Annotated in this window: 40 protein-coding genes and 1 pseudogene; 19 read left to right on the top strand and 22 right to left on the bottom strand. The window is 36.3% G+C overall.

Annotated elements, in window-relative coordinates:
* Positions 1–32 precede the first annotated feature (32 nt).
* The 3 genes from B3P23_RS01675 to B3P23_RS01665 all read right to left on the bottom strand — a co-directional run bounded on the left by B3P23_RS01675 (position 33) and on the right by B3P23_RS01665 (position 3,739).
* Positions 33–839 carry a 3-keto-disaccharide hydrolase gene (locus tag B3P23_RS01675; RefSeq protein ID WP_094771362.1) on the bottom strand — a complete coding sequence of 269 codons (807 nt, stop codon included), beginning with the start codon at positions 837–839 and terminating at the stop codon, positions 33–35.
* 57 nt (positions 840–896) lie between these two features.
* Positions 897–3,347 carry a TonB-dependent receptor domain-containing protein gene (locus tag B3P23_RS01670; protein ID WP_293924003.1) on the bottom strand — a complete coding sequence of 817 codons (2,451 nt, stop codon included), beginning with the start codon at positions 3,345–3,347 and terminating at the stop codon, positions 897–899.
* Positions 3,348–3,457: 110 nt separating this feature from the next.
* The gene (locus tag B3P23_RS01665; protein ID WP_293924000.1) at positions 3,458–3,739 is read right to left on the bottom strand and encodes an ATP-dependent Clp protease adaptor ClpS; all 282 of its coding nucleotides are present in this window, start codon (positions 3,737–3,739) and stop codon (positions 3,458–3,460) included.
* Between the two features lie 72 nt (positions 3,740–3,811).
* Between B3P23_RS01665 and B3P23_RS01660 the strand changes: the two genes are divergently transcribed.
* The 4 genes from B3P23_RS01660 (at position 3,812) to B3P23_RS01645 (ending at position 7,606) form a co-directional block, all read left to right on the top strand.
* Complete coding sequence (locus tag B3P23_RS01660; RefSeq protein WP_293923997.1) at positions 3,812–4,858, top strand: 3-oxoacyl-ACP synthase III family protein; 1,047 nt, start codon at positions 3,812–3,814, stop codon at positions 4,856–4,858.
* Between the two features lie 238 nt (positions 4,859–5,096).
* Entirely contained in the window at positions 5,097–6,050 is a 954-nt protein-coding gene (locus B3P23_RS01655) for a DUF2157 domain-containing protein (protein WP_293923995.1), read from the top strand.
* Entirely contained in the window at positions 6,040–7,131 is a 1,092-nt protein-coding gene (locus B3P23_RS01650) for a DUF4401 domain-containing protein (protein WP_293923993.1), read from the top strand. Before B3P23_RS01655 ends, B3P23_RS01650 begins: the two co-directional genes overlap by 11 nt.
* Positions 7,118–7,606: a GDYXXLXY domain-containing protein gene (locus B3P23_RS01645; RefSeq protein ID WP_293923990.1), complete on the top strand. Its 489-nt coding sequence runs from the start codon at positions 7,118–7,120 to the stop codon at positions 7,604–7,606. The genes B3P23_RS01650 and B3P23_RS01645 overlap by 14 nt, the downstream gene beginning before the upstream one ends.
* 55 nt (positions 7,607–7,661) lie before the next feature.
* Here B3P23_RS01645 and atpG read toward each other — a convergent pair whose 3' ends face one another.
* The 9 genes from atpG to B3P23_RS01600 all read right to left on the bottom strand — a co-directional run bounded on the left by atpG (position 7,662) and on the right by B3P23_RS01600 (position 15,728).
* Positions 7,662–8,555, bottom strand: coding sequence for an ATP synthase F1 subunit gamma (gene atpG / locus B3P23_RS01640; protein WP_045753273.1), 894 nt, complete (start codon positions 8,553–8,555; stop codon positions 7,662–7,664).
* 79 nt (positions 8,556–8,634) lie between these two features.
* Positions 8,635–10,209 carry a F0F1 ATP synthase subunit alpha gene (gene atpA, locus B3P23_RS01635; RefSeq protein WP_021188669.1) on the bottom strand — a complete coding sequence of 525 codons (1,575 nt, stop codon included), beginning with the start codon at positions 10,207–10,209 and terminating at the stop codon, positions 8,635–8,637.
* A 49-nt stretch (positions 10,210–10,258) separates the two neighbouring features.
* A complete protein-coding gene (locus B3P23_RS01630; RefSeq protein WP_045753272.1) occupies positions 10,259–10,804 on the bottom strand; it encodes a F0F1 ATP synthase subunit delta in 546 nt (181 codons plus the stop codon).
* Positions 10,805–10,835: 31 nt separating this feature from the next.
* Complete coding sequence (locus B3P23_RS01625) at positions 10,836–11,336, bottom strand: F0F1 ATP synthase subunit B (protein ID WP_045753271.1); 501 nt, start codon at positions 11,334–11,336, stop codon at positions 10,836–10,838.
* 92 nt (positions 11,337–11,428) lie between these two features.
* Positions 11,429–11,617, bottom strand: a complete 189-nt coding sequence (gene atpE, locus B3P23_RS01620; protein ID WP_021188666.1) for an ATP synthase F0 subunit C — start codon at positions 11,615–11,617, stop codon at positions 11,429–11,431.
* Between the two features lie 36 nt (positions 11,618–11,653).
* Entirely contained in the window at positions 11,654–12,742 is a 1,089-nt protein-coding gene (gene atpB, locus B3P23_RS01615) for a F0F1 ATP synthase subunit A (RefSeq protein ID WP_248755702.1), read from the bottom strand.
* Positions 12,743–12,820: 78 nt separating this feature from the next.
* Entirely contained in the window at positions 12,821–13,225 is a 405-nt protein-coding gene (locus tag B3P23_RS01610; protein ID WP_045753269.1) for a hypothetical protein, read from the bottom strand.
* Positions 13,218–13,439 carry an AtpZ/AtpI family protein gene (locus tag B3P23_RS01605; protein ID WP_021188663.1) on the bottom strand — a complete coding sequence of 74 codons (222 nt, stop codon included), beginning with the start codon at positions 13,437–13,439 and terminating at the stop codon, positions 13,218–13,220. Before B3P23_RS01605 ends, B3P23_RS01610 begins: the two co-directional genes overlap by 8 nt.
* A gap of 48 nt (positions 13,440–13,487) precedes the next feature.
* A complete protein-coding gene (locus tag B3P23_RS01600) occupies positions 13,488–15,728 on the bottom strand; it encodes a helix-turn-helix domain-containing protein (protein ID WP_045753268.1) in 2,241 nt (746 codons plus the stop codon).
* 860 nt (positions 15,729–16,588) lie between these two features.
* Between B3P23_RS01600 and B3P23_RS01595 the strand changes: the two genes are divergently transcribed.
* From B3P23_RS01595 to B3P23_RS01580, 4 genes are all read left to right on the top strand, one after another.
* Entirely contained in the window at positions 16,589–17,086 is a 498-nt protein-coding gene (locus B3P23_RS01595) for a phosphoheptose isomerase (protein WP_045753267.1), read from the top strand.
* Positions 17,087–17,346: 260 nt separating this feature from the next.
* Complete coding sequence (locus tag B3P23_RS01590; RefSeq protein WP_293923981.1) at positions 17,347–18,090, top strand: hypothetical protein; 744 nt, start codon at positions 17,347–17,349, stop codon at positions 18,088–18,090.
* Between the two features lie 11 nt (positions 18,091–18,101).
* A complete protein-coding gene (locus tag B3P23_RS01585) occupies positions 18,102–19,211 on the top strand; it encodes a hypothetical protein (protein WP_248755700.1) in 1,110 nt (369 codons plus the stop codon).
* Between the two features lie 28 nt (positions 19,212–19,239).
* The gene (locus B3P23_RS01580; RefSeq protein WP_293923978.1) at positions 19,240–20,232 is read left to right on the top strand and encodes a hypothetical protein; all 993 of its coding nucleotides are present in this window, start codon (positions 19,240–19,242) and stop codon (positions 20,230–20,232) included.
* Positions 20,233–20,311: 79 nt separating this feature from the next.
* Here the strand turns inward: B3P23_RS01580 and B3P23_RS01575 are convergent, their stop codons facing one another.
* Together B3P23_RS01575 and B3P23_RS01570 are read right to left on the bottom strand one after the other, a co-directional pair.
* On the bottom strand, positions 20,312–21,421 hold the full coding sequence (locus B3P23_RS01575) for a zinc finger domain-containing protein (protein WP_248755699.1): 1,110 nt from the start codon (positions 21,419–21,421) through the stop codon (positions 20,312–20,314).
* A gap of 9 nt (positions 21,422–21,430) precedes the next feature.
* On the bottom strand, positions 21,431–22,561 hold the full coding sequence (locus tag B3P23_RS01570; RefSeq protein WP_293923974.1) for an SPFH domain-containing protein: 1,131 nt from the start codon (positions 22,559–22,561) through the stop codon (positions 21,431–21,433).
* Between the two features lie 203 nt (positions 22,562–22,764).
* Here B3P23_RS01570 and B3P23_RS01565 point away from each other — a divergent pair, with 203 nt between their 5' ends.
* Both B3P23_RS01565 and B3P23_RS01560 read left to right on the top strand, forming a co-directional pair.
* The gene (locus tag B3P23_RS01565; RefSeq protein ID WP_293923972.1) at positions 22,765–24,645 is read left to right on the top strand and encodes a DNA topoisomerase IV subunit B; all 1,881 of its coding nucleotides are present in this window, start codon (positions 22,765–22,767) and stop codon (positions 24,643–24,645) included.
* A 226-nt stretch (positions 24,646–24,871) separates the two neighbouring features.
* Positions 24,872–26,653 (top strand): hypothetical protein, encoded by a 1,782-nt coding sequence (locus tag B3P23_RS01560; RefSeq protein ID WP_293923969.1) that lies wholly within the window; start codon positions 24,872–24,874, stop codon positions 26,651–26,653.
* An 89-nt stretch (positions 26,654–26,742) separates the two neighbouring features.
* Here the strand turns inward: B3P23_RS01560 and B3P23_RS01555 are convergent, their stop codons facing one another.
* Genes B3P23_RS01555 through B3P23_RS01545 form a run of 3 tightly spaced genes read right to left on the bottom strand, consistent with a single transcriptional unit; the run spans position 26,743 to position 29,205 of the window.
* Positions 26,743–27,648: a class I SAM-dependent methyltransferase gene (locus B3P23_RS01555; RefSeq protein WP_045753259.1), complete on the bottom strand. Its 906-nt coding sequence runs from the start codon at positions 27,646–27,648 to the stop codon at positions 26,743–26,745.
* A 54-nt stretch (positions 27,649–27,702) separates the two neighbouring features.
* The gene (locus tag B3P23_RS01550; protein ID WP_045753258.1) at positions 27,703–28,455 is read right to left on the bottom strand and encodes an ABC transporter ATP-binding protein; all 753 of its coding nucleotides are present in this window, start codon (positions 28,453–28,455) and stop codon (positions 27,703–27,705) included.
* Between the two features lie 15 nt (positions 28,456–28,470).
* Positions 28,471–29,205, bottom strand: a complete 735-nt coding sequence (locus B3P23_RS01545) for an MlaE family ABC transporter permease (protein WP_045753257.1) — start codon at positions 29,203–29,205, stop codon at positions 28,471–28,473.
* A 293-nt stretch (positions 29,206–29,498) separates the two neighbouring features.
* On the opposite strand from B3P23_RS01545, the gene B3P23_RS01540 reads away from it, so the two are divergent.
* On the top strand, positions 29,499–30,437 hold the full coding sequence (locus B3P23_RS01540; RefSeq protein WP_045753256.1) for a LiaI-LiaF-like domain-containing protein: 939 nt from the start codon (positions 29,499–29,501) through the stop codon (positions 30,435–30,437).
* 46 nt (positions 30,438–30,483) lie between these two features.
* A complete protein-coding gene (gene ispG, locus B3P23_RS01535; protein WP_293923966.1) occupies positions 30,484–32,496 on the top strand; it encodes a (E)-4-hydroxy-3-methylbut-2-enyl-diphosphate synthase in 2,013 nt (670 codons plus the stop codon).
* 56 nt (positions 32,497–32,552) lie between these two features.
* On the opposite strand, the gene B3P23_RS01530 is transcribed toward ispG, so the two are convergent.
* On the bottom strand, positions 32,553–33,014 hold the full coding sequence (locus tag B3P23_RS01530) for a T9SS type A sorting domain-containing protein (protein WP_293923964.1): 462 nt from the start codon (positions 33,012–33,014) through the stop codon (positions 32,553–32,555).
* 256 nt (positions 33,015–33,270) lie between these two features.
* Between B3P23_RS01530 and B3P23_RS01525 the strand changes: the two genes are divergently transcribed.
* Both B3P23_RS01525 and rlmF read left to right on the top strand, forming a co-directional pair.
* Positions 33,271–35,217, top strand: coding sequence for a KUP/HAK/KT family potassium transporter (locus B3P23_RS01525; protein WP_094771425.1), 1,947 nt, complete (start codon positions 33,271–33,273; stop codon positions 35,215–35,217).
* Positions 35,218–35,456: 239 nt separating this feature from the next.
* Positions 35,457–36,368, top strand: coding sequence for a 23S rRNA (adenine(1618)-N(6))-methyltransferase RlmF (gene rlmF, locus B3P23_RS01520; RefSeq protein WP_045753254.1), 912 nt, complete (start codon positions 35,457–35,459; stop codon positions 36,366–36,368).
* A 48-nt stretch (positions 36,369–36,416) separates the two neighbouring features.
* Here rlmF and B3P23_RS01515 read toward each other — a convergent pair whose 3' ends face one another.
* Positions 36,417–38,120, bottom strand: a complete 1,704-nt coding sequence (locus B3P23_RS01515; RefSeq protein WP_045753253.1) for an amino acid permease — start codon at positions 38,118–38,120, stop codon at positions 36,417–36,419.
* A gap of 78 nt (positions 38,121–38,198) precedes the next feature.
* Positions 38,199–38,882, bottom strand: coding sequence for an ACP phosphodiesterase (locus tag B3P23_RS01510; protein WP_293923960.1), 684 nt, complete (start codon positions 38,880–38,882; stop codon positions 38,199–38,201).
* 111 nt (positions 38,883–38,993) lie between these two features.
* On the opposite strand from B3P23_RS01510, the gene tyrS reads away from it, so the two are divergent.
* The gene (tyrS, locus tag B3P23_RS01505) at positions 38,994–40,277 is read left to right on the top strand and encodes a tyrosine--tRNA ligase (protein WP_045753251.1); all 1,284 of its coding nucleotides are present in this window, start codon (positions 38,994–38,996) and stop codon (positions 40,275–40,277) included.
* 115 nt (positions 40,278–40,392) lie between these two features.
* Positions 40,393–41,397, top strand: coding sequence for an energy transducer TonB (locus B3P23_RS01500; protein ID WP_293923958.1), 1,005 nt, complete (start codon positions 40,393–40,395; stop codon positions 41,395–41,397).
* A gap of 66 nt (positions 41,398–41,463) precedes the next feature.
* Here B3P23_RS01500 and B3P23_RS01495 read toward each other — a convergent pair whose 3' ends face one another.
* Complete coding sequence (locus B3P23_RS01495) at positions 41,464–42,162, bottom strand: DUF4397 domain-containing protein (RefSeq protein ID WP_045753250.1); 699 nt, start codon at positions 42,160–42,162, stop codon at positions 41,464–41,466.
* A gap of 155 nt (positions 42,163–42,317) precedes the next feature.
* Between B3P23_RS01495 and B3P23_RS01490 the strand changes: the two genes are divergently transcribed.
* Both B3P23_RS01490 and B3P23_RS01485 read left to right on the top strand, forming a co-directional pair.
* A complete protein-coding gene (locus B3P23_RS01490) occupies positions 42,318–45,005 on the top strand; it encodes an FtsK/SpoIIIE family DNA translocase (RefSeq protein WP_293924124.1) in 2,688 nt (895 codons plus the stop codon).
* Positions 45,006–45,009: 4 nt separating this feature from the next.
* Complete coding sequence (locus tag B3P23_RS01485) at positions 45,010–45,663, top strand: LolA family protein (RefSeq protein WP_045753248.1); 654 nt, start codon at positions 45,010–45,012, stop codon at positions 45,661–45,663.
* Positions 45,664–45,706: 43 nt separating this feature from the next.
* Here B3P23_RS01485 and B3P23_RS01480 read toward each other — a convergent pair whose 3' ends face one another.
* The gene (locus B3P23_RS01480) at positions 45,707–46,402 is read right to left on the bottom strand and encodes a lytic transglycosylase domain-containing protein (protein ID WP_293923955.1); all 696 of its coding nucleotides are present in this window, start codon (positions 46,400–46,402) and stop codon (positions 45,707–45,709) included.
* Between the two features lie 358 nt (positions 46,403–46,760).
* Here B3P23_RS01480 and B3P23_RS01475 point away from each other — a divergent pair.
* Positions 46,761–47,069 (top strand): annotated as a pseudogene (locus tag B3P23_RS01475) (pseudouridylate synthase); the annotation flags it as partial.

Here is a 47,069-nt window from a genome sequence, read left to right as displayed (position 1 = left end):
AAGCTCGCTCTTTGTTTATATCTAAAATGAGATTATAGTTTTTTTACGGTAATATTTTTAAACCAAACATCATCACCATGATCTTGGAATCCAATCACACCTGATTTGGTTTTACCACCAACATTTTTCAAGAGCTCATACGCCAAAGGCCATTTTGCTTCACTAAATTTACTTTTCTGCAATAAATCAATCCAAGATTGATCCCAAAGTGTGTAGGTGACCACTTTGACACCATTCTGCCAATGTTCAACTTTGCCATTGTTCACAACGATTTTCACTTTGTTCCACTCACCAAATGGCTTGCCATTTTGTGGCTTCGCCGGAATCATGTCATACAAAGATGTTGATTTACGATTACCATCCACACCCATCTTCGCATCAGGATGATTTTCATTATCCAACACTTGACATTCAGGGCTTGAAATATAGATCGGTTGACCTTCAATTTCTTTCGCTAAAAAGAAAATACCCGAATTAGCCCCCTTCGCAACTTTCCATTCCAACTCCAATTCGAAATTTTTAAAATCGTGTGCGAAAATTAAATCTCCACCTTCATCATTTCCAACATTTGCCTTACTATCAAATTTTATGGCACCCTCATCAACAGTCCATTTTTTAGGAACTACGGTTTTATTATAACCTCTCCATCCGGTCATGGAAGTACCGTCGAAAATGATATATGCACCTTGCTTATTTTTTTTAAAATTTTTCAAATCTACCTTTGGTAGATCCAAAACCTTATATGCAGGGACTTCTTTCTTCTGTTGTGCGACAGCAGTACCCACACTTGCAGTACCCGCGAGCATAGTAGCTGCTAAAACGATTGTTCTTAATTTCATATCTAGTATTTATATGGATTAAATTTAAAAAAAAATCATCGGAATCAAGAATATATCTTAATATTCTTCTCCGGATATTTCATTTGTATTGGTCTCCTTTTTCTTAGACTTTGTTAAATCCTGGCCTCCGAATCGATACGAAACTGACAAAGTAACCATCCTTTTCATCCAGCGTCTTTCAAAATTAGAAATCAACTTCGGTGTCTCCGTATACCCTTCCATTTTTCTAGAATTAAATACATCACGTACATTCAGCATAACAGAAGCTTTCTTATTAAAGACGTCTTTTTTCAAAGCTACATCTATACCTTTCATCGCATTCATCTTACCTTGAGCCATTACTCGAGAAGAATTATATTCGCCTCTAACCTGTGCAGAAAATGTTGGTGTCATCCTATAGTTCATGGTTAAATTAGAATTATAAGAAAATCCCTTCCTACTGGGCAACTGGTACAAGTCATTCGCTTTAAAATTGGTATTGATCAAGTTCAGGTTGAATGTAAAATCAAAATCTTTTGTTGCATTTACTTTAGCAATAAATTCAAGACCAGATAAATTACGGCTTGTTAAATTTTCCCATTTACTGTAAGTCACACTATTTGAATCCACAAAGAATACGTAAGGTTGAATCACTTCATTGGTATGGTTAAAATATGCTGAACTGACCAAGTTTACTTTACCAAAAGTTTTTGCATAGCTTAACTCAAAAGCATGTACATCTTCAGGTTTCAGATTTGGATTACCCTGGCGTTGGTTCATATTATCGGTCACATCAGGAAATGGATTGATCTGCCACCCTCTGGCGCGCTGCACTCTTCTAGAATAACTCAACTGCAACTTATTATCACCATTATCATCCAGATCGTACGTCAAGAAAACAGTCGGGTACAAGCGAAAGAAATCCTGATTAGCATTTGTTTCTTTATCAAGTACGTCAGGATCCTTTGAAAAGTAAGTTGATTTTAATTCAAACTGCTCGCCACGTAATCCCAATTGATAACCAATCCTTTTGCTTAATTTATTCTGATAATTCACATATAAAGCATGAACGGTACTTGTAAAGTCAAAATCATTACTGATCTTATAATCGGGCAGATAATCCCCATTACTTACAACCAACGTATCTGAAAACTGCGTATCAAAAGATTTTCTGATCTGCGTCCGGTATCCAGCTTCAAACTTACTGGTCTCAGAAAAAGGTAAAACATAATCAGCTTGTAAGTTGATCACCTTTCCGTTTTCAGAAGTCACATTTTTACGACCGCTACCCAGAGTGGGACCACTAAACTCTTGTACGAAATCATTTGTTCCATCCTCTTTATCATTTCCATAGCTAGCATTAGCCGTCAATTCTTCACCAGATCGTTTAAATTGATGTCTAAAATCAAAATTCAAGTCGTACGCAAAGTCATCTTCAAATTGACGTGAAGTACGATTACTAGTACCTATAAGTGTAGGGTGATTGAAATATTGATAATTCAGATCTTCAGAACGGTCATTATTACGGATGCTCATATTACCAGAAAGCCCCACGGTAGTATGATCCGTTATGTTATAATCCACTCCAGCTTTAACATTATGTCCCTTCCCTTTACGAGAAGACTCAGATTCATTATAGATGCGACTATTATTATCTAATAAAGTGTTATCCACCTTACCGCTACCCACCATATTACGGCGGTTGAAATTATAGCTTCCAAAATAATTAAACTTCTTGTCCCGATAATTAAGGGTCAGACCAGCCATGTAGTTATCATAAGAACCTGCCGAAGCATTAACAGCACCATTCAGACCCGTCCGTATATTTTTTTTCAAGACAATGTTCACAATGCCCGTCTGTCCTTCGGCATCATATTTAGAAGAAGGATTCGTAATAATCTCCACTTTATCAATGGAATTCGCCGGTAAGCTCTGTAATAAAGCCGTCACATCATTACCTGCCATTGCAGACTCCTTACCATCGATCAATATCTTCACATTAGAACCTCTAAGACTAACCGTACCATCTTGATCGACCTGCAATGTAGGTACATTGGCCAATAAATCAGTTGCAGTACCACCTGCACTGACCAAGCTCTCTCCTACATTAAATACCTTACGATCAATCCCAATTTGCATCGCCGGAACTCTTCCCTCTACCACAACCTCACTTAGCAATTCACCAGAAGACTTGAGCATCAATTTGCCAAGATTTAAATTTGAAGCATTCGAAACAACAATATTAGGTTTTATGAGGTCAGCGTAGCCAACATACGTAACACGCAAGGTAAAAGTACCATCTGGGACATCTTGGAAAGTAATGAGACCCTTATCGTCAGATTGAGTGCCTTTTAAATAAGCTTGGGCTGTACCCGTAAGCAAAGTGGCACTAGCATAATGGACAGTAGCACCAGTTTTTTCATCCACCAGTATGGCAGATATTTTACCAGATTGAGCAAAAGCCCATATAGGAAAGAATAAAATAGTGATTAAAAAAGCAAAGGAATAGGTGTGATTTTTAGAGAGCATAATATAATTGTAAGCAGTAATCTTACAAAAATGTATTTTTTTGTTGAACAAAAACGACTCGTAACCACTTTATTACTTAATGCAATCAGGTAGCAAACACACCATAGAAATTATTCTACAGAAACAGTCAAGCCCTCTGCCTTCAAAATTTTCCGGTACACTTCCATTTCAGTCATCGACCCTTCTAGGACAGCACACTTACCCTCATTATGAACTATGAATGCAATCCTTTCGGATTCTGGTTCTGAATATTGAAGATGATGCATCATACAAAAAATAACATGATCAAACGTATTGATATCATCATTCCAAAGAATTAGTCGGTTGGAATCTTTAACGGAAGCTAAAATTTCGGACAAGGAATAGGTTTCTTGTGCAGTTTCTGTACTCATGCTACAAAAGTACTTTAATTTTCAAAAATTACGTAATTTTACTTAATTTGAACTTAACATAAATATAAGCACATGTTTCAATCCAAAATTGCAGGTATAGGATACTATGTACCAAAAAATGTTTATACCAATCAAGATTTAACTCGTTTTATGGATACTAGCGATGAGTGGATTCAAGAAAGAACAGGTATAAAAGAAAGAAGATATGCCGATCGCATTGGCGAAACGACTACAACTATGGCGGTCGAAGCTTCAAAAATAGCCATTGAGCGTGCCAATACCACTGCCGAAGAAATTGATTTCATCATCTTTGCAACATTATCGCCAGACTACTATTTCCCGGGTTGTGGGGTCTTGCTTCAAAGAGAAATGGGAATGAAAGAAGTCGGAGCTTTGGATATTCGAAACCAATGCTCAGGATTTATATATGCATTATCTGTAGCCGATCAGTTTATCAAAACAGGTATGTACAAAAATATTTTAGTAGTTGGTTCAGAAAAACATTCATTTGCCTTGGACTATTCGACACGAGGTCGCAATGTGTCGGTTATATTTGGAGATGGAGCAGGAGCAGTTGTACTTCAACCGACAGAAGATGCCAGTAAGGGAATATTAAGTACACATTTACACGCTGATGGTGCAGATGCTGAAAAATTAGCCATGTATTATCCAGGTGCTTCAGGAGGAATTTGGCTCGATGAAAAACCAACATGGCCTGAACAAGAACTCGGAGGAATGCTCATGACAGCAGAGATGTTGGAAGATGGAACTGCCTTTCCAGTAATGGATGGTCAAGCCGTCTTTAAGAAAGCGGTAGTAAAATTTCCAGAAGTAATCGGAGAAGCATTGACTAAAAATAACTTAACTACACAAGATATTGACCTATTAGTTCCCCATCAAGCAAATTTGAGGATTTCACAGTTTATTCAAAAAACCCTTAAGCTCAATGACGATCAGGTATTTAATAATATTCAAAAATATGGAAATACCACAGCTGCATCTGTCCCAATTGCCTTGTGTGAAGCATGGGAAGCTGGCAAAATAAAAGACGGGGATCTCATTTGTCTAGCAGCCTTTGGTGCTGGATTTACATGGGGATCAGCTTTAATACGCTGGTAAATTCCTTTTGAAACCTAGATATAGAAGAGCTCGTTTATTTTAACATATACGAGCTCTTTTCATTTTAGCAGATTAAGAGCAATAGTGGGTTTTCCACATGAGTTATCAACATAATGTTAATAACTCATGTGGAAAACCAAAATAACGCATAGCAAAACAAGAATTCTCCTTTCCAATGCTGTCCATGCATCAAAAAAACACAGCCGATAATTACCACTATTTATTATTAAATTTATAAATGGAAAAAATAGATCGGGAAGATATCATGATTACCAGTAAGCACAGTAATCGGTCAAAAAAACAAATCGAATCACTATTAGAAAAATATATCTATGCCAAACCAAAAGATTGGAAAAAGTTTCTAGATCTATTTTTATTGACTTTGGGATTGGGATTTGTCGTATCTGGAATTGTATTTTTCTTTGCTTTCAATTGGGCTGAACTCAATAAATTTATCAAAATAGGCATAATACTCTTACTATTGGCTGCCAGTATCATCTGCGCCATTCAGTTGCGGATCAAAGAAATTTATAAAAAGATGCTAATAACTGCGGCTGCAATGTTAGTAGGAGTCCTATTTGCAGTTTTTGGTCAAATATATCAAACAGGAGCCAATGCCTACGACTTTTTTCTGGCATGGACGCTATTCATTACACTTTGGGTTATTATCACTCATTTTTATCCCCTTTGGTTACTATTTATAGTGCTGACCAATATTACAATCGTTTTATTCAACGAACAGGTGTCTAACAATTTTGACTCAATAAGTTTAACCACCCTATTATTTTTCATCGATGGTCTGGCACTCATAGCATTACTAACATTAAATAAATACGACAAAGCAGACATTCCCCTGTGGTTTAGAAATACGTTAGCACTAGCAGTTACTACGATTGCAACTGTGGGCATCTGTTTCGTGATCTTCGACTCCAAACTCCAACAAGGCACACTTTTGATCTGTGGCACAATTGCTTTTTACTTATACAGTATACGATATGCATTATCAAACAAAAGCACATTTTTTATTGGCTCTATAGCTTTCAGCTTATTGATCATGATCAATTGTATCATCCTGGAAATTTATAATGATGACATCGCATTCCTTATCATCAGTATCTTATTTATTATGGGTGTAACAGCAGTTATTAAATTTTTATTAAATCTTCAATTAAAATGGACCAATGGAAAATAAACAGGCAATAAGAGATAAAATAGAAAGACTAAGTAAAGACAGTGAGCCCGCTTTTCAAATCAATACAGATAACGTATTAGCTGAGTATGCACATTTAGATAAAAACAGATCAAACATAACCATAAAAATACTATCTATACTCGGAGTGATCAGCAGTGTTTTATGTTTTTTAGCCGCTTTATTTTCACTACACCTACTCGATGACAAATTAAATGTAATGATCTGCGGATCCATATTACTCATTCTTTCATTATGGTGCGTTAAAAAATACAACAGCATCATCATAGATACTGCGAGTATCACCTGCTACGTTGTGGGTGGATGGATGTTGATCTATGGTTTAGATCATGATGATATCAATAATATGCTCATCGCATGCCTCATGATTAATCTATGCACGTTAGCTATAGTACAGCGTTATCTCATGTCTCTCTTAAACATACTTCTTATCATCTATTCATGCATAGCACTGACCAGTCATAATTCGGACAATCTAATCTTTATCGCACTAATCAACATGGTACTCATAGCCGCGTTAATCTATATCTTGACACAAGAAGCACCAATCCTTTCCAAACGAAACCTCATCAGTAGACTCTATCAACCTATACGAGTTGCGCTCGCACTTTCGACAATAGCAACAACAGCGTTTATTGTACTATCACATTTTGAGACTGAAGCATCACCTTTCAATACCTCAGCCATCGCATTGTACGCATTATCGATCATATATTCATTTGCAACCTTATTTATCGTGCACAAAATCATAGCAAAATTTGATACTGTAAAGTCTAATACCCAAATATTAATTTATATATTCGTCACCTTCATACTCGCTTCAACAATTATTAATCCCGGGATATCAGGAGCCATAGTGCTCATACTATTTTGTTTCTATTATCAATATAAATTTGGTCTTTATTTAGGAATAATTGCATTATTATTTTTTCTATCGCATTTCTACTACAACCTAAACTTTTCGCTATTGACCAAATCCATATTTTTAATGCTATCTGGACTCGTGTTTCTAGTCATTTACTATATCATAAATTCAAAGAAAGTCAAGAATGAAAACATATAAAAACTGGATCATCGCGGCAAATTTAATTGCCATCATAGCTTACTTTAGTTTCACCATAATTCAAAAAGAAAACATCCTTAAGAATGGAAAACTGATCCTGTTAGAATTATCTCCCATAGATCCAAGATCACTTATGCAAGGTGATTATATGCAATTGAGATATAGCATAGCAGATAGCCTTGACACACAAGAAGCTCCATTGCGAGGCTATCTTGTGGTCAGATTAAATGAAAAGAACATAGCACAAGGAGTACGCGTCCAACAGCATACGACGCCATTGAATAACGTTGAATTTTTGATTAATTATACAAAATCCAACAGGAACAATCTAAACATTGGTGCAGAGTCTTTCTTTTTTCAGGAAGGTCATGCTCAAAGATATGAGCAAGCAAAATTTGGAGGAATTAAAGTCGATAATAAAGGAAATAGCCTTTTAATAGGACTCTATAATAACCAACAAAAAATCATAAAATAAAAAAAGGCGATGCATGTATGTGCATCGCCTTTTTCTATATTGATATTACTCTTAATTATCCATTTGATAATGCCGCTGCACCAGAAACAATCTCTGTTAACTCTGTAGTAATAGCAGCCTGACGCGCTTGGTTGTATGAAAGCTTCAATGCTTTTAACAAATCTCCAGCATTATCAGTTGCTTTATCCATAGCTGTCATACGAGCACCATGCTCAGAAGCATGTGAATCCAAAATAGCTTTGTACAATTGAATTTTAATAGCTTTAGGAATTAATTCCTCAATGATCTTCTCTTTCGAAGGTTCGATAATATAATCAACCTCAGCAGTTTTTTCCTTAGTCGAAACAGTATCTTCCGTAGGAAGTAATGGTAAAATTTGCTCAGAAGTCAAAATTTGTACCGCAGCATTTCTGAATTGGTTATACACCACCTCTACACGGTCAAAGTTACCTTCTTTGAATTGTTCCATTACAAATTCAGTGATTTTTGAAGTATTTTCAAAATTCAAAGCACCGAATAAATCACTATGATTGGCAATAATATTATAAGCAGGCTTTTTAGCATAGAAATCGTATCCCTTTTTACCAATGGTGATCATACTTACATCACCTTTACGTAATTGATCAGCATACTTTTCGGCAACTAACTTATTAGCAGTTTTGATTGCATTCGCATTAAAAGCACCAGCCAGACCTCTATTAGAAGAAACAACAATAATCAACACTTTATTTGGTTCACGATCTACCGTATAAGGAGAGTTACTTCCTTCTACACTTGCAGATACATCTGCCAAAATTTCACGAAGTTTATTCGCATACGGACGCAATTGAACGATTGCATTAGTAGCACGTTTTAATTTCGCTGCAGATACCATTTTCATCGCCTTAGTAATCTGCTGTGTCGATGTTACCGATGCGATACGGATTCTTACTTCTTTTAAATTTGCCATATTTAATTTGAGATTTGAGTATTGAGTACTGTGTATTGAGTATAACTCGCTATACTCAATACTCTATACTCATATCTAATTAATATTTTGATGCTAAGTCTTTAGCTACTGTTTCTAATACTGAAGTTAATTCATCTGAGAATTTACCTGCTTTAAAAGCATTTAAAACCTCTGGATGACGTTGCTCTAACAACGTTAAATATTCTTCTTCAAACTCTCTCACTTTATTTACTGGAACAGAACGGAATAAACCTTTAGTACCTGCATAAATAATGGCTACTTGTTTTTCAACAGAAACCGGAGAGTATTGCGCTTGTTTTAAAATCTCAACGTTACGGATACCTTTATCTAAAACTCCTTTAGTTGCTGCATCTAGATCAGAACCAAATTTTGCGAAAGCTTCTAACTCACGGTATTGTGCTTGATCCAATTTTAATGTACCAGCAACCTTTTTCATTGGCTTGATCTGAGCGTTACCACCTACACGAGATACAGAAATACCGACGTTGATCGCTGGACGGATACCTGCGTTAAACAAGTTCGACTCCAAGAAAATCTGACCATCAGTAATCGAGATTACGTTTGTAGGGATATACGCAGAAACGTCACCCGCTTGAGTCTCAATAATAGGAAGAGCAGTCAATGAACCACCACCTTTTACCAAGTGTTTGATAGACTCAGGAAGATCATTCATATTTCTAGCAATCTCATCAGAAGCATTGATTTTCGCAGCTCTTTCTAATAGACGGCTATGTAAGTAGAAAACATCACCTGGATATGCTTCACGTCCCGGAGGTCTTTTCAATAATAATGAAACCTCACGGTAAGCTACCGCTTGTTTTGATAAATCATCATATACGATCAAAGCCGGACGACCTGTATCACGGAAGAATTCACCGATAGCAGCACCCGCCATTGGCGCGTAGAACTGTAATGGAGCTGGATCAGCAGCTGAAGCAGCAACAACAACGGTATAAGCCATTGCACCACGCTCTTCTAAAGTACGAACGATATTCGCAACTGTAGAGTTCTTTTGACCGATAGCAACATAGATACAGAATACCGGTTGACCAGCATCATAAAATTCTTTTTGATTTAAGATTGTATCGATACATACAGCAGTTTTACCTGTCTGACGGTCACCGATTACCAACTCACGTTGTCCACGACCTACCGGAATCATCGCATCAATAGCTTTGATACCTGTTTGTAATGGCTCAGTTACTGGTTGACGGAACAATACACCTGGAGCTTTACGCTCGATTGGCATTTCGTATGTCTCACCTGTAATAGGTCCTTTACCATCAATTGGCTGACCTAATGTATTTACAACACGACCGCACATACCTTCACCTACTTTAATAGATGCGATACGATTAGTACGTTTGATAGTATCACCTTCTTTGACGATGTCTGAAGGACCTAAAAGAACAACACCAACGTTATCTTCTTCTAAGTTTAATACGATACCTTGTAATCCGTTATCAAATTCAACCAATTCACCGGACTGAACTTTAGTTAAGCCGTAAATACGAGCAATACCGTCACCAATACTAAGTACGGTACCAACTTCCTCTAGTTCGGCTTCTGATTTAAAGCCCGACAATTGTTCTCTTAAAACTGCCGAAACCTCATCTGGTCTTACCTCTATCATTGTTATTATTATAAGGGGTTCTTGATTTTGTTAAATGTTAAAATCAACACTATACGCGTTGACCTTCAAAATATCTTTCTAATCTATTTAATTTACCTGCAATACTTGCATCATATTGTTTATCACCAATAGTAATCACAAAGCCACCGATCAACGATTGATCAACTTTATTTGTAATCAATACCTGTGCATTAATTTGATTGGCAATTGTTGCTTTTAATTCTGATAAATTAGTATCAGAAAGTGGTGCTGCAGATATTACTGTAGCGTTTACAATTCCTTTTACTTCATTGTACTCACGAACAAACTCATGAGCAGCAGCTTCGATCACTTCAGCACGACCCTTTTGGATCATGATATTGAAGAATGATAAAATAGCAGGATTGATTTTATCTTTAAATAATGCCTCTAAGATATTTACTTTCTTGTCCAATTTAATAATTGGATTAGACAATACTGCACGTAGCTCAGGATTAGCTTTCAAAACTTCGATGAATTGATCCATATCCGTTTTGATAGCGTCCAAACTACCTTGTTCTTTTGCCAAATCAATTAATGATTTCGCATATCTTGATGCTACTTTAAATACTGACATACTTCTTTAATGATAAAATTTGAATGACCGATTAGTTTACTTTCACGTCTTTAAGCAAATCTGCGATCAACGCTTCTTGCTTATTTTGGTCTTCAAATTCTTTGCTTAATACTTTACGAGCAATATCCAATGCTAAAGTAGAAACTTGATTTTTTACTTCTGCCATTGCTTTATTCTTTTGCTCATTGATTTCGATTGACGCTTGAGCAATCATTTTAGCACCTTCTGTTTGCGCTACATTTTTTGCTTCAGCAACAATCTTATCTTTCATTTCTTTAGCTTCTTTCAAGATAAGATCACGTTCTACACGTGCTTCCTTCAATAAGGATTCATTTTCATTTGTCAAACGTGCCATCTCCAACTTAGCTTTTTCAGCAGATTCCAAAGCATCAGAAATACCTTGTTCACGTTCTGCCAAAGCAGCCATGATCGGTTTCCAAGCAAATTTACCTAATAAAAAGATAATGATTAATAAGATGATGACTTGCCAGAAAAACAAACCAAATGAAAACTGTTCTATTAATTTTTCCATTGATGTATGATAATATTTTTTGTATTTCGTCTAATTGAAAGTATTATTTATGACCAACCGTCATAAATAATACTTTTAAATTCATTGGGTGATTATTTACCTAATAATAACGCACCGAAAGCTAAACCTTCTAATAAGGCTCCGATAATGATCATCGCAGTTTGGATTTTACTAGCTGCTTCTGGTTGGCGAGCGATTGCTTCCATTGCTGAACCACCGATTTTACCTAGACCTAATCCTGCTCCGATAACGATTAAACCTGCTCCAATTAAATTGTACATAATAAATGATTTAAATATAATTAAACAAAAAATTTCTTAGTGATGTGCCTCGTTATGTTCTTCGACAGCCATTCCAATAAATAGAGATGACAACATCGTGAAGATAAACGCTTGTAAAAATGCGACTAATATTTCAACTACCATAAGGAAGGTCGTCAATAACATTGACACACCGATACTTCCACCTACCGATAGTTGCTCCTGTAGCAAATAAACAACGGCAATTAAACCCATTACAACTGTGTGACCAGCCGTAATATTGGCAAATAAACGAACCATTAAAGAGAATGGTTTAGTAAATAAACCTAAAAACTCAATGGGTGCTAAAGCAATTTTGAAAGGAACTGGTACACCTGGCATCCAGAAAATATGTTTCCAATAATCCTTATTTGCTTTCAGATTGATAAATAAAAATGTAAAGATTGCTAAACAGAAAGTAACCGTGATATTACCAGTCACATTGAATCCTAGCGGTGTTAAACCCAAAAGATTTAAAACCAAGATCATAAAGAAAACCGACAATAAGTAAGGCATAAATTCTTTATAACGATGTCCGATATTTGGAATCGCCATCTCATCACGTACATAAAGTACCATGGGCTCCAACACACGTCCAAAACCTTTTGGTAAGTTATTAGCACCTTTTTTGTATGTTTTTGCTAGGCCTAAAAAGCCCCAAAATAATATTACAGTCGTTAACAGTAAACCAAAAACATTTTTCGTGATAGAAAAGTCTAAAGGTTTTTTATTGGTAGGGTGATGATGTTCATCATAATTAAGTGTACCCGCAGCATCCGTTTTATAAATTTTACCATGGTATAATGTATAAAATTGACCATCTTTTTCGACTACTTGTTTTCCGAAATCGAATGCCGAAGACATAAAAACTTTAATTCCACCATCAATTAATATTACAGGCAATGGGAATCCAAAAGTTTTACCCGCTTCTTTATCTGTAAATAAAGAAAAATAATGATCATCTTGCAAGTGATGCTCGATGTAGGATTTAATCTCTTCGTCTTGAGATTTAGGCTCTTCGCTTACTTCATTAGCTTTAGCAAAAAACGGATTAACAGTAAATAAAATCACTGCAAAAAAAAGAAATGCTTTCTTAACGCTCCCCATGTTCTGTTTTTTTATTTTTGCGCAAAAATACAATATTATTTGTCATTTTTTGCGATTAATTTGAACTTTTTATTAAAATTACTTATTGACTGATTCCACTTCTTTATTAATGACCTTAAATGCGACTAATACATCAAAAAACAAGTAAAGAAAAAACACGATTAAAAAATTATATTCGAAGATATCACCCGACGAATGATTTAAACCACCTCTAAAAAACACATAACTTAATGCAGCCTTTAACGTGATCAATCCCAAAAAAATAAAACCAATATTTTTGGGCATTACAGCATCGGAGATCAGGATAACAATTACTAGCACTAATGATGCAACAGATTCAAATGCATATAAGCTATACAGTTCAAAACCCGTTAAACTTTTAAAATCAGTAATCCCAAAAGATGGTAACGCATAATAGTGTGCCCCAAAAAGGATAACAGTAAAAATTAGAAGTATTGCAATAAATTTAATGTAATTATTCATCCCTGTTCAATCGATTAGCTTCTCGTATAAAATGATAAAGTGAGGCGAAAATACCGATAAATGTGCATATTTTCATGGCAAGACCATTAGAAAAATGGTATTTCTCATCTAGCCATGTGCCTAACATATACATCAAATAAATGGTGACTCCCATTTGCAGTGGCAACGAGATAAAAACCATCCACTTATTTGGGTTTTTATTAGACTTTCCCATGGCTATTTATAGCTAACTTTTACAAACATACACATATTTTGAAACATCTTAATCATGAACTGGATTTTCTAAAACTTTTTGTCCGATTTTAATATGAGGATAATCGATACTAGCCCCTAACATCATCTTCAATTCTGAAGAAGATTTACCAGGATGTGCCTTTATGGTATTAATAATGAGATCCAATTTATCCTGTTCGATCAATTCTGTAGCCTCGACTTCTGTACCAACAAAATGAATTAAGTGCCCATAAATAGTCCCTGCTACCATCCCCCTTTTCACCGCAATTTCTTCGATAGTAGCACCGTCCTTATAAAGCTCGAGAGTTACTTGTTTAGTATCAAGCTTTTTAGCACTTTCTCCCTCCTCATTTTGCACCACAAGGTCTTCTTTTTCTTTTGTCTTAGACTGTTCCTGCACCTGCTCCAAAGCTTGTTGAAAATCATCTTTCTTAGATAAAGCATCAGCGATAGTCAAACATTGTTGAAGCTGCTCGCGCTTACGCTTAAAATCCAAAAGCAGCTCTTTGGTTTCATCGATATATTTTTTTGTTCGCTTCTTAATCTGCCAATCTTTTATGTGCTGATCTAATGCGGCGACCAGATCTTGATCCATCTTAGGTAAAAACCAGTTGACGGCAGATGTAGTACGTTCACATATCAAAGCATAATCGACATGTTGGTCGGTTTTTTTCAATAGCTCGTACAATTGAGTAATGAATTTATGCGCCACCTTCTCTTGCGTAAGCAAATTTGATTGCATCGTAGACCAAAAAGCCTCGGCTTCCACTTTATTGTCAATATTGCGGTCGGCCAATGCAACCACCTGTTCTTGACAGGAAGTAGTCAAATAGTCCCAACGGAAACACTGGATTAAATTTTGTGCCAGATAAGTTCTTTGGCATTGCTCCAAAATTTCTTTAATATCCGTTTGAAATGAAGAACGCAAAGCAAATTCGACGACCTGGCTATCCGTTCTGATTGCATATGCCGGAATAATGGATTTCAATACTAATCCTTTTAAACTCGTCAATCTACTCAGTGCAACATACACCTGTCCTGCCGCAAAAGAAGTTCCAGCATCTATGATCGCCTTATCAAATGTCAAACCTTGGCTCTTATGGATCGTGATCGCCCACGCTAACCGCAGCGGAAATTGCGAAAATGTACCTAATACCTCTTCCTTGATCTGATCCTGTCCCTTATCGTAGTTGTATTTGATGTTTTCCCAAGTCTCTCGTTTCGCTGTCACATCCTCACTCCCGTCCGGAAATTTGACAACCACTGTGCCCGCTTGCAGATTAATATCCTTCACCGTACCGATCTTGCCATTATAGTATTTTCGATCCTCTCCCGTATCATTCCGTATGAACATCACCTGAGCACCAATTTTTAAAGACAGAATTTCTTCGGCAGGATAAGATCCCTGTGCAAAATCATCCTTGACAACAGCCTTTAAATTGAGCATTTTTCCCGATAGATTAGCCAGTGCTTTACCATTGATATCGTCAGCATTCCGATTGTGGGAAGTAAGCGTAATAAATTGATCTCCTTCCTTCGGTTCAAAATCAGGTTTATAATACGTATTCAGTTCCTTCAACATCTCCGTATCACAGTTATTATTTCGAATGGCATTTAAGATGGAAATAAAACCTTCATCCTGCTGTCTATAGATCTTATCTAACTCCAATAAAATCGGAGGATTATCACGAAGCACTTTAGCATTAAAAAAGAATACCGAAGTATAATGATTGCGTAGCACCTGCCACTCATGGTCACGCACGACAGGAGGCAATTGATATAAATCGCCAATAAAAAGCAATTGCAAACCACCAAATGGACGCATATCACGACGTACTGATTGCAGGATAACATTGATAGCATCTAATGTATCAGCACGAACCATCGACACCTCATCGATCACCAACAGTTCCAGCTCCTGAAGGATAGTACGACGCTGTTTCGTTAATTTAATCGTACTAAATAAACGGCTTTTGTTATAGATGTGGCCATCTTGTTCGTCCCATTTCAATTCATGATCTTCAATAAAAGTCCCAAAAGGCAACCAAAAAAGCGAATGAAGAGTAGTCCCTCCCGCATTCATAGCCGCCACTCCGGTCGGAGCAGTGATCGCCATTTTTTTATAACTATGGTCACGTATATATTTCAGAAATGTCGTTTTTCCGGTTCCAGCCTTTCCAGTAAGAAAAATATGTTGATTTGTTTGATTAACAAAAGCAACAGCTTGCATAAAAGCCGTATTTTCACGATCTATTTTTATTTCTGACATACTGATAATTTTAATGTGGAATTACAAAACTAATCAAATATTCTGAGAGGAAATAATGATACGATCTAAGTCTGATGAAGTAAGGTATCGTAAAAAACATGAGCACATCATACACCGCTATACAACCTGTTGTATATTTTAAACCATACCACTTTTCAAATTATTGATATTGATATCAAAACACCCAATGATGGTTATTACCGAAATCTTGGTCAAGATTATACTGGATACGATCTGCTCTAAGATCAAGTAATAGCGCCTCTTGTCCGTCATCTATGGCACTACGTCCCGATCATAATAGGATGCCATTTCAATATATCTGATATAGGTAAGCAGGGTCTATAAATGGTACTATCATCGTCAAAATACTAAAAACACGGACTTAACACGCAGTCACCACGGACTTAACACGGATTTATGCTGTATATGGTAAGAATATTGTGTGCGCTACAGATGAAGGAAATTCGAATAACCTACTGACTTTAGCTATACTTATTGATAAGCTAATAATCCGAAAAACTAGGTTTATCATACGCCAGACCATGTTTTTTTAGAGATTTAACAAGCACTGATCCATCTCTTCAAGCGATAGACCAGCGTAAGCTAGATCTACCTGTGATCGGATCATGAGCCACTAGCGAGTCCGAGTCAAAAAATGAAAACCTACTACGCTTTAGGTTTATTTATACGTATCGATCTGACGATAAAGTGTTCACCATGACTCAACAGCATCAATATATCAGCCCCAGTAGTATGATCGTTAAAAATAGCTAAAACGTTTATGCTATTTTTATTTAAAAGATTTTATTTATATTTATCACTCAAATAAACATATAATAGACTTACTAAGATACATATTTATGATAACGGATAAATCAACGCTATTTGAGGAATTAGATAAAGCGTTAAAAGAAAAAGGATTTGAAATTGATAAATCTGATCAAACCAGACCTTGGGGCGGTTTCTTTGTCATCAACGAAGATCAAGCCCAAAAATTTGCCGACGAATATTTCGACGGATTAGATGTAAAAGATCTAAAAATTTCTGGAAAATTAAGTCCAAAAATTCTCGTGGTAGCACCCGAAAAAAGATTATCATGGCAGTATCACCACCGTCGTGCCGAAATTTGGAAAGTAATTCACGGAACTGTTGGTGTTATGGTATCAGATACCGATGATGAATCTGTTGTTCAAACATTGACAGCAGGTAGTATTATCAAATTACGTCAAGGACAACGCCACAGGTTAATTGGATTAGATGGTTATGGCATATTAGCTGAAATTTGGCAACACACCGATATCGAAAACCCTTCGAATGAAGACGATATCGTTCGTGTACAAGATGATTTCGGAAGATAGTACCTGAGTATCACATCTCGTATTAAACACAAAGAACTCGAAAATTAAATTTTCGAGTTTTTTTATGTCCTATAATATTGTACAAACACATGATCTGATATTCAAAATACCAATAGAATGATTTCAACACCACCAATCATTCCCTAAAATTCGGTTAGAAAATCGCGCTACATCATATATCATTTTAAAAATCAAATGACATGAACCAAGATTGCCATTTTTTGTTATTTTTACTTAACTAAACTAAACTAACACAGATTATGACTGATCAAGAAAACAATAAAAGCTCAAGTATATTGAATAGTCTTAAAAAGCTAATTTTTACAGACCACCAAGAGACTCCATCTGAAGAACGATCCCCATCGCCCCATATAAAAGAAGAACCTATTCCTCCAAAGATCACGAAGGAATACACAGCTGCCGTCGCAGGAAATCCACTTTCAAACAGTCAACTGCCCCCCGCTATTCCGATAACAGCCAATGATGGATCTACTGATATCAAACAAATGAAACTGAAAGTTCTTGGCATATTAGAAAGACTCAACGAACAAGGATTAGATTTTTTTGAAGTGTGGAATGCAGCTGCAGCAATGGGAAAAGTAGATGAAAATACGTTAAAAGCAGCCTATACTTCACTGAAATATGTGGATAGTAGCCTGACCAAAGAAAAGTTAAAAACAACTGGCACTAATTATGCTAACAAACTGAAAGAAACCATAGCCAAAGAAACACAACAAAAGGAAGCGGAAATACAAAAAGCAGAACAAGACCGTGAATTTGAAAAGACAACACTAAACAATGAAATCAAAACATTAACCGACAGCATTTCTAAGCTTCAAGACGACTTACAGAAAAAACAAGTTGCCCTTGCTCAAATTAACACGAAATATGAGCCCAAATTAAAAGAGATCGAACAAAAAATTTCGATTGGAAATGCAGCTGTCAATGAAGTAGTTAACGATATTCAAACAACCTTAGCAATTATAGAGAGATCAATCTCATAAGTTACAAATCAATGGAAAAGAAAGAACACTATATCAATATACCCGCTGAAATAAAATCTCAGTTACCTATTTTTCAAGTATTGGGTGATCATTTGCCCGCGCAGATGCAAACTCCTCAAGCCAAGAAGACAATCTCCAGTATATTTTTTTGGGCATTAGTACTCGGAGGTGCTTTCGCTTTTTTCAAGTTTCTTCCGATCATGTTGGAATATGCTGCAAAAAGCATTTTATTTGTCATTTTCAGCATCCTATTATTAACACTATTATTATTAGCTCCAAAAATCATTGCGTTACTACATCGATTGGGTACTGTCTTATTATTTAAAGGTGAAAAAGCGATCATCCGCAATAATCCCATAGAGACGTTACAGCTTTTATCAAAAGATGCAAAGGACACCCTAAAAAGGGTTAAAGAAAAAATTAGTAATGTAGATGGCGTCCGTATCGATATGATTCAAAGTGGTGAAACAGCACAAAAAACCGCAGAAGAAAAGTATATCTATGCAAAGCGCTTTACCGCAGAAGCCGCAAATTTAGATGAAAGCGCTAAAAAAGAAACTCAAAACAACAATACCGAAAAAGCAAACGCTTACCTGCGAAATGCAAAAGAGACGCGCACAAAAGCATTTCTCTTAGGTAAAGAAGGAGAATCGGAAGAACAAAATGCACGAAGCTATGTACAGTATGCCAACCAATTTGCTAAAGTTTTGGAAGTATTGAAAGATAATGAAAGTGCCGCCCGTATTTATGTAAGCACACTGGACAGTAGTATATCTATTATTTCAAAAAAACTCGAAGCTACCCAAAAAATGAAAAATGCGACAGAAGGGCTTGCCGACGTATTTAATATCAAAGATGGCTGGGCTTTCCAAGAAGCAATGAATGCGGCAACAGGTGCTATCAGCCAAAATATTGCTTCGATCAGATCTAATCTAGACTTTTTAGATCAAAACAATAATATTACGGTGGGCGGAGCACCTACACAGGTAGAACTGGAAGAGTTTATCCGAAAAGTTGATGAGCGCAATTTGAAAGTGTTGAATGTCAGTCAAATGGCCGATTCAAGTTACGAACTCAAACCCGAAGAAAAAATAGACAAAGGATTTACATTATTAGATTAATCGTTATACAAATTATATTATAAAAATTATGGAAGAAAAATCAACTTGGGCTAGATTACGCTGGCCAATTAAAGCAATAATTATTGCCATTCCACTTATTGCACTTGGCTACTGGGCATTTAATTCGGGTAAATTTGATGGTACAGCAACATCCACTGCAGATACCACAATAAACAGTACCTCTTCAAATCCTGCCCATAAATCAAATGATGATAAAAGAACTTTTAATTACCAACCCGAAAAACCGGTAAACGGTGAATACAAAGGAGTAATAGAAGTAGGTGCTTCGGGCTTCAATTCTTTTGTTGTGAATATAGATAAAGAAAATCATTGGGAGATTATTTCCAAAGATTTTGGCAAATCATTCGTATATGAAGGTATGGCCAATACCGAAGATATTCGCAAAGGTCTTAAAGATTATATCGGAACCATGTTTGATAAGGGCGTAAAATCAAAAAACATACACTTTGTGATCAGTTCCGGAGCTCAAAAAGAACCTAAAACAGCTATCATTGTTTCTGAGCTTAAGAAAATGGGATTTGTTGTCAATTTAGTCACAGCAGAACAAGAGGGTAAATTGGCCCTTAAATGCGTATTGCCTCCTTCTTATCAAGATAATTCTTTTGTTGTTGATATTGGCTCGGGTAACACCAAAATTTCTTGGGTTGCAGGACAGACAAATTCACTGGAGGCTCCAGGTGCTAAATATTATGAAAAGAACCTCAAAGATGAAGATGTTTATAATGAAGTAAAATCATTGACAGCAAAAATTCCATCAGCCAATAGAGAAATCTGTTTTATCATCGGTGGAGTTCCTTTTGAATTAGCACAACAAACACGTACAGGAGAAGAACGTTTTACGGTATTAAACAATCCCGAAACATACAATACTGACAAAGTCAAAATCAAAAGTGGTGTTAACATCTATAAAGCAATAAAAGATGCAACCAACTGCGATACCTTTGTTTTTGATTGGGATGCCAACTTTACAATTGGTTTCTTACTCTCATTAAATAAATAGTACAATTAAAAAGAGTCAATAAAAAATGGTCTTATTGAAATCAATAAGACAATTTTTTATTTTTATCAGTGCCTCAAATTTACCCCATATTACTTAATAAAAGGATAATGACAATGATCAGCAATATAAACAAGGTTATTTTCCAAAAACTATAAGGTCGCTGTCCATATACCTTACCGTTAAATGCATTCACCATAATCTGATAACTCTTACTTTTATACCGATAAGCAGACAACCATACGGGAAGTAAAATATACTTCAACCTGATGTCCTCATAATCCGAATCAATATGATCTATGCTTTGCGTATCGCCACCAATGTCAGATCGCACAGTATCGCTAATGATATCTTCCATTACCCTTTTCGCTGCTTGAATCCCGGCAATATGATCGATACTAAAAGTTTCAGCAATAAATCCACTCAAATACTGATCATTAAACGGTTTTAAATAGGCCATGTTCCAAGGACCTATTTTCGAAGCAAAATCATTGGGTAACGATGTTGATGCACTAATCAAAACATCTTTAAAGCGATTCAACACTTGGCCAGACGCATAATACCAGCGTGTCTGCTGTTCCTCGTAGGTTTCTGACTTACCATCTGCAGTACGACGCGTCCGCGTGACGTAGTAATACTCCCCTCTTTGACCTTGATAAGAAGAGGTTGCTTTAGCGTCATAGCACCAAAAAGGAATATAAACTCCCTTTAACCTATTATTCTGCGCATTAAATATACGTTTAAAATCATTTGGAGCAAACCATAATCCCCCAGCCCATTTTTTGAAAAGCGGAAATGCTTTCTTTTCGTCAATAACAAACGGAATTAAACCATGAGGTTTGACAATTCGTCTTTCTTGATGATCAATAACCAGAGGAGAGGCGCAAAAAGCGCATAAATCTGCTGTAACATGTGGATCCAAAGTTGAGTTTGCTCCACAATTTTGACAGTGCACGACCTCAGCCGTGATCGTAAACCGGGCATCGTGAATATCCCGCATTGCAGTTGTAAATTCATCATAATCGATCGTCTGTATGGCAGCTCCAATACCCGCATGTTCCACAATCTGATTTTCAGTACCGCAGTATGCACATTTTAAATATGACGTACCAGGCTGATAGGCTAAAATCGCTCCGCAGCCCTGACACTTCAAATCCTGACTGATTTCCGTTGTTTTATCCTCAAAACTCATAAACAGAATCTATGCCCCCGGAATTGGTGGAGGACCAGCATGAAACAAGCTTGTCAATTCTTCTATTTCACGCGCTTCCATCCAATTTTCCATCCCTGCTTTCCAAGTCAGAGTAGAAGAAGTAAGTTTACCAGTATGTATCTCATCTTTCAACTGCTCAATCGTAAATGGCCCCTCTTGCACACCATTGATCGCGAGGTAGTATTGGACAGCTTGTGGTATTACTGGTGGGCTTGCCGATGGAGAGGCACCCGTAGGTTGGTTACCGTCAAACTTATTTTGCTGGAACACACCGGTCATCTGGCCAGCCATCCCCGCTCCGAGTCCTACCCCCAGTCCAGCCCCCATAAGACCTCCACCATTGGGGTTTTCAGCCGCTTTTTCCATAGCATTTGCAGCTTGAAATTGAGCGTAAGCGCCCAAATTTCCAACAATACCCATACTACTTCTTTTATCCAATACTTTTTCAACTTCTTCAGGCAATGAAATATTTTCAATCAGAAATTTATTCAGATTCAACCCGATCTCTTCAAATTCAGGGCGTATTTTCTCTTGGATAAAGTTGGATACTTCATCATAATGAGATGCCAGATCCAAAACGGCTATTTTAGACTCAGCAATAGCATCCATCCCGCGAGTGACCGCGATATTGCGAAGTTGCTCATTAATATTTTCAACGGTAAATGTTGGATTGGTTGCAGCAATTTGCTTTAAAAACACAGCAGGATCATTAACCTGAAAAGCATACGATCCAAAAGCCCGTAATCGTACAGGACCAAATTCAGCATCCCGTAGCATAATCGGATTTTTAGTTCCCCATTTTTGATTGGTAAATTGTCTTAAACTGATAAAAAACACATCCGCTTTAAAAGGACTATTAAATCCATATTTCCATCCTTGCAAGGTGGTCATCACAGGCATATTCTGCGTAGTCAACACATGTCTCCCAGCAGTAAAAACATCGGCGATCACCCCTTCGTTCATAAACACCGCAACCTGTCCCTCACGTACAGTAAGCTGTGAATTCATTTTTATTTCATTCTGATAACGAGGGAATTTCCACACAATCGTATCATGACTATCATCAACCCATTCGATGATATCGATAAACTCATTTCTTATTTTATCAAACAATCCCATAATTTATTGCTATAACGTTTCCTAAATTTAAATAAATAATCAGCAATCTAAAGTAAATATTTATAGAATTTACAGCTCACTATCCAAACCAAAGATAGCTTGTAGATTTCTGCCCTTCTAAATAATTGAATTAAGAAATTGACTACACATATTTAATCTTTATTTTACTATTTTTGCTAAACACCGAAGAATAATTAAAAAACATGAGTACTTATAACGAAGATAGTATACGTTCCCTCGATTGGAAAGAACATATTCGCTTGCGTCCCGGTATGTATATTGGGAAATTAGGAGATGGTTCTGCCTACGACGACGGTATTTATGTCTTATTAAAAGAAGTAGTCGACAACTCTATTGATGAGTTTGTAATGGGCGCTGGTAAAACGATCGATATTACGGTCAATGACAATAAAGTTGCCGTCCGGGATTATGGCCGTGGTATCCCAATCGGATCAGTCGTAGATGTCGTGTCAAAAATTAATACAGGAGGTAAATACGATAGTAAAGCTTTTCAAAAATCCGTAGGGCTTAATGGTGTCGGTACAAAAGCGGTTAATGCGCTGTCTGGACAATTTACCGTACAATCATACCGCGAAAAAGTAACACGTATCGCACAATTTAGCAAAGGAGAGTTATTGTCTGACGAGGAAAAAGAAACCACGCAACGTAACGGTACCGCTGTGATATTTTACCCCGATGAAACCATATTCAGAAATTATAAATACCGCTTAGAATTTGTCGAAAACATGATCTGGAATTATGTTTTCTTAAATTCAGGTTTAACCATTAATTTCAATGGACAAAAGTTCATCTCTGAAAATGGTCTAAAAGATCTTTTAGAACGGAATATCGATACAGAGTCCATGCGCTACCCGATCATTCACTTGAGAGGAGAAGATATCGAAATCGCAATAACACACGGTCAGCAATATGGTGAAGAGTATTACTCCTTTGTCAATGGCCAGCACACTACGCAAGGAGGAACACATCAAGCAGCTTTCCGCGAAGCCTTGGTAAAAACAATACGTGAGTTTTACAAAAAAGAATTTGATGCTTCAGATGTTCGATCTTCTATCATCGGAGCAATTGCCATAAAAGTACAAGAACCTGTCTTTGAATCGCAAACAAAAACAAAACTTGGTTCTCAAAGTATTGGACCAGATGGCCCTACTGTGCGAACATTCATCAATGATTTTCTTAAAAAAGCATTAGACGATTATCTGCATAAAAATGCGGAGACAGCTGATGCCTTGTTAAAACGTATCCTTCAATCCGAAAGAGAACGTAAAGATATCGCAGGAATTAAAAAACTGGCCAATGAGCGTGCTAAGAAAGCATCCTTACATAACCGTAAACTCCGCGATTGTAAAGTTCACTTCTCCGATAAAAACGAAAGAAATCAAGAAACGACATTATTCATTACAGAGGGGGATTCTGCATCAGGTTCTATTACCAAATCTAGAGATGTACAGACACAAGCTGTTTTTAGTTTAAAGGGAAAACCATTAAACTCTTATGGGATGTCCAAAAAGATCGTCTACGAAAACGAAGAATTCAACTTGTTGCAACATGCCCTAAATATTGAAGATGGCTTGGACGGTTTACGTTATAATAATATTGTATTTGCGACAGATGCCGATGTTGATGGTATGCACATACGACTATTATTGTTAACCTTCTTTTTGCAATTTTTCCCAGATCTTGTTAAAGCAGGTCACGTCTCTATTTTACAGACACCACTATTCCGTGTGCGTAATAAAAAGGAAACGATCTATTGCTATTCGGATGAAGAAAGACAACGTGCAATCGCTAAATTAGGAAACAAACCAGAGATCACACGTTTTAAAGGTCTTGGTGAGATCTCCCCTTCCGAATTTGGTCTATTCATCGGAAAAGATATGCGCTTGGATCCAGTATTCTTATCCAAGGATAATAAAATAAAGCAACTATTAGAGTATTATATGGGGAAAAATACTCCCGATAGACAAAAACATATTGTTAATAATCTTCGCGTTGAACTCGATCTTGAAGAAGAGCTAGCTCGAATTGCTAAAGAAGAACAACAAACACAACAAGCGGGTTAAGATACCCCGCTTGTTTTTTCTTTCTAGCATTTCCAATCATTTGCTATAATCTAAAAAGTACCGACCACCAGACTGACATGGCTGCTAACATACATCGAGGTAGCCATATAAAAGCAGAAAACATTTTCACATTCACTAAAAAGTGATTTATATCATTTTTTAATCAGGCAAACATTACTTTTTCATATCCTTTTTATTCGGTATTTCGTATTGAAATAAAACTGATATGACGCACTCATTCCATATTCCCGTTTTGGGATTAGCATTCTCAATAGATTCCCCGTTAAAAGTCGCTCGATTTGGGATATCATCTGTTATATCCATCGTAGATGATGAATTAATTGAACGTATTCGGGCATATTATTCTCAGATAAATAAGAAAGAATATGTTCCCATAAAAAAAACAGAGGCCGATTTTAGGTCGCACCGAATTTCAAGTTATCTCAACCTGGTTGCTCAATTAGTCCAAGAACAGATTGAGCATATGCGTACCGAATTTTTTGAAAAAGGCTCTGAAATTGATCGCTATTTTCAACTCATACCGGAATCTCATCCTGCAAAAAAGATCTACCATGACATGCTATCCGAAACCGATATTGTAGAAAAGGCAAAGAAAAAACAAAACCTCAGAACATGGATCCAAGCCGGAGATATTGATGTCAATATCATGTCTAAAGTGGATAAGATCAATTATGATAAAAACGGAAATGCACAGGACGACATCTTTTCAGATGCACTAGCAGCATTAAGAGGATATGCAAATTCGCAGTTACAATCTTCCGTTATTCTTTCTGCAGGTATGAACCCCAAGCTATACGCATATGTCGCCGAATTGCCTGCTTTTTGGCAACAAGATGATGGCACGTTTAAAAAGAAGATAACATTAAAGGTCAGTGATTATAGATCTGCATTAATACAAGCAAAGTATTTAGCAAAAAAAGGAGTTTGGGTTTCCGAGTTCCGTGTAGAGTCGGGTTTAAACTGTGGTGGACATGCATTTGCTACAGATGGTTTTTTATTAGGCCCTATTTTATCTGAATTCAAAAATAAAAAACAAGAATTACAGCAAGAGCTGTTTCATATTTATCAACAATATTGGATTCAAAAAGACAAAAATTTTCAACAAGCTCCACCCATTAAGTACACGGTACAAGGCGGAGTGGGAACGGCTAGCGAACATCAATTTTTACTCCAATATTATGAATTTGATGCCGTAGGTTGGGGGTCTCCATTTTTACTCGTACCCGAAGCTACCACTGTCGACGAAGAAACATTAATGGCACTGACCACTTCAGAAGAACAGGACTTTTATATCAGTGAAGCTTCACCACTCGGAGTACCTTTCAATAATTTTAGAAAAAGCTCTGCAGAGCGTCTACGTTTAAAAAGAATACAACAGGGAAGACCCGGAAGTCCATGTATCAAGAAATACCTCGTATCCAACACAGATTTTGGTGCTGAACCCCTTTGTACGGCATCTCGCGCATATCAACACAAAAAAATTCAAGAATTAGAGGCAAAATCATTAGAACAAAAAGACTATGACAAAGAATTTGCACGAATTACTGAAAAAACATGTCTCTGCGACGGACTTGCAGCACCTGCCTATTTAAAATACGATATTTTAAAACCTAAAGAACAAAGCGCTGTATCTATTTGTCCAGGTCCAAATACGGTGTGGTTTAAAAGTAAATGCTCACTCGACCAGATGATCAACCATATCTATGGAAAAGATGATTTGATCAAAAATGATAACCGTCCATTTCTATTTATTAACGAACTACAACTCTATGTGGCACATATAAAAAAATACGTAGAAATGAATGCCGATACCGTCAATGATAAGAAAATAAAATATTTAGAAAAATTTAAAAATCAGCTTTTAGAAGGAATAGCTTATTATGATAAATTAAAAAATGATTTAAAAGGCTTTTCAAATCATGTTATAGAGCGCATACCCGAGCAGCTCAACAATGCCGAAAGGGAACTTGCCGGGATCAAATTTTAAGGGATCAGATCTACGTGAATCTAATGTCCAAAAACAACAAAGGAGTAACTAAACATGTTACTCCTTTGTTGTTTTTGTAATTTATATCTCTATTGAGCTACTTTTCTAAATTTACCAAAGACACCCAAAGGCAATTTAGGCCCTGCTGTAGCTTGTAAATAAAGTTCTCCAACTTCTAGATTTTCCACTTTAGGAAATGCAGTACGAATTAGATTTTCTACGATCACTGATGAAAAACCCAGTGAATACGTATTCAAGATCAAGAAATGTTCTTTAGGATCTAATAATTGTACAACATCGTTCATCATTTCCATGATATGATCCTCCAATTTCCACTTCTCTCCCTTCGGACCATGTCCATAAGCTGGCGGATCCAATATGATACCATTGTATTTATTTCCACGCTTTACCTCACGTTTTACAAACTTCAAAGCATCCTCTACTACCCAGCGAATATTGTCAATTTCTGATAATTCTTGATTTTCATTAGCCCAAGTAACCACTTGTTTGATCGAGTCTACGTGCGTAGTATCAGCACCAGCAGCACGCGCGATTAATGAGGCACCGCCAGTATAGGCAAATAAATTTAAAACCTTCGGTTTATCTGTTTCAAAGGCACGTACAGACTGGGAGATATAATCCCAATTGACAGCTTGCTCAGGAAAAATACCGACATGTTTAAACGAGGTCAATCCCAGACGGAACTTAATAGCAACATCATTATTTTTATATTGTATATGCCAGCGATCTTGTGCTTTAGGATTTTTTTTCATCCACTCACCAGAAGTAGCAGAACGACCTTTAAATTTAATGTCATGACGTTTGTTCCACTCCGCCTCTGACCATGTTTTTGGCCATACAGCCTGTGGTTCAGGACGAATTAAGACTAAATCGCCAAAACGCTCTAATTTTTCGAAATCACCACAATCGATTAACTCGTAATCTTTCCAATGTTGTGGTGTCAATAATTGTATATCTGTTGTAGTCAAAATCAATAATTTGGCGCAAAGATACGTAAATCTAAAAACAAATAAGCAAAGATCAACAGATTACATCGTTTCTTTTGCGCGCTTCATCAATGGACTTGCAAATACAAAATCATTTAACTCCTTTACATCAGACCGCATCATATCCTGATTTGAACCTTCCCAAAACTTTTGTCCCTTATAGAGGTAAAGAATGTATTCACCAATTCCCATAACCGAATTCATATCATGTGTCACCACAATGGTGGTTGCATTATATTCCTGTGTCAATTCTAATATCAGTTCATCGATCAAGATTGAAGTTTCTGGATCTAAGCCCGAATTTGGCTCATCACAAAAAAGATATTTCGGACTCATGGCTATTGCACGAGCTATACCTACACGCTTTTTCATTCCTCCGGATAGCTCTGAAGGATAAAGCTGGTTGCGTCCTTTCAGATTTACTCTCTCCAAACAAAAATTAGCACGATCCAATTTTTCAGACTTGGACATCTCCGTAAACATATCCAACGAGAAAATAATATTCTGCTCTACAGTCATAGAATCGAAGAGTGCCGAATTTTGGAACAACATGCCAATTTCTTTACGGATTGGAATACGATCTTCAAAACTCAATTTTGAAAAATCTTGACCATTAAAAAGAACACGACCTTTATCAGGTTCGTGTAAACCAACCATACATTTTAACAAAGTACTTTTTCCAGATCCCGAACCACCAATAATTAAACTCACTTTACCCGGTTCAAAAGTAGCATCAATACCTTTCAGTACCTCGTTACTTCCGAAGGATTTATAAATATGCTCTATTTGTATCATAATTTTTTAAAGAAATTAAAGCATCAGCGCCGTTATCAAATAATCAGCTGCCAAGATGGTTATACAACCAATAACAACCGCCTTCGTACTTGCTTGGCCGACTTCCAGAGCACCACCACTTACAGTAAAACCTTTATATGCAGATATGGAGGTAATAATAAAGCCAAAGACCAAAGCTTTCACCAATGCAACCGTAACGGTGAAACCATTAAACCCTTCTTGGATACCCATAATGTAATCTGAAGGTGTTACCGCGCCAGAAAGCGCTCCGCCAATAAGACCACCAACAATAGAACAAAAAATAGCGATCGTCACTAAAACCGGTACCATCGTGATACCTGCTAGTATTTTAGGTAATATCAAATATCCGGGAGCATTAATTCCCATGATTTCCAAAGCATCGATCTGCTCCGTCACACGCATAGAACCAATCTGTGAGGAGATGGAAGATCCGACACTGCCCATGAGCACCAATGCCGAAATAGTAGGTCCCAATTCTAAAATATTGGAATCTCGATTGATGGAGCCAATAATTGAATTCGGAATTAAATCAGAAACCAATTGGAAAGCAATCTGCATCGTCATAACCGCTCCGATAAAGGTGGAGATAATAACAATAAGCCCAAGCGATCCGAGACCTATTTCGTTCATGGCATGCATGGTCTCTTTCCAGTAAATCTTTCCTTTCTCTGGTCTCTTCAAAACCGAGCGTAGCAATAGCAAATAAGAACCAATATGGTGAAATATCATATATTTTTACAGTGTTTTTTCTTCATTAAAATCTAAGATACTATTATAACACCATAATATACAAATTGGTTTTTTATAGTGCCATGATAAAATATGCTTCGCATCAAAGATAACCAATACTTCTAAATAACTATTAAATACTCATTCCTCATAAATAGCTTAACTCAATTACCGATGAAATGATATATTTTACCGAGATTAGTACATGAATAACCTAATTTATAAAATCAAAAATTTATTTTTAGTTTACATTTGTGATGTAGTTTAAAAATAAAAGAATAAACGATTATATTATGGACGCAAAGAGAATCACAACAGGTATTATATTTTTATTCATTGGAATCATACTGCTTTTAAGTAAGTTGGACGTTATAGATTTCAATTGGTTTGAGGTTTTTCGCTACTGGCCATTACTGATTATATTGGTAGGAGTAAATATTCTAGTTCCCAAAAAAGATATTGGTTATATGATATCTATCGGAACAACATGTGTTATTTTATCGGTATTTACCTATATCGGTATCACCACCCCCAATCAAAGTTTTATATCTCGTATCATGGAAAACAACCACATCGATATCGATATGGATGAAGAAGACTTTAAGGGAACTTCAAACTTTGTATCCGCTAAAAAAATTGGCAATATCACACATGCAACGGCCAATATTGATTTAGGTGCTACACAGATCAAGTTAAAAGACACAACTGATTCAAATTTATTTGAAGCAACCAATAATTCCAATAAATATTTTCTTTCGCTGAATGCCGATTCAAAAGAAGAGCATACGACGCTGGATTTAAGTGGAAAAACAAAGAAGGGAATAAACTCAAAAGGCAACACAACGCTGATCAAGCTCAATAAGAATATCATTTGGGACCTAAACTTAGATGTAGGCGCTGCAGATATTCAAGGTGATTTGTCAAATTTCAAACTTAGAAATCTAACAATTGATGCTGGTGCTAGTAATTTGGACCTAAAATTAGGTTATCCGCAAACCAATTCTAATATTAATATTGATGCTGGAGCATCTTCAATTCAAATTGCCATTCCGAAAGATGCGGCTTGTCAGATCATGACAGAAATGGCCTTGTCTTCCGTAAATGCTGACGATAGTTTTATAAAAGGCAATGAAAAAGGAACACTGTCTACGCCTAATTTTGATAAAGCAAAAAATAAATTCCAGATTTCCATCGATGGTGGCATTACTTCTGTATCGATAACTCGTTATTAAAAGAGCTTAAATAAGTGCAGTAGAATACATAACTTTGCAATTAGATATGGACACAAGTAAACTTTTGACATTGCCTGATATTTATTGCAACTCGCAAACCACGTATTCAAGATGGAAAACAAGAGAAGTGCAGATTGGGGATGTACCGATGGGTGGGGACAATCCGATACGTATTCAGAGCATGACAACCATTGACACCATGGACACCCTAGGTTCTGTGGAGCAAACCATAAAAATGGTTGACGCTGGTTGTGAATATGTAAGGATCACCGCACCATCTATTAAAGAAGCAAATAATCTAGCCAATATAAAAAAAGAATTGCGCCTCAGGGGATATCAGGTACCCCTAGTTGCTGACATTCATTTCACACCCAATGCAGCTGAAGTGGCTGCACGAATTGTTGAAAAAGTTCGTGTGAATCCAGGCAACTATGCCGACAAGAAAAAATTTGATCAACTCAATTATACTGATAGCGAGTATCAAGCAGAACTAGATCGCATCTATAAAAAATTCAAGCCACTAGTCAATATCTGCAAAGAGTATGGCACGGCTATGCGTATCGGAACCAATCATGGCTCTCTTTCTGACCGGATCATGAGCCATTATGGTGATACGCCAGAAGGAATGGTCGAATCAGCCATGGAATTTATTCGAATTTGTGAAGACTTAAATTACTATAATTTATGTATCTCCATGAAATCAAGCAATCCGCAGGTAATGGTTCGTGCTTATCGACTTTTAGTTGAGAAAATGGTTTCCGAAAACATGAACTATCCGCTGCACTTAGGCGTTACCGAAGCTGGAGACGGAGAAGATGGTCGAGTCAAATCAGCCGTAGGAATTGGGACTTTATTAGAAGATGGATTGGGTGACACTGTGCGCGTATCTCTGACCGAGGAGCCAGAAAAAGAAGCACCAGTGGCAATCGCCTTAGTAAATAGATATACAAAAAGACAACATGATATCAATACGGAAAAGGTACCCCAAATCTTAAAATTAACAGATAATAATATCGCTACACCGTATATATCCAAAGAAGTCAATACTTTTATTGGAGGATCCTTAGTGCCCCGCGTTGTTGTCGATATATCTACACAAAACTTGAAAGATGCCCACGTTTTGTCACAAGCAGGTTATCGATATGATATGCTATTGGACAAATATCATATGGGTGAACAATCTGTTGATTTTGTGTATTTAGCTGATCAATTGCCCTCATTTAATATGCCGGCAAATTTAAAGCAACTCTATAACTACAAGACCTGGAGAAATATACAAAACAAAGCTAATATCCATCCCTTATTTACACTGGAAGAATTCAATCAATCTACAGACAAAGATCCTGTACTCAATCTGATCAAAATAAAAAACACGGATTTAGCGACAAGTTTATTTGAAAACCTACAGCTGGATAAAACAATCGTATTTGTCTTAGAAACAACAGCCACACATGGAATGGCGGAACAAAGACAATTTTTTAAAAATCTACAAGAAATTGGATTAGATAATCCTGTGATTATTAAAAGAACTTATGATCCAGCTGCATTTTCTGGACCTATTGGTGATATTATGAATCCAGAAGAGCCGATTTCTAAAATCCAGTTATATGCGGCAACTGATCTGGGAGCACTGTTAATAGATGGATTTGGTTCAGGTGTTTGGATCGAGTCACCAGCGACACCTTTGGACAAAATCGTATCCTTATCATTTGGTATACTACAAGCCACAAGATCACGAATCTCTAAAACAGAATATATTTCTTGTCCAAGCTGCGGTCGAACGCTCTTTGACCTCCAAGAAACAACACAGATGATCAGAAATCGAACAAATCACTTGAAAGGATTAAAGATTGGCATCATGGGATGTATTGTCAATGGTCCAGGTGAAATGGCTGATGCGGATTATGGCTATGTAGGAGCTGGTCCAGACAAAATCACACTATATCGTGGACAACAAGTCGTCAAGAAAAACGTGAGCTCTGCACATGCATTGGACGAGCTTATCAATATCATCAAATCTGATGGTTTGTGGATTGAAGAGAACGAGATACCCAATTAAAAAGAAAAAGGCTTAAATGATATCATTTAAGCCTTTCTTATGTTATATTATTTCGATTATTTACGAACAGAGAATCTCTTTACAACCGTTTCTGAGCCAGAAACTACTCGGATAAAATAAAAACCAGAATTAAGTTTACCACTCGGATCAAAAGATAAATTTTGATTACCGGCATCTAAGCTTCCATTCATTAACTGAACAACCTCATTACCCAAAGCATCCATAATTTTAATGGCCACAGAACTCTGTTTATTCAATTTAAAAGATAAACTGATCTGTTCAGAAATGGGATTATAAAAAACCTTAACATTGTTGATTAACTTATCCGCATCTTTGGTATTGTCCGGATTTGCGACAAAACTTAAAACATCAGCTTTGTCCAAGGAAAATAAATGATGATTATCCTCGTTTTTAGTAGAAGATGAAGCGTGTAATACAGAAGCATAGCCCAAGCTTCCTGTCAACGTTACCACGCAGAGCAGACATAAATAAGCTATTTTCTTAAAATTAAATTTCATTTGTATATACGACTTCTTAGATTGGTTATAGTTTAATCAAATATAATATTTCTAAACCAATATATCAACAACAAAAGTAGGTTATTTGTTTAGATATTATGAACTTATATGGAATAAAAATTTGTGTTTTAACAATTTTTAACAAGATTTGGCGTTGTCAAACAAATTGCTAAAATTTGGCACGAGTTTTTCAATTGCAACGAACCTTCATATTCGTGTTAAAATGAAGGTTTTTTTACTTAAATCAAATAAAAAAATGACGACAAGTCATCAAAGTACCGCACAAAAGGTAAGCCTTGCAGGTCTCCTAATTAGTTTAGGGATTATTTTTGGAGATATTGGTACTTCTCCGCTCTATGTATTTAAGGCTATCATGAATAAGGGGGTCATCGACAAAGACCTTGTTCTTGGTGGGTTATCCTGTGTCTTTTGGACAGTAACCTTACAAACAACTGTAAAATATGTACTGATTACACTGCAGGCCGACAACAAAGGTGAAGGAGGTATCTTATCCCTATTTTCATTGGTACGCAAAAGAGCACCATGGTTGATCTTCCCTGCGATGATCGGAGCAGCAACCCTTCTTGCCGACGGTATGATTACACCGGCAATCACCATCTCCTCTGCGATTGAAGGTTTGGACATTAAGTATCCTGGTCTACCGACAATTCCAATTGTGGTGACCATCATCACCCTTTTATTTGCCATTCAGCGATTTGGAACATCCGTCGTCGGTAAGATATTTGGGCCACTCATGTTTATTTGGTTTTCGACGATTGGTATTTTGGGGCTTAGCAATATTCACCTCGAATATGAAGTGCTCAAAGCTCTCAATCCGTACTATGCCATTAAATTACTGATTGCTTATCCCAATGCACTTTTTATTATTGGGGCGGTATTTTTATGTACAACTGGAGCTGAGGCGCTATATTCTGACATGGGACACTGTGGAAAAGATAATATTCGAATCAGTTGGATTTTCGTAAAACTAACACTCGTTTTTAATTATTTTGGTCAAGGTGCGTGGTTATTAACCCAAGAAGGGAAAGTCTTAGGAGAAAACAACCCCTTTTATGCCATCATGCCACATTGGTTTCTTGGTTATGGTATTGCGATTGCCACCATGGCTGCAGTTATTGCCAGTCAAGCAATGATTTCTGGATCATATACGCTCATATCAGAAGCTGTAAGGTTAAATATTTGGCCAAAGGTTGCCATTCGGTACCCAAGTGATCAAAAAGGACAATTATATGTACCTTCAATCAATTTGATTCTGTGGGCTGGATGTATGCTGATTATTAAAATTTTTGGAGAATCCAGTAATATGGAAGCTGCATACGGATTAGCGATCAACTTAACATTCTTGACGACAACCGTCTTAATGACATTTTTCCTTGCAGCTAAAAAAGTCAATAAATATGTGATTGTTTTATTTACAGGTTTTTACCTCATACTAGAGTTGGTATTTTTAGTCGGAAATGGAGTTAAAATCGCGCATGGCGGATGGCTTACCTTATTATTAGCCTCTCTCCTATTTCTCATCATGTATGCTTGGTGGAGTGCTAGACGCATTAAAAACAGATTTGTTAATTTCATCAATATCGACAAATACTATCCTATCATTTCAGAATTGAGTGAAGACAAGTCCGTACCACCTTACGCATCACATTTAGTGTATTTGACTAGTGCCAATTTCAAATCAGAAATTGAATCCAAGATCATTTATTCCATATTGAATAAAAAACCAAAACGCGCTGACGTCTATTGGTTGGTTCACGTTGATGTGATGGACCACCCGCATACACGCGAATATACGATCGATCAATTAATTCCGGGAAAGCTCATTCGCATAGATTTCAAACTCGGCTTTAGAGAAGAACAACGTATCAGTTTGCTCTTTAGAAAAGTCGTTGAAGATATGGTTCAAAAAGGTGAAATCGATATCACAAGCCAATACGATACTTTAAAAAAACACAAAATCCCCGGAGATTTTAAATTTGTCGTGTTGGAAAAAGTATTGTCAAAAGGAAATCAGTTGAGCTGGTCGGAACGTATCATTATGGAAATATATGGTTATCTCAAAAAACTAAGTCTTTCTGAAGAAAAAGGATTTGGATTGGATGCTAGTTTTGTAACCATTGAACGGGTCCCTTTAAGTTTACCACAAACCACTACGATAGACTTAAAGCGAAAGAACAATTAATAAAACATACTATTGAAAACGTTATGCCTCCAAATACATCAACACGATTTGGAGGCATTTTTATTTATTAAAAATCCCCATTTCCCTTCAGGTTCATTGAAATGCCGCTATACCCAATAATTGTCAGGACAAAAGGAAAAAGAAATATCGATCAATCATTTATTAGATTTTAATGCAAGCTATTATTATTTAAGAAATGTGTTAAAATAAAAGCTTATTTTTGCATCAAATACAACATTATGGCAGGAACAGCAACAGCTCCCACAAAAAAACTTCACCCTAGAAATAAACATCTTAATGCATACGATTTTAATAAATTAATTAAAATCGTTCCTGAACTCAAACCTTTTGTTTTTGTTAATGATTATAGTACAAAAACCATAGATTTTACAAATCCAGAAGCAGTAAAACTTTTAAACAAAGCATTACTTCAACAATACTATAATATTCAATTTTGGGATATTCCAAAGGAAAACCTATGTCCACCAATTCCAGGTCGTGCAGATTATATCCACTATGTTGCTGACATCTTAGCTAAAGGAAACAACAACGAGATCCCAAAAGGAAAGCAAGTCAAAATTTTAGATATTGGAGTTGGAGCTAATTGTATCTACCCAATTGTAGGTCATCATGAATACGGTTGGTCCTTTGTAGGTTCGGAGATTGTAAAAAAAGCATACAAAAATGCCATTGAGATAGTCCGCCTAAATACAGAACTTAAAAATAATGTTCAGATTAGGTTACAAAATAATCCCAAAGCCATCTTCAAGGATATCATTCTTGAAAATGAAAAATATGATATGGTGATCTGTAATCCCCCATTCTTCTCATCCCAATTAGAAGCATTGGCACAAGCAGACCGTAAGATAAAAAGCTTAAAGTCGGCAGAACAGGAGCATATCGTTCAAAGTTTTGCAGGTCAAGGAAGCGAGCTGTGGTGTGATGGTGGTGAAAAGGCTTTTATCGGACGAATGATCTTTGAAAGTCAGTTCTATAAAGATCAAGTAAAATGGTTCTCCACATTGGTCGCACATCGAGAAGATATTAGAAGTTTGCAGCACAAACTGAAAAAACTCAATGTCGCAGAAGTAGAGGTAATCCGAATGGAACAAGGAAATAAAGTGGGTCGAATACTCCTTTGGAGATTCTAGACGACATAAAAAAAGCTCTAAAAATAATTTAGAGCTTTTTTTATGTCTTTACAATTCGGGAGAAAGACTTTCCTTATTTAGTTTTGAATGTTTATATCCATACAAAAAGTAAATAACGAGACCTCCAATGAGCCATATAATAAATATAATCCAATTACTGGCCCCCAGTTCTGTCATCAAATAAAGATTGATCAAAATACCGGTAACGGGCAATAATGAAAAATTCATCTTAAAACTATAGATACTCAGCCCCAACCAGGTCAACCAAAAAATAATTACCAGCACTTTATGCTCGACGATCTCCATAAAGGTTAAGTTCTTCCATTCTACTAAAATAGACTGACCGTATATCCCGATCAAAACAATCGCAGTCAATAACCCCACCCCAACCAGATATTTACCATTTAAATAAGGTACCCTAAATTTTGATTTTTCAGATAATCCGGAATAATCCATATACAGTACACCCGCACATACCATGATAAAAGCAAAAAAAGTACCTACACTAGTCAAATCAACGAAAAAGTCCATTTTAAAAAATAAGGAAGGTACGCCAACGACAATGCCTGTCACAATTGTTGCGTAAGAAGGAGTTTTATATTTTGGATGAATACGAGCAAACCTCTTGGACATCAATCCATCACGACTCATAGTCATCCAGATTCTCGGTTGTGCCAATTGATAGACCAATAGGGCACTTGTAATAGCGATCACTGAAGTAACTGATATAATACCTGCCATATAGTCAAAGCCAACATATTTAAATACAAAAGCCAACGGATCTTTTACATTCAATTCCGTATAGTTGACCATTCCCGTTAATATCAACGTAATGGCTACATATAGGACCGTACAGATCACCAAACACCAGATCATGGCTTTAGGCAGATCACGCTGTGGATTTTTACATTCCTCAGCTGTTGTTGAAATAGAATCAAAACCGATAAAAGCAAAAAAGACAGCGGCAACACTTCCCATGACACCATGCATTCCATTTGGAGCAAATGGTGTCCAATTTTCCGGTTTAACGTAAAACATACCACCAAAAATAACAGCCAAGATAATCCCAACTTTAATCATCACCATAATAGCACTAGCACGCTGAGACTCTTTAATCCCGATATAAACTAAAGCAGTCACTAAGACGGTGATAATGCCCGCAGGAAGATCAAATATAATAGGTACCCCTCCTACGCGAGGAGCGCTCAAATAAGCTTCTAACCCATGTTTATCAGCAGCAGTTAAAGCTGCTGCACCGTGTTCTGCAAGCTTCTTAGATGCATCCAATGCATAACCAGGCGCCATAGATAGCCATGCCGGTATATGGATCCCAAATCCTTCAAGCATGGAAGCAAAGTACTGTGACCACGAAATCGCAATAACCGTATTAGATACAGCATATTCCAAAACCAATGCCCAACCTATGATCCAAGCAAACAATTCGCCAAAAGCAACATAAGCGTAAGTATATGCACTACCTGAAACGGGAACCGTACTCGCGAACTGCGCATAAGATAAAGCTGTAAATACACATGCAAAAGCGGTGAAAATAAATAAAAGTGAAACCGCTGGTCCACCTTCATAGCTTGCCAATCCAATTGTACTGAAAATCCCAGCACCAACAATGGCAGCGATACCAAGTGAAACCAAATCTCTTACACCTAGTACTTTTGCAAGCCCAGAACCCTCTCCATGTTGGGAGTCGTATATAATTTGATCAACACTTTTCTTGCGAAAAAGTCTTTTAAACATGTAGTTTATGTTAATAAGTTATGTAATTGGTTACGAAAATAAAAAAAATAGATGGATAGTAAGCATATAATACGCATACTATTCAAAATCTATCATTTCATATTGGATATACTGATAAATCTTGTGGAAATCGATCAAATTTGCATCCATATATGCCGTTAATTTACTGTTTACCGATAAAACCTGCTCCTCTCCGACTTCAAAAGACCATAAACGTTTACAAATCTGAAATAAAGCTCGAGTAAGCTGTTGCATATCAGCATACTCGTACAGATATTGCGAGGATTGAAATTTATCAAAAAAGGTCTCAAACTTGGTTATGTCCTTCAATTCGCTGATCATTAAAAAAGATCGTAAAGCACTACGGTTCACTTTTTCCAATGCCGTATACAATTTAGCAATAGATATTGCTTTATCCACGATCAAAAGATGATCCAACAGTAATTCAAGTGCAATATGGGCAAAAAAAGATGGACGGATCGGCAAGCCGATTAGCTCCTGCCGGATGGATTCTTTAATTTCGTGCGTGTGGTGAAAGAAATAATCCGAGTTGTGAAATAAGCGGTCCACTTCGACATGTCCATTCCATCCTTTCAATAAATCCAAATGTAAAGGATTGACACTAAGTTTATCTTCAAAATTATTGGGTCTGAGTACAAAATTCTTATCTGCATTTTTCAATAGATCAGGTAGTAAACTACCGACAACTCGCTCTGGAGTCGTTGCAAAACGTTCGAAATAAAAGTGTGACAAAAAATTCATAACATCATTTTTATACCCGTCGTAGTCATTTAACGATAAATATTGACTCAATATACAGCTTAATCTCTTATATTTGTGGCTTATATTAAAATTTTTAATCCATTTTACACAATGAGCTTTGTAGAAGAATTACGCTGGAGAGGCATGCTTCAAGACATTATGCCAGGAACTGAAGACTTACTAAATAAAGAAAAAGTATCTGGTTATATTGGTTTTGATCCAACTGGTGACTCTTTACACGTAGGTCACTTGACACAAATCATGACATTGATACACTTCCAAAATGCAGGACATAAGCCTGTCGCTTTGGTTGGTGGTGCAACGGGAATGATTGGAGATCCTTCTTTCAAATCTGCAGAACGTAACCTATTGGACGAACACACATTAAATCATAATGTGAACTGTTTGAAAAATCAATTAGGGAAATTCCTGGCATTTGGAGAAGGTGAAAACGACGCCAAAATGGTTAACAATTACGACTGGTTCAAAGATTTCAAATTTTTGGATTTTATTCGTGATGTGGGTAAATTGATTACTGTTAACTATATGATGTCTAAAGATTCTGTAAAAAAGCGTTTGGAAGGTGAAAACGGCCTTTCATTTACAGAATTTTCGTACCAACTGATTCAAGGATATGACTTCTATTATCTCTGGAAACATCACAATTGTAAAGTACAAATGGGCGGTTCGGATCAATGGGGAAATATCGTAACAGGTACCGAATTTATTCGTCGTCAAGATCAAGGAACTGCTTTTGCGATCACAACACAATTAATTAAGAAAGCAGACGGTCAAAAATTTGGTAAAACAGAATCAGGAGCAGTATGGTTAGATCCAAAGAAGACTTCCCCTTATAAATATTACCAATTTTGGTTAAATACTTCAGATGATGATGCTAAAAACTGGATTAAGATCTTCACCTTAAAATCAAAAGAAGAACTGGACGCCATTATAGCAGAGCATGATGCTGCTCCACATACAAGAGCAGTACAAAAAGCTTTGGCAAAAGACATCACCATCCGTACCCATTCGGAAGAAGCTTATGAAACGGCAATCAAAACGTCAGATTTCTTATTTGGTAATGGTACGCTTGAATTCTTAAATGGATTGGACCATGAAGCGATCTTAGATGTATTCGAAGGTATTCCGCAATTTAATATTTCAAAAGAATTGCTAAGCAGCGGGATCAATATTTTAGATCTGTTAGCGGTCAATACACAGGTATTCCCTTCTAAAGGTGAAGCACGTAAAATGCTACAAGGTGGTGGTGTATCGATCAACCGCGAGAAAGCGACAGATATCGACCAAGTAATCAACACATCACACTTGATCAATGATCAATATATCATTGCACAAAGAGGAAAGAAAAATTACTATTTAATTATTGCTGAGTAAGTTTTTTTAAATTTATAAAATAAAAATGACCGATTTGATCGGTCATTTTTGTTTTATAAACTTTTGCTATCTTTACACTTTATAAAATTACATTTGCATCAAAATTTTAAATTTAATGAGAAATATCGCGCTAATTATCTTTTTATCGCTACTTACATGTACCATCGCTTATGGTCAAATCAATATTCAGACCTTATATACAAAAGAAGATAAAGTAACCAAAGAGTTAGAAAAAGCATACTACGCACGCATAGTAACTATTCCTGAAAAAAAATCTAATGATACGATTGTCGAGGAGTTTTACCTTTCAAATAATGCGCTCAAGCTTCAAGGTAAAGTAACCGATATTTTTGCAACAAAATTTAAAGGTAAAAAATATGAACTGTTTGAAAACGGAAACATGAAATCTGAAGTCATGTACTCGAAGCATTCCCAACAGATCGATACCGCTTTTTACTATCATGAGAATGGTAGAGTTAAATCCATCCTATATTTTCCCTACACCATAAATAAAAAAGGAAAATATAAAATCGAAGAACCGCTCTATTTAGCCTATATCGATTCTATAGGAAACATGCTATTAAGAAATGGAAATGGCTACGCAGTCTCGGATGATAGCGATAAATATAGCTATGAAGAAGGAAATTATGTAAACCATAAAAAAGAAGGCGAATGGAAAGGTCATTTTAATGGTAAGCGATATACGTTCGTTGAGACTTTCACAGCAGGTAAGCTGATTTCGGGCGTTACAACAGATTCATTAGGTCAGCAAACACCCTACGATTCGATTAGCGCAGGTAAGCAACCTGAGTATCCGGGGGGGATCGCATCATTGATGAGATTTATAGGTCTAAACTATAATTTTCCATCAGAAGCATTGTTGTCAGGAATAAACGGAGTAGTAGAAGTGGAATTTGTTATCGATAAAAGTGGGGAACCAAGAAATTTTAAAATCAAAAGTGATCTTGGATATGGTACCGGCGAGGCAGCACTCAGAGTAGCTAAAAAAATGAAAAAATGGGAACCTGGAAAGCAAAGAGGTATTCCCGTCAATGTTAGTTACATCTTACCAATCCGATTAAATACAGTTTCTGAAAATAGGACGAATTATTCTAGATAAAAAAGAGCCTGTTCTTCTCAGAACAGGCTTCATGATTATAATCAACCAAAATTATAACGGAAATATTTATTTATGCTTAATAATTTGAAAACCATATTTTTTGTTGGTATCGCTACTCGAGGTTAAGCCCGAAGCATAAATCGTATACACCTCTTTATCTTCAGGTTTAAAATCCCCTAACAATTCAGTCATTCCAGCACCATTTATTTTCAGCTTATATACATCAGCAATTTTAATAGTCTTAAAAGGAGTAAGATCCTTATAAGCTTTATCTTTAACAGCTAAACTATCCACATCATTTAACGTAAGCGTCAATTTAGGTGCTTCAGGACTTAAATTCATAAATCTAAATTTAGCATATCCAGGCTTTAATGTACCAAAATCATCTTCAGTAGCCAGCACATCAACTTTGTCTTTACCGATCACATAAAGGCTATAGAATTTACCCGGTGTAAAGATTACCTTTTTACTTACTAATGCGGTATCTCCGGTATTAGATCTTGGATCAAAAACGCGTACTAGTCTACTGCCGGGATAAGCATTTTTATAAAACAAATATCGGTTATAAGAAAAAACACCTTCCCAATTATTATTCAATTTATTCTGATCCAGACCGATATCCAATCCAGCAGAACCAGGTACAACATTCACGGCAGACACTGCAGAGATTTCTACATAAGTGAAATCATCATCTAGCTTATTGCATGAATTTAATGTCAGCATAAAAACTATTACACTGAATCCAAAAAATAATACTTTTTTCATTTTTATTTTTTTATTTTTCAACAAATTCAACGATCGTCTGTATAAAAAACGTTTGTTATAAATAAAATGCTACAACAAAAAATAAAAGGTTTATAAGACAATTAAATTTCCTTCTAAATACCTAAGTTTGTATGAAGGATAACTGTGAAACATTCATGTCAAATAAAGGAAATACATTCAGACCATCTAGCGCTAATACATCATTTAAGAGGAGTACAAAAAAAGAGACTCCCAAGAATAAGAAGGTAGAAGATAAAGAGGAAGCTCCAGCTAGAGACTTATCAGAAATGCAACAAAAATTAGTAAAAATTTTAGGTGCATTTCTCATACTATGTGCAGTCTTATTGGGGATTGCATTTGTTTCGTATTTATTCACCTGGTCAGAAGATCAAAGCTATATCGCTACTAATAATGGTGGTTGGGGCGTCGTGATGAATACAGCCGAAGAAATCGATAATCCTGATATAGAGCTTCCTGTTGTACAAAATAGACTAGGAAAATACGGTGCATTATTCGCAAATCAATTTATCTACAATTGGTTTGGTGTAGCTTCTTTCTTGTTTATACTTGTATTTTTTGTAATTGGGTATAAATTATTGTACAAAAAATCAATCTTACCGGTCTACCGTACTATTATCTATTCCTTTATAGCGATTGTTTTCATATCTGTTACATTAGGATTTCTACATAGTTTTTTTGCCAAAGTTCCCCATATCTTAGAAGGAAAGTTTGGTTTTTGGACAAATAAGTTATTGGAGGCTCAAATCGGTACAGTAGGTGTAGCTGGTATATTGATCTTTGCGTATTTAACAACATTGATCTTAGTATACAATCTGGACCTTAAATTTAGTATTTTCGATTCACGTAAAAACAGCGAAGAAGATGAGGACGAATTAAATGTTGAGGAAGAAGATAGTTATACCAACACGATTCGGTCTTCTGAACCGATCGTATCAGAGCCTTTAATCAATAGAAGGGAGACTTATACTCCTGCACCTAGCCTCAACGATAAATTTCAGTCTCATAGAAATGGAGATATTCGATTAAATGAAGACCTGCCTCCTCCCCATAAAGAGATTGTTTTACCCATCTCGGAAATCAAACCTGAAAATAAGGTTGTGATTCCATTTGAAATTGAAGAACCAGCTCGTGAAGTTAAGGAAGAACCAGAGGTTGCTTCGGATAACAGCATTTCATTTACGGTAGACGACCCGATAGAATTAGATCCAGTTATAGAGGACACTCCCGAAACGGATCACGAATTAGAGGTCGAATCATTAAAAGAAGAAAAAATCATTACAGCTAATGATCTCGTTGCACAGTTTGGTCAATATGATCCCAAGTTAGATCTAGCAGGATACCAACATCCAACATTAGACCTATTGCGAGATTATGGAACGGGGAAAATTACGATTAACCAACAAGAGCTAGAAGTCAATAAAAATAAAATTGTTGATACGTTAAGAAACTATAACATTGAGATTGAACATATCAAGGCGACCATTGGTCCAACTGTAACCTTATATGAAATCATCCCTAAGCCTGGTGTACGTATTTCGAAAATCAAAAACCTGGAAGACGATATCGCCTTAAGTTTAGCCGCTCTAGGTATTCGTATTATTGCACCGATGCCAGGAAAAGGAACGATCGGGATCGAGGTACCAAATAGCAATCCAGAAATGGTTTCGATGAAATCTGTAATTGCAACTGAAAAATTCCAAAAAACAGATATGGATCTTCCGATTGCTTTAGGAAAGACCATCTCGAATGAAGTTTATATAGCAGATTTGGCCAAAATGCCTCACTTACTAGTTGCTGGTGCAACAGGTCAAGGTAAATCAGTAGGTATCAATGCTATTTTGACATCTCTTTTATATAAGAAACATCCAGCAGAATTAAAATTTGTACTAGTCGATCCAAAAAAAGTAGAACTTTCATTATTTAAAAAAATAGAACGTCACTTTTTAGCGAAACTACCTGGCGAAGAAGATGCCATTATCACAGATACAAAGAAGGTTATCAATACATTAAACTCACTTTGTATCGAAATGGATCAACGTTATGACTTGTTAAAAAATGGACAAGTACGTAATTTAAAAGAATATAATGCAAAATTTGTCAATCGCAGATTAAACCCTGAGGAGGGTCATCGATTCTTACCCTTTATAGTTCTTATAGTAGATGAGTTTGCCGACTTGATGATGACCGCTGGTAAAGAGGTTGAAACACCCATTGCACGTTTAGCGCAGCTAGCCCGTGCCGTAGGGATTCACTTAGTAATTGCCACGCAACGTCCATCAGTAAATATCATTACAGGTACGATTAAAGCCAATTTCCCGGCACGTTTGGCATTCCGCGTTTTATCTAAAGTAGATTCACGAACTATTTTAGATTCTGGAGGTGCTGACCAATTAATTGGTCGAGGAGATATGTTGTTATCGACAGGTAGTGATCTGATACGTATTCAATGTGCATTTGTAGATACGCCAGAAGTAGAAATGATTTCTGACTTTATTGGTGGTCAACGTGGATATCCATCCGCATTTATGCTACCTGAATATGTGGACGAAAGTGGCGATGGATCTGGTTCAACAGATTTTGATTTCTCCGATAGAGATCAATTATTTGAAGAGGCAGCGCGCCTGATTGTCATGCATCAACAAGGATCAACATCTTTAATCCAGCGTAAGTTAAAGCTGGGCTACAATAGAGCTGGGAGAATAATTGATCAGTTAGAGTCAGCAGGAATTGTTGGACCTTTTGAAGGCAGCAAAGCCCGTGAAGTACTCTATCCCGACGAATATTCTTTAGAACAGTTTTTAGAAACATTAAGGAAGGATTAAAAAAATGAAAAAAACAATGTCCGTATTACTAGGTGTCATCACATTAGTAGGCGCAATGCCAGCATTTGCACAGCAAGATGCTGCAAAAAAATTATTAGCTGAGGTGAGTAAAAAGTATGATAGCTATCAAACTATTCAAGCAAACTTTTCTTTTTCAGTGGTTCAAGCAGCCAATAAAGGGCGTTATTCAGATACTGGAATTCTTTATTTGGACAAAAAAAATAATAAATATCAAATTACGATGAACAGTCAAGATTTGATATCAGACAGTAAAAATTTGCACACCATATTGAAAGATGAAAAAGAAGTTCAAATAGCCGAAATAGAAAAGAATACAGATGCGATAGATCCAAGCAATATTTTCAGCTTTTATAAAACAGGTTTTAAATATACCTTAGTTGGTAATGAAAAAGCTGGGACTACAGTACTTAATGTCGTCCAGTTAACGCCAACTGATACGAAAAAGAATTATACTAAAATCAAACTTCGCATTAATAAATCAACAAAGTTGATTCACGATGCTACCATTTATGATAAAAATGGAGGTCAATATAATTACACGATTAAAAGTCAGACCCCAAATAAGAGCTTAGACAACAGTCTATTTACTTTTAATAAGAACAAATATAGCGGATATGAAATCGTAGATTTAAGATAAATAATAACATAAAAAAAGGGCTTGAAAAATTCAAGCCCTTTTTTTATAACATCTTTTTGTTTGGATCCTCTTCGTCAACCCGATTAGCATAACGCTTATAACCATGCTTTTGAGGGTTTTCAATGATTTCCTTCATCGAGATCAATTTATAAACATACGATCCAGTTTCATTATTCAATTTCAAATTGTAATAACTATCCTCCTTCTGGCGTCTGATGGAGCCCTTAAGACTACCCCCACCTACATTATATGCAGCTGCTACAAGAGTCCAATTTCCAAACTGTTTGTAAAGTGATTTAATGTATTTAGCTGCGGCATGAGTGGATTTAACCAAATCCCGTCTCTCGTCTACACTTCCATTTACTTTCAACCCATAAAGTCTTGCAGTTGCAGGCATAAATTGCCAATAACCACCAGCGCCTTTAGTTGAAACTACTCCTCTGTCCAATCCACTTTCTACTAATGGAACGTACTTAAAGTCTTCAGGAATACCATAGGATGCTAAAATCTTTTCAATCTGCGGCAGATAGGTCTCTGCTTTTTTATGAAGACTGTAAGAGCCTCTCTTACTGAAAGAGAAGTTTTTAAAATATCGTAACAATTTGCTTTCAACATGTGGCCGATCGATCGGTAATGTATCATTAGCAAATGTCAATGAACTTAAATAATGATTATTTTCTTCATTATCATTCTTTTCCTTTTCATCTTCCTTATGAGCAAGATTACTTGGCGCTTTCATAGCAATGATCTTATCATCACCTGTAGCAATTGTGTTTGGGTTTGAGTATAATTTTGACAACACTAACGCCGACAAAATCAGACTACAACATAGTACTTTTTTTCTAAACATTCACTCCCTTAATGCTACCCTATCCACGATAAAATCGATCAAAAAATAGCTTGGTACAAATTCAAGGCTACAAAGATAAAGACTATTTACTTAAAAAACAAACACTTACCATTTTCAGGGTTTAAAGCTATTTTAACCTTGATTATTTTGTAACTTTAAATCCACAAAAAAAATATTTAAATTAAATCCTAGAAAAAAAAGAATATTATAGCTAACTTTGCCATTCACATTATTTTATAGTAATAAGATGCCATTCAGCAATAAACGGAACAGTCGTGATGACAACTCCAAAAACTCAAGAAGTACCTCAGAAAACTTCAAACCAAGAGGTGATCGTTCAAAAGATGATAGATCATCTAATTTCAAAGATAGTAAAAGACCGAGAAGTTCATCATTCGGCAATAAAGATAACACAGACAGACCATATAGTAACGACAAAAAATCTTTTGGAGGTGATAGACCTTTCAAAAAATTTAATGGAGAAAACTCGGATAGAAAAAGAAGTTTTGACAAACCTTTTAACAAAGAAGGTAAATCTTTTGGAGGCGATAGACCT

This window comes from Sphingobacterium sp. UBA6320, from assembly GCF_002440335.1.
Classification (GTDB): Bacteria; Bacteroidota; Bacteroidia; order Sphingobacteriales; family Sphingobacteriaceae; genus Sphingobacterium.
Note: the sequence above shows the minus strand (reverse complement) of the source record. Positions and strands in the feature narration are given on the sequence as shown.

Coding starts and splice junctions, on each gene's coding strand:
- B3P23_RS01585 (WP_248755700.1), top strand. CDS start 18,102: ATGGAAAAGAAAGAACACTATATCAATATACCCGCTGAAATAAAATCT.
- atpA (WP_021188669.1), bottom strand. CDS start 10,209: ATGATAGAGGTAAGACCAGATGAGGTTTCGGCAGTTTTAAGAGAACAA.
- atpE (WP_021188666.1), bottom strand. CDS start 11,617: ATGTACAATTTAATTGGAGCAGGTTTAATCGTTATCGGAGCAGGATTA.
- B3P23_RS01570 (WP_293923974.1), bottom strand. CDS start 22,561: ATGGGATTGTTTGATAAAATAAGAAATGAGTTTATCGATATCATCGAA.
- B3P23_RS01565 (WP_293923972.1), top strand. CDS start 22,765: ATGAGTACTTATAACGAAGATAGTATACGTTCCCTCGATTGGAAAGAA.
- B3P23_RS01510 (WP_293923960.1), bottom strand. CDS start 38,882: ATGAATTTTTTGTCACACTTTTATTTCGAACGTTTTGCAACGACTCCA.
- B3P23_RS01485 (WP_045753248.1), top strand. CDS start 45,010: ATGAAAAAAACAATGTCCGTATTACTAGGTGTCATCACATTAGTAGGC.
- B3P23_RS01595 (WP_045753267.1), top strand. CDS start 16,589: ATGATAACGGATAAATCAACGCTATTTGAGGAATTAGATAAAGCGTTA.
- B3P23_RS01650 (WP_293923993.1), top strand. CDS start 6,040: ATGGAAAATAAACAGGCAATAAGAGATAAAATAGAAAGACTAAGTAAA.
- B3P23_RS01490 (WP_293924124.1), top strand. CDS start 42,318: ATGTCAAATAAAGGAAATACATTCAGACCATCTAGCGCTAATACATCA.
- B3P23_RS01575 (WP_248755699.1), bottom strand. CDS start 21,421: ATGAGTTTTGAGGATAAAACAACGGAAATCAGTCAGGATTTGAAGTGT.
- B3P23_RS01515 (WP_045753253.1), bottom strand. CDS start 38,120: ATGTTTAAAAGACTTTTTCGCAAGAAAAGTGTTGATCAAATTATATAC.
- B3P23_RS01545 (WP_045753257.1), bottom strand. CDS start 29,205: ATGATATTTCACCATATTGGTTCTTATTTGCTATTGCTACGCTCGGTT.
- B3P23_RS01665 (WP_293924000.1), bottom strand. CDS start 3,739: ATGAGTACAGAAACTGCACAAGAAACCTATTCCTTGTCCGAAATTTTA.
- B3P23_RS01625 (WP_045753271.1), bottom strand. CDS start 11,336: ATGGAAAAATTAATAGAACAGTTTTCATTTGGTTTGTTTTTCTGGCAA.
- B3P23_RS01660 (WP_293923997.1), top strand. CDS start 3,812: ATGTTTCAATCCAAAATTGCAGGTATAGGATACTATGTACCAAAAAAT.
- B3P23_RS01480 (WP_293923955.1), bottom strand. CDS start 46,402: ATGAAAGCGCCAAGTAATCTTGCTCATAAGGAAGATGAAAAGGAAAAG.
- B3P23_RS01560 (WP_293923969.1), top strand. CDS start 24,872: ATGACGCACTCATTCCATATTCCCGTTTTGGGATTAGCATTCTCAATA.
- B3P23_RS01610 (WP_045753269.1), bottom strand. CDS start 13,225: ATGAATAATTACATTAAATTTATTGCAATACTTCTAATTTTTACTGTT.
- B3P23_RS01655 (WP_293923995.1), top strand. CDS start 5,097: ATGGAAAAAATAGATCGGGAAGATATCATGATTACCAGTAAGCACAGT.
- B3P23_RS01500 (WP_293923958.1), top strand. CDS start 40,393: ATGAGAAATATCGCGCTAATTATCTTTTTATCGCTACTTACATGTACC.
- atpG (WP_045753273.1), bottom strand. CDS start 8,555: ATGGCAAATTTAAAAGAAGTAAGAATCCGTATCGCATCGGTAACATCG.
- B3P23_RS01495 (WP_045753250.1), bottom strand. CDS start 42,162: ATGAAAAAAGTATTATTTTTTGGATTCAGTGTAATAGTTTTTATGCTG.
- B3P23_RS01645 (WP_293923990.1), top strand. CDS start 7,118: ATGAAAACATATAAAAACTGGATCATCGCGGCAAATTTAATTGCCATC.
- B3P23_RS01605 (WP_021188663.1), bottom strand. CDS start 13,439: ATGGGAAAGTCTAATAAAAACCCAAATAAGTGGATGGTTTTTATCTCG.
- B3P23_RS01550 (WP_045753258.1), bottom strand. CDS start 28,455: ATGATACAAATAGAGCATATTTATAAATCCTTCGGAAGTAACGAGGTA.
- B3P23_RS01630 (WP_045753272.1), bottom strand. CDS start 10,804: ATGTCAGTATTTAAAGTAGCATCAAGATATGCGAAATCATTAATTGAT.
- B3P23_RS01670 (WP_293924003.1), bottom strand. CDS start 3,347: ATGCTCTCTAAAAATCACACCTATTCCTTTGCTTTTTTAATCACTATT.
- B3P23_RS01525 (WP_094771425.1), top strand. CDS start 33,271: ATGACGACAAGTCATCAAAGTACCGCACAAAAGGTAAGCCTTGCAGGT.
- B3P23_RS01580 (WP_293923978.1), top strand. CDS start 19,240: ATGGAAGAAAAATCAACTTGGGCTAGATTACGCTGGCCAATTAAAGCA.
- B3P23_RS01675 (WP_094771362.1), bottom strand. CDS start 839: ATGAAATTAAGAACAATCGTTTTAGCAGCTACTATGCTCGCGGGTACT.
- atpB (WP_248755702.1), bottom strand. CDS start 12,742: ATGGGGAGCGTTAAGAAAGCATTTCTTTTTTTTGCAGTGATTTTATTT.
- B3P23_RS01540 (WP_045753256.1), top strand. CDS start 29,499: ATGGACGCAAAGAGAATCACAACAGGTATTATATTTTTATTCATTGGA.
- ispG (WP_293923966.1), top strand. CDS start 30,484: ATGGACACAAGTAAACTTTTGACATTGCCTGATATTTATTGCAACTCG.
- tyrS (WP_045753251.1), top strand. CDS start 38,994: ATGAGCTTTGTAGAAGAATTACGCTGGAGAGGCATGCTTCAAGACATT.
- B3P23_RS01600 (WP_045753268.1), bottom strand. CDS start 15,728: ATGTCAGAAATAAAAATAGATCGTGAAAATACGGCTTTTATGCAAGCT.
- B3P23_RS01530 (WP_293923964.1), bottom strand. CDS start 33,014: ATGAAATTTAATTTTAAGAAAATAGCTTATTTATGTCTGCTCTGCGTG.
- B3P23_RS01590 (WP_293923981.1), top strand. CDS start 17,347: ATGACTGATCAAGAAAACAATAAAAGCTCAAGTATATTGAATAGTCTT.
- rlmF (WP_045753254.1), top strand. CDS start 35,457: ATGGCAGGAACAGCAACAGCTCCCACAAAAAAACTTCACCCTAGAAAT.